43 protein-coding genes and 1 pseudogene are annotated in these 45,790 nt (G+C 60.9%); 17 read left to right on the top strand and 27 right to left on the bottom strand.

Annotation, left to right across the window (positions count from 1 at the left end; genetic code table 11):
* The coding region (locus ACKLNI_RS02195) for an N-formylglutamate amidohydrolase (RefSeq protein WP_413717357.1) at positions 1–657 on the bottom strand (657 nt) is incomplete at its 3' end.
* A gap of 114 nt (positions 658–771) precedes the next feature.
* Here ACKLNI_RS02195 and ACKLNI_RS02190 point away from each other — a divergent pair.
* Entirely contained in the window at positions 772–1,635 is an 864-nt protein-coding gene (locus ACKLNI_RS02190; RefSeq protein ID WP_413717355.1) for a MurR/RpiR family transcriptional regulator, read from the top strand.
* A 10-nt stretch (positions 1,636–1,645) separates the two neighbouring features.
* Here the strand turns inward: ACKLNI_RS02190 and ACKLNI_RS02185 are convergent, their stop codons facing one another.
* Genes ACKLNI_RS02185 through ACKLNI_RS02165 form a run of 5 tightly spaced genes read right to left on the bottom strand, consistent with a single transcriptional unit; the run spans position 1,646 to position 7,907 of the window.
* On the bottom strand, positions 1,646–2,638 hold the full coding sequence (locus ACKLNI_RS02185) for a 2-hydroxyacid dehydrogenase (RefSeq protein ID WP_413717354.1): 993 nt from the start codon (positions 2,636–2,638) through the stop codon (positions 1,646–1,648).
* Entirely contained in the window at positions 2,635–3,978 is a 1,344-nt protein-coding gene (gene pbfA / locus ACKLNI_RS02180) for a (R)-1-hydroxy-2-aminoethylphosphonate ammonia-lyase (RefSeq protein ID WP_413717353.1), read from the bottom strand. Before pbfA ends, ACKLNI_RS02185 begins: the two co-directional genes overlap by 4 nt.
* On the bottom strand, positions 3,975–5,426 hold the full coding sequence (phnY, locus tag ACKLNI_RS02175; RefSeq protein WP_413717352.1) for a phosphonoacetaldehyde dehydrogenase: 1,452 nt from the start codon (positions 5,424–5,426) through the stop codon (positions 3,975–3,977). The genes pbfA and phnY overlap by 4 nt, the downstream gene beginning before the upstream one ends.
* Positions 5,423–6,682 (bottom strand): phosphonoacetate hydrolase, encoded by a 1,260-nt coding sequence (gene phnA, locus ACKLNI_RS02170; RefSeq protein ID WP_413717351.1) that lies wholly within the window; start codon positions 6,680–6,682, stop codon positions 5,423–5,425. Before phnA ends, phnY begins: the two co-directional genes overlap by 4 nt.
* 46 nt (positions 6,683–6,728) lie before the next feature.
* On the bottom strand, positions 6,729–7,907 hold the full coding sequence (locus ACKLNI_RS02165) for a 2-aminoethylphosphonate--pyruvate transaminase (RefSeq protein ID WP_413717350.1): 1,179 nt from the start codon (positions 7,905–7,907) through the stop codon (positions 6,729–6,731).
* A 124-nt stretch (positions 7,908–8,031) separates the two neighbouring features.
* Here ACKLNI_RS02165 and ACKLNI_RS02160 point away from each other — a divergent pair, with 124 nt between their 5' ends.
* The 10 genes from ACKLNI_RS02160 (at position 8,032) to ACKLNI_RS02115 (ending at position 20,081) form a co-directional block, all read left to right on the top strand.
* Positions 8,032–8,886: a LysR substrate-binding domain-containing protein gene (locus ACKLNI_RS02160; protein ID WP_413717349.1), complete on the top strand. Its 855-nt coding sequence runs from the start codon at positions 8,032–8,034 to the stop codon at positions 8,884–8,886.
* 46 nt (positions 8,887–8,932) lie between these two features.
* Complete coding sequence (locus tag ACKLNI_RS02155; RefSeq protein ID WP_413717348.1) at positions 8,933–10,420, top strand: sulfatase-like hydrolase/transferase; 1,488 nt, start codon at positions 8,933–8,935, stop codon at positions 10,418–10,420.
* A gap of 261 nt (positions 10,421–10,681) precedes the next feature.
* A complete protein-coding gene (locus ACKLNI_RS02150) occupies positions 10,682–12,721 on the top strand; it encodes an ABC transporter substrate-binding protein (RefSeq protein WP_413717347.1) in 2,040 nt (679 codons plus the stop codon).
* 119 nt (positions 12,722–12,840) lie between these two features.
* Positions 12,841–13,845 carry an ABC transporter permease gene (locus ACKLNI_RS02145; RefSeq protein ID WP_413717346.1) on the top strand — a complete coding sequence of 335 codons (1,005 nt, stop codon included), beginning with the start codon at positions 12,841–12,843 and terminating at the stop codon, positions 13,843–13,845.
* Positions 13,846–13,862: 17 nt separating this feature from the next.
* Positions 13,863–15,026 carry an ABC transporter permease gene (locus ACKLNI_RS02140; protein WP_413717356.1) on the top strand — a complete coding sequence of 388 codons (1,164 nt, stop codon included), beginning with the start codon at positions 13,863–13,865 and terminating at the stop codon, positions 15,024–15,026.
* Positions 15,023–16,018 (top strand): ABC transporter ATP-binding protein, encoded by a 996-nt coding sequence (locus tag ACKLNI_RS02135; RefSeq protein WP_413717345.1) that lies wholly within the window; start codon positions 15,023–15,025, stop codon positions 16,016–16,018. The genes ACKLNI_RS02140 and ACKLNI_RS02135 overlap by 4 nt, the downstream gene beginning before the upstream one ends.
* Positions 16,015–17,016 (top strand): ABC transporter ATP-binding protein, encoded by a 1,002-nt coding sequence (locus ACKLNI_RS02130; RefSeq protein ID WP_413717344.1) that lies wholly within the window; start codon positions 16,015–16,017, stop codon positions 17,014–17,016. The genes ACKLNI_RS02135 and ACKLNI_RS02130 overlap by 4 nt, the downstream gene beginning before the upstream one ends.
* Before the next feature lie 101 nt (positions 17,017–17,117).
* Positions 17,118–18,011, top strand: a complete 894-nt coding sequence (locus ACKLNI_RS02125) for an MBL fold metallo-hydrolase (protein ID WP_413717343.1) — start codon at positions 17,118–17,120, stop codon at positions 18,009–18,011.
* Positions 18,008–18,949, top strand: a complete 942-nt coding sequence (locus ACKLNI_RS02120; protein WP_413717342.1) for an MBL fold metallo-hydrolase — start codon at positions 18,008–18,010, stop codon at positions 18,947–18,949. Before ACKLNI_RS02125 ends, ACKLNI_RS02120 begins: the two co-directional genes overlap by 4 nt.
* 67 nt (positions 18,950–19,016) lie before the next feature.
* Positions 19,017–20,081 (top strand): YeeE/YedE family protein, encoded by a 1,065-nt coding sequence (locus tag ACKLNI_RS02115; RefSeq protein WP_413717341.1) that lies wholly within the window; start codon positions 19,017–19,019, stop codon positions 20,079–20,081.
* Positions 20,082–20,093: 12 nt separating this feature from the next.
* Here ACKLNI_RS02115 and hemA read toward each other — a convergent pair whose 3' ends face one another.
* The 12 genes from hemA to ACKLNI_RS02055 all read right to left on the bottom strand — a co-directional run bounded on the left by hemA (position 20,094) and on the right by ACKLNI_RS02055 (position 30,975).
* Entirely contained in the window at positions 20,094–21,317 is a 1,224-nt protein-coding gene (gene hemA / locus ACKLNI_RS02110) for a 5-aminolevulinate synthase (protein WP_413717340.1), read from the bottom strand.
* A 4-nt stretch (positions 21,318–21,321) separates the two neighbouring features.
* Positions 21,322–21,753, bottom strand: a complete 432-nt coding sequence (locus ACKLNI_RS02105) for a DUF302 domain-containing protein (RefSeq protein WP_413717339.1) — start codon at positions 21,751–21,753, stop codon at positions 21,322–21,324.
* Positions 21,754–21,843: 90 nt separating this feature from the next.
* Entirely contained in the window at positions 21,844–23,106 is a 1,263-nt protein-coding gene (locus tag ACKLNI_RS02100; RefSeq protein WP_413717338.1) for an FCSD flavin-binding domain-containing protein, read from the bottom strand.
* 27 nt (positions 23,107–23,133) lie between these two features.
* Positions 23,134–23,844, bottom strand: coding sequence for a c-type cytochrome (locus ACKLNI_RS02095; protein WP_413717337.1), 711 nt, complete (start codon positions 23,842–23,844; stop codon positions 23,134–23,136).
* Positions 23,844–24,944: a c-type cytochrome gene (locus tag ACKLNI_RS02090; protein WP_413717336.1), complete on the bottom strand. Its 1,101-nt coding sequence runs from the start codon at positions 24,942–24,944 to the stop codon at positions 23,844–23,846. Before ACKLNI_RS02090 ends, ACKLNI_RS02095 begins: the two co-directional genes overlap by 1 nt.
* The gene (gene soxC, locus ACKLNI_RS02085) at positions 24,928–26,184 is read right to left on the bottom strand and encodes a sulfite dehydrogenase (RefSeq protein ID WP_413717335.1); all 1,257 of its coding nucleotides are present in this window, start codon (positions 26,182–26,184) and stop codon (positions 24,928–24,930) included. The genes ACKLNI_RS02090 and soxC overlap by 17 nt, the downstream gene beginning before the upstream one ends.
* A 9-nt stretch (positions 26,185–26,193) precedes the next feature.
* On the bottom strand, positions 26,194–27,891 hold the full coding sequence (gene soxB, locus ACKLNI_RS02080; protein ID WP_413717334.1) for a thiosulfohydrolase SoxB: 1,698 nt from the start codon (positions 27,889–27,891) through the stop codon (positions 26,194–26,196).
* 85 nt (positions 27,892–27,976) lie between these two features.
* Positions 27,977–28,825 carry a sulfur oxidation c-type cytochrome SoxA gene (gene soxA, locus ACKLNI_RS02075; protein WP_413717333.1) on the bottom strand — a complete coding sequence of 283 codons (849 nt, stop codon included), beginning with the start codon at positions 28,823–28,825 and terminating at the stop codon, positions 27,977–27,979.
* A gap of 58 nt (positions 28,826–28,883) precedes the next feature.
* Complete coding sequence (gene soxZ / locus ACKLNI_RS02070; RefSeq protein WP_413717332.1) at positions 28,884–29,213, bottom strand: thiosulfate oxidation carrier complex protein SoxZ; 330 nt, start codon at positions 29,211–29,213, stop codon at positions 28,884–28,886.
* A 17-nt stretch (positions 29,214–29,230) separates the two neighbouring features.
* On the bottom strand, positions 29,231–29,647 hold the full coding sequence (gene soxY / locus ACKLNI_RS02065) for a thiosulfate oxidation carrier protein SoxY (protein ID WP_413717331.1): 417 nt from the start codon (positions 29,645–29,647) through the stop codon (positions 29,231–29,233).
* Positions 29,648–29,674: 27 nt separating this feature from the next.
* A complete protein-coding gene (gene soxX, locus ACKLNI_RS02060; protein WP_413717330.1) occupies positions 29,675–30,148 on the bottom strand; it encodes a sulfur oxidation c-type cytochrome SoxX in 474 nt (157 codons plus the stop codon).
* A gap of 98 nt (positions 30,149–30,246) precedes the next feature.
* Positions 30,247–30,975, bottom strand: a complete 729-nt coding sequence (locus ACKLNI_RS02055) for a cytochrome c biogenesis CcdA family protein (RefSeq protein WP_413717329.1) — start codon at positions 30,973–30,975, stop codon at positions 30,247–30,249.
* Positions 30,976–31,033: 58 nt separating this feature from the next.
* Here ACKLNI_RS02055 and ACKLNI_RS02050 point away from each other — a divergent pair, with 58 nt between their 5' ends.
* Genes ACKLNI_RS02050 through ACKLNI_RS02040 form a run of 3 tightly spaced genes read left to right on the top strand, consistent with a single transcriptional unit; the run spans position 31,034 to position 32,886 of the window.
* The gene (locus tag ACKLNI_RS02050; RefSeq protein WP_413717328.1) at positions 31,034–31,429 is read left to right on the top strand and encodes a hypothetical protein; all 396 of its coding nucleotides are present in this window, start codon (positions 31,034–31,036) and stop codon (positions 31,427–31,429) included.
* The gene (locus tag ACKLNI_RS02045; protein ID WP_413717327.1) at positions 31,413–31,781 is read left to right on the top strand and encodes an ArsR/SmtB family transcription factor; all 369 of its coding nucleotides are present in this window, start codon (positions 31,413–31,415) and stop codon (positions 31,779–31,781) included. The genes ACKLNI_RS02050 and ACKLNI_RS02045 overlap by 17 nt, the downstream gene beginning before the upstream one ends.
* Positions 31,782–31,830: 49 nt before the next feature.
* Positions 31,831–32,886 carry a YeeE/YedE family protein gene (locus tag ACKLNI_RS02040; RefSeq protein WP_413717326.1) on the top strand — a complete coding sequence of 352 codons (1,056 nt, stop codon included), beginning with the start codon at positions 31,831–31,833 and terminating at the stop codon, positions 32,884–32,886.
* Between the two features lie 3 nt (positions 32,887–32,889).
* On the opposite strand, the gene ACKLNI_RS02035 is transcribed toward ACKLNI_RS02040, so the two are convergent.
* Positions 32,890–34,155, bottom strand: a complete 1,266-nt coding sequence (locus ACKLNI_RS02035) for a glycerate kinase type-2 family protein (RefSeq protein ID WP_413717325.1) — start codon at positions 34,153–34,155, stop codon at positions 32,890–32,892.
* A 52-nt stretch (positions 34,156–34,207) separates the two neighbouring features.
* Between ACKLNI_RS02035 and ACKLNI_RS02030 the strand changes: the two genes are divergently transcribed.
* Positions 34,208–35,029, top strand: coding sequence for an aldo/keto reductase (locus tag ACKLNI_RS02030; protein ID WP_413717324.1), 822 nt, complete (start codon positions 34,208–34,210; stop codon positions 35,027–35,029).
* 2 nt (positions 35,030–35,031) lie between these two features.
* Here the strand turns inward: ACKLNI_RS02030 and ACKLNI_RS02025 are convergent, their stop codons facing one another.
* Complete coding sequence (locus ACKLNI_RS02025; protein ID WP_413717323.1) at positions 35,032–35,733, bottom strand: DnaA N-terminal domain-containing protein; 702 nt, start codon at positions 35,731–35,733, stop codon at positions 35,032–35,034.
* A gap of 342 nt (positions 35,734–36,075) precedes the next feature.
* Here ACKLNI_RS02025 and ACKLNI_RS02020 point away from each other — a divergent pair, with 342 nt between their 5' ends.
* The gene (locus ACKLNI_RS02020; protein WP_413717322.1) at positions 36,076–37,368 is read left to right on the top strand and encodes an AAA family ATPase; all 1,293 of its coding nucleotides are present in this window, start codon (positions 36,076–36,078) and stop codon (positions 37,366–37,368) included.
* A gap of 4 nt (positions 37,369–37,372) precedes the next feature.
* The gene (locus ACKLNI_RS02015; protein ID WP_413717321.1) at positions 37,373–38,413 is read left to right on the top strand and encodes a ParB/RepB/Spo0J family partition protein; all 1,041 of its coding nucleotides are present in this window, start codon (positions 37,373–37,375) and stop codon (positions 38,411–38,413) included.
* A gap of 182 nt (positions 38,414–38,595) precedes the next feature.
* Here ACKLNI_RS02015 and ACKLNI_RS02010 read toward each other — a convergent pair whose 3' ends face one another.
* The 7 genes and pseudogenes from ACKLNI_RS02010 to ACKLNI_RS01980 form a co-directional block, all read right to left on the bottom strand.
* A complete protein-coding gene (locus tag ACKLNI_RS02010; protein ID WP_413717320.1) occupies positions 38,596–39,741 on the bottom strand; it encodes an iron-containing alcohol dehydrogenase in 1,146 nt (381 codons plus the stop codon).
* Position 39,742: 1 nt separating this feature from the next.
* The gene (locus ACKLNI_RS02005; RefSeq protein ID WP_413717319.1) at positions 39,743–41,119 is read right to left on the bottom strand and encodes an aldehyde dehydrogenase family protein; all 1,377 of its coding nucleotides are present in this window, start codon (positions 41,117–41,119) and stop codon (positions 39,743–39,745) included.
* Positions 41,120–41,122: 3 nt separating this feature from the next.
* Positions 41,123–42,487, bottom strand: a complete 1,365-nt coding sequence (locus ACKLNI_RS02000; RefSeq protein ID WP_413717318.1) for a glutamine synthetase family protein — start codon at positions 42,485–42,487, stop codon at positions 41,123–41,125.
* 63 nt (positions 42,488–42,550) lie between these two features.
* Complete coding sequence (locus tag ACKLNI_RS01995) at positions 42,551–43,588, bottom strand: TRAP transporter substrate-binding protein (RefSeq protein ID WP_413717317.1); 1,038 nt, start codon at positions 43,586–43,588, stop codon at positions 42,551–42,553.
* Between the two features lie 56 nt (positions 43,589–43,644).
* A complete protein-coding gene (locus ACKLNI_RS01990; RefSeq protein ID WP_413717316.1) occupies positions 43,645–44,970 on the bottom strand; it encodes a TRAP transporter large permease in 1,326 nt (441 codons plus the stop codon).
* A complete protein-coding gene (locus tag ACKLNI_RS01985) occupies positions 44,967–45,545 on the bottom strand; it encodes a TRAP transporter small permease subunit (RefSeq protein ID WP_413717315.1) in 579 nt (192 codons plus the stop codon). The genes ACKLNI_RS01990 and ACKLNI_RS01985 overlap by 4 nt, the downstream gene beginning before the upstream one ends.
* Positions 45,542–45,790, bottom strand: a pseudogene (locus tag ACKLNI_RS01980) (N-formylglutamate amidohydrolase); the annotation flags it as partial. The pseudogene ACKLNI_RS01980 and the gene ACKLNI_RS01985, both read right to left, overlap by 4 nt.

Raw genomic sequence — 45,790 nt, 5'->3', positions numbered from 1 at the left:
GATCATGACATTGCGCAGTCCGCGCGCCGTGGCATGTCTCGCCAGCGTGTGGGTGACGCCATCGGCTGCGGAATAGGGCTGATTGAGTTCGGTTCTGAAGCCGGGATCCGCGAAAGCCAGCATTGCGCGCGCCAGAGCAGGATCTGCGTCGTGGAGGAGGCCGAGTTCCGTTCGCCGCGGCTGGCCGAACCATTGGGGCGTGAAGGAATGGATGGTCACGAGCGCCGGTGCGGATGCGAAGCCATCGAGTGCGGCATCAAGCGTTGCGTGGAAGACATCGTAGACTTCACGCGTGCGGATCGCCCGGGCATCGGGGGTGAGATCGCGGTTACCGGGGATTTCTATCGTCTCCGTGCGCGAAGGCATCGCGTCTTCGCGTTCCGGCGGGCGGTTGCAGTCGTAGACAAGGCGCGAAACGCGGGCGAGGACCAGCGGCGCGTCGAGTCTGCTGGACAACTCCCGGGCCAGCGCCTCGGCGCCGATGTCCCACACTGCATGGCTGTAGCGGTCGCTGTCCGCGAGCCCCAGGTCGCCAAGGGAGGATGGAATGGCGGCGCTGGCATGCTCGCAGACAAGGCAAACCGGAGCGCTGCCTTTCGGGTTCACAACCTCAGCGGCAGGGCCGTCGTCAACGGAGAGAATCTGATTTGGCAGCATGTCGGTCACAAGTAGTATTAGTTACGGGGGACTCCGCCCTGTCAAGAATGTTTCGTAGACGTCGCTACGGTTTCGGTGTACGATGTAACGAATGCTTCAAAAGGTGGCACAAGTTTGAAACGGCCTGCGATCGTCAAGGACCGAATCCAGGACAAGACGGCCGACCTGACACCGGCCGAGAGGCTGCTGTCGGACATCCTCATGCGCGATTATCCGGTTGCCGGGTTGCAATCGATCACCAAGCTGGCGGATGCGGCGGGCGTTTCGACGCCTACGGTGATCCGGCTGGCGCGCAAGCTGGGATACGATGGCTTTCCGGAAATGCAGGCGGCCTTGAGGGACGAGGCCAGCGCACAGATCAAGCAGCCGATCCTCAAGCGCGAGGGTTGGCCGGAAGGGCGCAAGGATTCTCCCGCCTTTCGGGGGTTCGCCGAGGCGGTATTCGACAATCTGAACCACACCATCGAGCGGCTGGACCCGAAGACGTTCGACGCCATCGCGAAGTGCCTGGCTGATCCCAAGCGGCAGATCGTGATGTGCGGCGGACGGATCACCCGGTCCAACGCGGATTATTTCTTCAACCATCTTCAGATCATTCGATCCGGCGTCACGTTGCTTTCGCAATCGCCGAACGTCTGGCCGCAATACCTGCTGGACATGGGTCCGAAGACTGTGCTGGTCGTCTTCGATATCCGGCGCTACGAGGCGGATCTTGCGCGGCTGGCGACGCTGGCCAAGGAGCGCGGTGCGGTGATCGTTCTGTTCACCGACCAGTGGGGGTCACCGATTTCCAAGATTGCCGACCACGTCGTGAACGCGATGGTCGAGGTGCCTTCGAGCTGGGATTCGACGATTGCGATCAACTTGATCGTCGAGGCCCTGATCGCCGAAGTTCAGACGCGCCGATGGGACAAGGCGAGAGACCGGATCGAGTCGCTGGAGGAGATGTTCCGATCGACCCGGATATTCCGGAAATAGGCTCTTTGCCTCACGAATAACTTGCGCCCTTCTGACCCTGAAGGCGGGGATCCTTCGATCGGATCGTGACCGGGCGATTCTCGATCAGTTCCCGAAGCCGTGCCAGGGTGTCTTCTTCCAGCCGCGCCATTGCCTGATGCGTCCAGAAGGTGAGATGCGGCAGCAGGATGACGTTGTCGCGGTTCTGGAGTGGATGGTCCCTGGACAGGGGTTCACGTTCGAAAACGTCGAGACCCGCTCCCGCGATCCAGCCTTCATCCAAGGCGGAGATCAGGGCGGATTCATCGATGAGCGGGCCGCGTGAGACGTTGACGAGGATTGCGTCGGAGCGCATGAGCGCGAGTTCGTTCGCGCCGATGAGGTGCCGGGTCTCCTCGGTCAGAACGGTGTGGAGCGAGACGACGTCGGCGCGCTTCAGCAGGTCGCCGAGTGCCACACGCTCGGCACCGGCGGCTTGAAATGTGCTGTCCGGCTGATGCGGATCATGGGCGATCACATTCGCACCAAATCCCCTGCCGCACATCCGGGCCATGCTGTGTCCTATCCGGCCAAGTCCGACGAGGCCTACCGTGAGGCCCGAGAGGTCGCGGCCAAGCCAACGGGGTTCGGGCCATGTCCAGCCGTCGGTGCGCATCGCGGCGGTGAGCGCCGGCAGTTTGCGCAGGAGCGCCAGCATCAGGGTGAACGCGCCTTCGGCGACTGTGTTTTCGGCGTATTCGGGAACGTTGACGACGATGACGCCGTTCTTCTTGGCGGCGGGGATGTCGATGGCGTCGATGCCCACTCCATACTTCACGATGCCTCGAAGACGCGGTGCTGCCTCGATGACACGCCGGGTTATCGGCGTGTAGCACATCATCAGTATGTCGGCGTCATGGCAGACCCGGATCAGGTCGTCTTCTGCAATACCATCCGGCAAGAGGATCAGCTCGTGTCCTTCGTCGATGAGCAGGTCATCGAGAGTGGGAAGGTGCAGTTCCGCGTCTGTGCGGACGATCTTCATGCCGCCTCGCGGATGGCTGTTTCCACGATGGTCAGCGCGCGGTCGAGATCTGGCTCCGGGATCGTCAGGGGCGGGGACAGCGTTAGGACGTTTCCGGCGCTGATCTTGAAGGACAGACCGGCGGCCATGCAGGCATAGAGAATCTTCTCGGCCCTGTCGGGATCGGGCATCGTGTCGGCGTGATCCGCAAGTATGCTGACGCCGAACATCAGTCCGCGGCCTCGGATGTCGCCGACCCGTTGAAGCTGGCCGACACTTTGGCGAAGCCGGTCCATTGCGTTCGTGCCCAATCGCTCCGCGCGTTCCGTCAAGCCCTCGTCACGGATGATGTCGAGCGTTGTCAGCGCGGCGCGTGCCGTGACCGGGTTCTTTTCGTGGGTGTAGTGGCCAATAGCGAAATCGCCCGCCACGTCGAGATCCGCGCGTGCAAGTACCGCGGCGATGGGCAGCGTGCCGCCGCCCAATGCCTTGCCGATGACGATGATGTCTGGCGTCACGTCGTCATGGTCATGGGCGAAGAAACGGCCGGTCTTGCCAAGGCCGGTCGGGATCTCGTCCATAATGAGAAGCGTGCCGTGAGCCGTTGCGCTGACGGCGACCTGTTGCCAGTAACCAGCAGGCGGGACGACGGGCACGGCACGCATCGGCTCGCCTATGACCGCGGCAAAATCACCTTCACGGTTGAGGACGAAATCAGCCATTTTCGCGCAAGCCAGGCCACAGGTCTCGGGGCCCGGATGGCCGTAGGCGCAGTTCGTGCAGTTGAATGGAGCCACGTGCTCCGCGCCTGGCAGGAGCGGCCCGGCGATCTGGCTTCGGAACGTGGCCTCTCCCCCGACCGATGATGCACCGAAGCCGGCGCCATGAAAGCTGTCCCAGAAGGACAATGTCTTGAAGCGTCCGGTGGCGGCGCGGGCGATCTTCATCGCTACTTCGACCGCGTCGGAACCGCCGGTGGTGAAGAGCACCTTTGCGGGCCACGGGGCGAGATGCCCGAGACGTTCGGCCAGCTCGACGGAGACCTCGTTGGTGAACCGGCGGGGCGAGAAGGGCAGGGTGTCGAGCTGGTCCTTGATCGCCTTTATCAGTCGGGGATGGCCGTAGCCGATATGGTGAACCGAGTTGCCGTGGAAATCCATGTACCGGCGGCCCGCGGTGTCCTGGATCCAGATGCCTTCGGCCTTTGCGATGGTCGATGCACAGGGTGAGGAGAGCGACTGGTGCAGGAAGGCGTTTGCGTCCCGATCCAGGAGCGAGCGCGTTCTGTCGTCGGTCTCGCGCGCGGACCATTCGGCCCGCGCGGCAGAGGTGTTTGCTTCGCCTTCAGTATGGCGCCTCATGGCCACGGCAGCGAATAGGTTTTGACGTTGGTAAAGAATTTCATCGCTTCGAGAACGCCTTCCTTCACGCCGTTGCCACTGTCCTTGATACCGCCGAAGGGAGACATCTCGATCCGGTAACCGGGCTGTTCCCAGATGTTCACCGTACCGACGTTCAGCCCGGTGATGTAGGCCTGCGCACGCGGGAACGAATTGGTGCAGACGCCGGAGGAGAGGCCGAAGGCGGTGGAGTTGGAGATCTTCATTACCTCGGCATCATCATCCGGCACGCGGACGATCGGGACGATGGGGCCGAAGGTTTCCTCCATCACGAGTTCGCTGCCGTGGGGCACGTGGTCCACGACGATGGGCGGCAGGAGCGCTCCTTTGCGGCCCGGATCGTAGAGCACTTTGGCCCCCTGCTTCTCGGCGTCGTAAACGCGGCGCTCGAAGATCTCGGCGGCCTGTGCGTTGATCACGCAGCCGAGTTGCGTGTCCGGGTCCATCGGATCGCCAAAGCGGATGGCCTTGGCCTTTTCGAGGATGAGCGGGACGATTGCATCCGCGACGCTTTCCTGCACCAGGATGCGCTTGACCGCGGTGCAGCGCTGGCCGGAATTGCCTGTGGCGCCGGCCACGGCAATGGTGGCTGCCTTGTCGAGGTCGGCGCCGGTGAGATCGTTCAGGATGATCAGAGGATCGTTGCCGCCCAGTTCGAGCGCGGTGCGCTTGTAGCCCGCCTTCTCGGCGATCATCTTGCCGACCGGGACCCCGCCGGTAAAGGTGATGATGTCGATGTTGGGATCGGTGATCATTGCGTCGCCGATGTCCTTCGGCCAGCCGGTGACGATCTGGAACATCTCGGGGGGCAGGCCCGCTTCGTAAAGGATGTCGGCCAGCGTGATCGCGGTCAGCGGAGTCTGCTCGGTGGGTTTGCAGACGACACAGTTGTTGGTGGCGATCGCCGGAGCGATCTTGTGGGCAACCATGTTCAGCGGGTGGTTGAACGGCGTGATGGCGCTGATTGCTCGGACGGGCTCGCGCATCGTGTAGATCTTTCGCGCCTTGCCGTGGGGGGTCAGGTCGCAGGAGAAGATCTGGCCGTCGTCGAGGATGGCCAGCTGTCCGGCGAGCGTGAAGACGTCATAGCTGCGCCCGGTCTCATAGAGCGAATGCTGTTTGCATATGCCCAGTTCGAGGGTGAGCCAGTGGGCGATTTCCTCACGGCGCTCGCGGATTAGTTCGGCAGCACGGAACAGGATCTGCTGGCGCTCGTAGCGGGTCAGCTTGGGCTGATAGTTCGCTGCGATCTCGAATGCGCGGGCCGCATGGCTGGCGTCGCCGGCGGGAACGGTTCCGATCACCTCGTCGGTGTAGGGATAGCGAACCTCGATCACATCCTTGGTCGTGACCTTTTCGCCGCCGATGCGCATGGCTTCGTGGCGGATGGCTGTGTCGGGCTTGTTCATGCGGAGACCTCCTCGAGCGCGGCGGCGGTGCAGGCGTAGAAGAACGCGTCGAAATTGCGGAGGGCAGGGGCGCCGGGCATGTCGAGGACGCGGTTCACGATGAAGGGAACCTCCTGTTCGGTCAGGCCGCCGTGGCTGCGGAGAGGCTCTTTCAGCGCCGCAAGGTCATGGCGATGGGCCGAGGTCCCAATCGTCATGTTCTCGGTCGAAATCATCACCACGTCGCCGATCCGGTCGGCAGGGAGCTCGTATTTCTTGACGGCTTCCTCTTTCGTAGTGACCTCCATCATTTCGGGCAGGGCTTTGAGACGTGCGACGATGTCGGCGCGGTCTGCGCCCTCGGGCAGGTAGGCGGTGGCGAAGGAGCCGAGCGCGCCGTGATGGACAACGTAGGGGTCGGTGATGGGCAGGATCACGCGGGCAGCGGCTTTGCCCAGCCAGTCATCCATGAGGTCCTGCACGTAGATTACGGCGGGGCTGCCATCGGCCTTGTGCTTCGGCTTCATGCCATGATCAGCGGTGACGACGATGGCTGCGCCCATCGCGTCGAGTTCGGCAAGGTACCGGTCGAACATGGCGTAGAAGTCCTTTGCGCCATGCTCGTCAGGGGCGAACTTGTGCTGGATGTAGTCGGTCGTGGACAGGTACATGATGTCGGGCTTCCATTCGCGCAGCAGTTTGACGCCAGCGGCGAAGACGAATTCGGACAGGTCGGCTGAATAGACTTCGGGGACGGGCATGCCGAGCCATTCGCTGGCGTTGTCGATGCCATGCTCGGCTTTCGTCGTTTCGCCCGAACGCTCGGACGAGAAGGCGATGGCGCGATCCTCGTCGAACTTGAGCCCCGACCCGAGCAGGGCGCGCAGCTTGTCCTTGGCGGTGACCATGGCGACGCGGGCGCCAGCTTCGTAGAATTTCGAGAAGATCGTCGGCGCGCGCAGGAAGCGAACGTCGTTCATCATCACTTCTTCGCCGGTGTCCGGGTCGTAGAGGAAGTTGCCGCAGATACCATGTACACTGGGCGGGCGGCCTGTGGCGATGGAGAGGTTATTCGGGTTGGTGAAGGACGGAATCACCGAGTGCGCCAGGCGGTCCGTTCCCGTTGCGCGGATGCGTTTCAGCGTCGGCATCAGGCCTTCGGCGATGGCGACATCCAGATATTCCGGTTCGCAGCCGTCAAGGCAGATTGCGATCGCGCAGGTGCTCGGCGCGGGATAGGTGCGGTCGTTGGCGGAGACGTTTTCAGTGATCGGCATTCAGTCGGCTTTCTGTCGGCAAAGTGTATGGCAAGGTGTGTGGCAGTCAGGCGGCAAGCTTTCGCCGTTCTTCCAATGCGGAGGCGGGCGGAGCCGCGGAGGCGACTCCCATTTCGGTCAGAGCCTCGCCGGCGGCGGCAACAACGCGGCGCATGATGTCGTCATCCATCCGGCCGATGCAGCCAACGCGGAACGAGTCCACGACCGTCAGCTTCCCAGGGTAGATGATGAACCCGCGCGCCTTCATGGCGTCGTAGAATGCCTGGAACCGGAAGGCCGGATCAGCGGGGCAGAAGAAGGTGACGATGATCGGCGAGAGCCAGCGATCGGCAAGGAGCGTCTCGAACCCGAGGGCGCGCATGCCCTCGACCATGACGTCGCGGTTCCGGGTATAGCGGGCCAGCCGTCCGGGTGCGCCACCTTCGGCTTCGTGCAGGTCGAGCGCTTTCATGAAAGCTGCGACGGTGTGTGTCGGTGGCGTGAATCGCCACTGGCCGGTCTTCTCCATCGTGTCCCATTGTGCGTGCACGTCGAGGGCGAGCGAGTGGCTGTTCCCCTTGGCGGAGGCGATCTCGTCTTTTCGGGCGATCACGAAGCCGAAGCCCGGCACGCCCTCGATGCATTTATTGGCGGACGAGACGAAAGCGGTGCAGTTCAGCGCGATGGGATCGAGCGGCAGGGCACCGAAGGCGGACATGCTGTCGATCAGGAACTTGCGGCCGGCGGCATGTGTGACCTCGGCGATTTCCTCGATCGGGTTCAGGATGCCGGACGAGGTTTCGCAATGGATGGCCAGGACATGGGTGATGGCGGGATCGGCCGCCAGGATGTCCGCCACCTCGGCGCCGCGCGGCGGGAGGTAGTCGCCCTTGTCCAGAAGGTGGCACGCGCGGCCGAGGTATTCGAGGGTCTTGGCGGCGCGGAGGCCATAGGCGCCGTTGGCCAGCACCAGCACCTTGCCGTTTCTCGGCACGAATGAGCCAAGCATCGCTTCGACGCAATAGGATCCCGAGCCCTGTATCGGCACGCAGTCATAGTGGTTCGCACCCGGGCCGCAGAGCGCCAGCAGACGGTCGCGCAGCGCGCGAGTCATCGCGCGGAAGTCGTCGTCCCAGCTGCCCCAATCCTTGAGCATGGCTTCCTTGACCGAAAGTGCCGTGGTCAGGGGGCCGGGGGTCAGGAGAAAAGGTTCGCCAAGGGCGGGATTGGGAAAGGCATCGGTCATTGGGCCACTCCGTTGAACTTGGCGGGACCATTGCCTTTTGAGTGGCATATGTAAAATCTTACTTTTCTATTGATCCATAGATTTTTCTGATATCAACTGACAACAAGGGAAACCGGGGCGGACATTGCGGTACACTCAACTTCGCGCGTTTCATCAGGTTGCCCGCGCCGGCGGCTTCTCGCGGGCCGCCGATCTTCTGGGTCAGACCCAACCGGCAATCTCCGACCAGGTCAGGCGTCTGGAAGAGGCGCATGACGTGCTTCTGTTCCATCGCGAGCACCGGCAGGTGCGTCTGACCGAGGCGGGCGAGGGGTTGTTCCGCCTGACCAACCGTTTCTTCGAGACAGAGGACGAAATTGCCGCCTACCTGGATCAGAGCCGTGCGGCCGTAACCGGCCGGTTGCGGATCGTGGCGGACTCGGCGGTTCACATCACGCCGGCCATCGGACGGTTCCGGGTGGCGCATCCGGCTGTTTCGCTGTCTCTCTGGACGGGGAATACGGAGGATGTGTTGGCCCGCCTGCGGAATTATGATGCCGAGGTCGGCGTTGTGGGCAACCTGGGGCCGGCGCAGGATGTCGACCGTGTCGAACTTGGGCGCACGCCGATCGTGGCGATCGCGGCGCACGGGTTGTTGCCGGGCGAACCTGCCGAGATCCCTTTCGCCGATTTGCCCCGCTGGCCCCTTGTGTTTCGCGAGCCGGGATCTCGAACCCGTGCGCGGTTGGAGGCAGTCGCGGCGGAAGCAGGCGTGAGCCTGCGGCCGGTCATCGAGGTCGAGGGGAGAGAAGCGATGCGGGAAGTCGTGGCTTCGGGCGCCGGCATCGGATTTCTGTCCGATGCCGAATTCGGTCATGACACGCGCCTTCGGAAGGTTGCCCTTGGCGGTGTCGATGTCGGGATGACCGAGACACTGATCACCCTGACGGCCCGCCGCGACGTGCCGGCGATCCGGGCCTTCATGAACGTGTTGACTTGAGCCGCCAAGTTTCGTCGAAAACAGTGTGCGCGCCCTTGGAGACACCATGCCCGACAAACCGAACGTTCTTCTGATCATCGTCGACCAGCTTCGTGCCGACCTTCTGGATGGAAGACTGGCGGGGATCGCGGGGCTGAGGAACATGTCTGCGCTTGCCGAGGAATCCTGTACCTTCGCGCGCCACTATACCGTTGCCGCGCCGTGTGGCCCGTCGCGGGTTTCTCTGTTCACCGGGCAGTACGCGATGAACCACCGCGCAGTCCGGAACGGCACGCCATTGCGTCATGACACGCCCAACCTTGCCAGGGAAATGCGGGCCGCGGGATATGATCCGCTGTTGTTCGGCTATACGGACGTGACGCAGGATCCGCGTGTTCTGGAGCCGGATGACCCGAGGCTCTTGAGCTATGAGGAGCTTTTGCCCGGGTTTACCGAGGTTGTCCGGATGCGCCAGGAAACGGACGATACCGCGTGGCGCGAGCACTTGACGGGCAGGGGATACAAGGTGCCGGATGGTATGGCGCTATATGTTCCCGATGGCGAAACCGTCGCCGCGCCGGCCCTGTACAAGGCAGAGGACAGCGACACGGCTTTTCTGACTGACCGCTTCCTCGTTCGGATGGAGCGCGAGCCTGCGGGCTGGTTTGCAGCGCTGACCTATATCCGCCCGCACCCGCCGTTCGTGGCGCCGGCCCCGTACAACACGATGTTCGATCCCCTGAAGGTTCCGCAGCCGGTCCAGTCGCAGGACAACGCACCGCATCCTTTCGTCGAAGCGTTGCAGCGAACGAAGCGGGCGTCTTCGACTGTCGAGGGTTTTCCGAACCTTGATGAAAGCGAAGAGACGATTCAGCAGTTGCGGGCGCTTTACCTTGGCCTTGCCGCAGAAGTTGATCACCATATCGGGCGCGTGATTTCGTGGCTGAAAGCGTCGGGGCGTTGGGACGACACGATCCTTGTGGTCACGTCCGATCACGGTGAGATGCTGGGCGATCATGGCATCTGGGGCAAGGACACCTACCACGACGCGGCCTTCCACGTGCCACTGATGATTCGCGTTCCGGGCGAAGTGCCGGGTAGAATCACGGGCATGACCGAATCCATCGACGTGTCGCCCACGATCCTCGAGCTGGTCGGCGCACGGGTGCCGGATTCAATGAACGGTACAAGTCTTCTTCCGGCGATCAAATCCGGCAGTGGCGGCAGGGCTGTCAGCTTTTCGGAGATCGACTTTGGAGATCCGGTTTCCGGAACAGCATTGCAAAGGGAATTGGGTTTGTCCGCGCGCGAAGCCAACCTTGCGATCCTGCGCACCGAAACCCACAAACTGGTGCATTTCGCGGGCTCCTTGCCACAGGTGCTGCATGACATGACCGCTGCCGGGGAATTGCGCGATATTTCAGAATCGCCCGAGTCTCAGGCAATTTGTCTTGATTTGTCGCGCCAAATGCTTTGCCATCGCATGGTCCATCCGGAGAACACCTTCTCTCGAACAATGGTGGTTGACGGAGGCGTTAAGACGGGATCCGCTTGAAGGGGCGGGTCTGGATTTTGGGGGGCGTCATGCTGCTGTTACGGAAAGGCGTCAGTCAACGCTTGCCCGGACGTGAAGATGCCGCTGCAAATGGGGAATGAAGGGGACAGGTTATCCGGTATGGCCACTGGCGTTAAATTCGCATCGCGTCTGGCGCTATGTGAATTCTGCCGTGACCTTAACCTTCAATTGCGCCGCAAGGACGCCAACTCGGCCGGCTCATGACCGACCGGACAAAAAAACGATGCAACAGGAGTGAAGATGAAACGGATACTTCTTTCAGGCGCGGCCATGGTCGTTCTGCCTGGCATGGCCTTGGCCAACTGCCCGGGAATCACGGTCGCCGACATGGGGGGGGTCGCTGCGGGCGCATTCCCTCAGCAATATGAACTTGCCGAATTCCAGTCAGCCGCGGGTTGCACGATGGAATTCTCGGGCAACCCTGATGCGGGTGCGCTGAATGGCCGGATAAAGGGCAACGGCGACCTCCCTGCGTTGGCTGATCGCCTTCCTGCCGAGCCCCTGGTCGTGGTGCCCTACGAGTCGGTTGGCAAGTACGGCGGCACTCTCGATGCGCTGTCCAACGCCACCGAGGCCGGCACGTCTGACTTCCTGTCCACGCGTCACGTGAACCTTGTGCGCTATGCGGACGACCTGCAGACCATCGTGCCGAACGTCGCGAAGTCGTGGTCATGGAATGACGACTTCACCCAGCTGACCTTCACGCTTCGCGCAGGTCACAAATGGTCGGACGGCGCTCCGTTCACTTCGGCTGACGTGAAGTTCTGGCATGACAACATCATGCTGGATTCGAACATCAACGAGACCCCGAAGGACTATGTGCTGGTCGGTGGCGAGCAGATGACGGTTGATACGCCGGACGACGTGACGGTGGTGTTCAACCTGCCTGCACCGAAGCCGGGTCTGCTTGCCCACTTCGCGACGTCCTATGCCCAGGGCTTCCAGCCGAAGCACTTCCTGGGACAGTTCCATCCGGGCGTGAACCCTGACGCGGATTCCTATGCGCAATCGCTTGGATTCGAAAACGGCTATGACGCGATCCTGGCCTATTACGGAAACTCGGACTGGACCGACACGCCGTCGCCGCTTCTGTCGCGGCCGGCCATCGTGGACGGTCTGCCGAAAGCCGTGGTGCCGACGCTGGAAAGCTTCCTCACCGTTTCCGATACCACCGAAGGCCGCCACTATGTGGCGAACCCTTATTTCTTCATGGTGGACACGACGGGACAGCAGCTGCCCTACATCTCGGAGCAGGATGAGCTGTACAAGAACGACAACGAGGTTCGCATCCTGTCGGTGATCAACGGCGAAGTGGACTACAAGGCCCAGTCGCTGCAGCTTGCTTCGGCACCGCTTCTTCTGGAGAACCAGGAAAAGGGGAATTACACGGTTCAGCTGAACCCCGACATCGCCTTCCCGACACTTTCGTTCAACGTCACGTCGGAAGACATGGCCAAGCGCGAGTTGTTCGGAAACGTCGAGTTCCGCCGTGCCATGTCGGTGGCCATCGACCGCGACCAGATCAACGAGGTCGCCTATTTCGGTCAGGGCAGGCCGCTGCAATATAACGGTTTCTCGCCTTTGCCGGACTTCATGCCGGCCGAGCTTGAGACGGCATATGCCCAGTACGACCCGGCCATGGCCAATGCCATGCTGGACGAGGTGGGCATGGTCGATACCGACGGTGACGGAATGCGCGAACTGCCGAATGGCGACAAGTTCGTGCTGAACCTGCAGTTCGCGACGCAGGGCGCACCCGGCGAGCTTGCACAGCTGGTGGCTCAGAACTGGACCGATGTGGGCGTCGAGACCACTGTGAAGGAAGTGACGCCGGACGAGTACCGGTCGGCACAGTCCGCTAACCAGCTTGACGTCATGATCTGGCGCAAGGGTCAGCCGCTTGCCCTGCACCTTGGCGACAACACCTACTGGGTTCCACCGTTCGACGGTTACTTCGACATCCGCACCGGCATGCTCTGGGCCGAATACCTGGAGTCTGGCGGAGCGAGTGGCGTGGAGCCGCCGGCATGGGTGAACGAGATGATCGCCGACGTGAACGCGTTCCAGTCCGCTCCGATCGGTTCTGACGAACAGAAGGCGCTGGCGACGAAGCTTGCCCAGAAGATGGTGGACGAGATGTTGTTCATCGGTACGGTGCTTGCGCCGGCTCCGTTGATCCACAACAACGACCTGAAGAACTTCACCCAGTTCAAGACAACGTCCTACGAATACTACAGGACGTTCCCGTATCTTCCCGCCCAGTGGTGGCTGGACGAATAAGGGCCAGAACGGTCTGACGAATGCCGCGGGCGGGTCACTCGCCCGCGGACACCTGCAAAGGATGGTGCCGACGACCCGGACCGAACCGGGCAAGGCAAGGGTGCGATGGGGACGCCTGAATGCTGAACTTCGCGAGATTCGTGGCCACGCGGGCGGTCATGGCGATGATCACGCTTATCATCGTGTCACTTGTCGTTTTCTCGCTCATGGAACTGGTGCCCGGCGATTGCGCCGAACGCTACCTGGCTTTCAAGAATACGCAGGGCTCGACGATTTCGCTGGCCGACATCGAGAACGAGCGCATTCGCCTTGGGCTGGATCGCCCGTTCATGGAGCGTTGGGCGAAGTGGATCGTGGGCGCGTTTCAGGGTGAATTCGGCGACAGCTGCATCCTTCGCGTCAATATCGCCCAGCTTCTGGGTGACAAATTCTGGCTTTCGCTTGCGGTTTGCCTGGCGTCGCTGGCGCTGGCCTATGCCATTGCGGTCCCGGTCGGCATCATCGCCGCCGCTTCGAACAACGCGCTTCTGAACAACTCGTTGCGCATTGTAAGCTACCTTGGCCTGGCAATGCCCAACTTCCTTCTCGCGTTGATGATCATGCTCTTTTCAACCGTTTGGTTCGGAGAGACTCTGACGGGGCTGTTTTCGGCCGAGTACCGGGATGCTCCGTGGACGTGGGGGAAGGTTCTGGACCTGCTGAAGCACGCGTGGTTGCCGATCTTCATCCTTGGCTGGTCGGCGACAGCTTTTGCGCTTCAGACCGTCCGCGCACTGATGTCGGATGAGATCGGCAAGCTTTATGTCACCGCCGCGGCCGCGCGGGGTGTGCATGGGCGCAAGCTTCTCTGGAACTATCCCGCGCGCCACGCGTTGGGACCCATCGTCAACTCGCTTGGCTTCGACCTGAACCGGATCTTCAACGAGTTGCCGATCGTGGCGCTGATCCTGACGCTGACGGATGCCGGCGCGCTTTTGATCGAGGCGCTGGCGCGGTCGAATGACCAGCAGCTTGCTGGCGCGATCATCTTTCTGCTGACTGCGTCGATCGTGGCGCTGAACTTCTTCACCGATGTCCTGCTCGCGGCACTGGATCCGCGGGTTCGCAAGAGTATCGTACGATGACCGACGCACCCGATCCGATGAACATGAAAACCGTATCGGCCCAGGTCGCGGGGATGGATGATTCTGCCGAACGCCGGGCCAAGGAGGCGTATTTCACAGCGTCTCAGAGCCAGTTGATCTGGAGCAGGTTCAAGAAGCAGCGCTCGGCGATGATCGCTGCCATCGTGCTGTTGGTTATGGTCGTTTCGGGAATTTTCGCGCCTTTCCTGTCGCCCTATGATCCCACCGTCGCGGGGCGCAACAAGGACTACCTGAACGGCGCGCCCACGATCCCGCAGTTCTGCGACAAGAACGGCTGTTCGCTTCGCCCGTTCCTGCATACGGTCGAACGCGTGCGGTCGATCGAGACGAACTTCCGCTGGGTCGAGAAGGTGAACGAGGACGAGCGCAGATACGTTCAGTTCTTCGTCGAGGGAGCGCCTTACAAGCTACTGGGCTTCATCCCGATGAAAACCCGGTTGTTCGGCATGGACCAAGGGGCGATCCACCTGTTCGGGACCGATGCAGCTGGCAAGGACATCTTTTCCCGCACGCTTCACGCGATCTGGACCTCGCTTCAGGTTGGCAGCATCGGTGTGTTCATCGCGTTCTTTCTTGCGCTCATCATAGGAGGGGTGTCCGGCTATTACGGCGGCTGGATCGACGGGGTGATCCAGATGATCACGGATGCCGTCCGAACCGTTCCGGCAATTCCCCTGTTCATGGCGGTTGCGGCCTTCATGCCGCCGGAGTTATCGGCCGAACAGCGGTTCTTCTATATATCTCTGATCCTTGGATTCATCGGCTGGCCCACGCTTGCCCGGCGGGTGAGGACACATCTTCTGACTGAGAGAAACCAGGAATACGTGCTGGCGGCCCAACTGTGCGGCGCGTCATCCTCGCATGTCATCCGGCGGCATCTTCTGCCCAGTTTCACAAGCTACATCATCGTCGACCTGGTGATCTCGTTTCCCTACATGGTTCTCTCCGAAACCGCCTTGTCGTTCATCGGGCTTGGCCTGAAGGATCCTGTCTCGTCTCTGGGCGTGATGCTGCAGAATGCGACGAGCGCCGACGTCATGCTGAACTATCAGTGGTACTTCATTCCCGTTCTCTTCTTCATCGCTCTCGTGATGGCCTTCGTCTTCGTGGGCGATGGACTGCGCGACGCCGCCGATCCCTATTCGGAGGCGAACAAATGAGCGCGCTGATCGACGTCGAGAACCTGACGCTGCAATTCAGAACAGACGAGGGTCTGATCACCGCAGTCGATGACGTGTCCTTTTCGCTGAAGAAAGGCGAGGTCATGGGGCTGGTGGGCGAGTCGGGTTCAGGCAAATCCGTGACGGCGAAGTCGCTGATGCACCTGAACGCCCGGAATGCGGTTTACACGCCCGAGTCGAAGATCACGCTTCATACGGAAGACGGGCCGGTTGACGTTCTTTCGCTGAAGCGCCCGTCGGAACTGAAGGTCGTGCGGGGCGGTGCGATCTCGATGATCTTCCAGGAGCCGATGGCCAGTTTCGCGCCGGCCATCACGATCGGCAAGCAGATGGTCGAGCAGTTGCAGCTGCATTCGGACATGTCGAAGGCCAAGGCCAAGGAGATCTCTGTCGAGATGCTGGACAGGGTGGGGATCTCGGACGCGTCAAGGCGTTTCGATCAGTACGCCTTCGAGCTGTCGGGTGGCATGCGGCAGCGAGCGATGATCGCCATGGCACTCTCCACCAAGCCCAAGCTGCTGATCGCCGACGAGCCGACAACAGCGCTGGACGTGACCATCCAGGCGCAGGTGATCGACCTGATGAAAGACCTGGTGAACGAGTTCCACATGGGCATCATCTTCATCACCCATGACCTGGGAGTCGTGGCGCAGACCTGCGACCGGGTGAACGTGATGTACCTTGGCCGGCTGATCGAAGAAGGGCCCGTTCGGGAAGTTATCCGAAATCCGAAACATCCCTACACGCAGGGACTGATTTCAGCGCTTCCCAAGCTGGATGATCTGGACGCGCCGCTGACGCCCGTACCCGGGGACATTCCGTCGCCGCTGGAGCGTCCTGCGGGCTGCGTCTTCAATACCCGATGCTCACAGATCGTCGGGCCCGAATGCTCCAGCCGCCTGCCGCACGAAATCAACGTAAATGCGGATCACAAGGTGGCATGTCACATCTACCGGGAGGCAGCGGAATGACGGAGACCCTGATCCGCGCCGAGAACCTTTCCGTCGGCTTTCAGATCGGAAAGGGCTTGTTCAACAAGTTCACGTTGAAGGCCGTCGACAACGTCACCATTCACATCGAGAAGGGCAGCTTCTTTGGTCTGGTCGGCGAGTCCGGGTCGGGCAAAACGACCCTTGGACGCGCTCTTCTGAAGGCGGTACCGATCACCGGGGGAAACGCGCATTATTCGGACGGCGAGGTCGAGTATGATCTCGAGAAGATCAGCAAGGAACAGCTGAAAGACTATCGCAAGCGCGCTCAGCTGATCTTCCAGGACCCATACGCGGCACTGTCACCCCGAATGACCGTGCGCGACATCATAGCCGAACCGCTGGAGGTCATGGGCATCACCAGGACGCGGGCAGAAACCGATGCCCGGGTCCGAGAGATCGCCGCGAAGTGCAGGCTGAACCTTGAGCACCTGCGGCGGTTCCCGCACGCGTTTTCCGGTGGCCAGCGCCAGCGGATCTCTATTGCGCGCGCTTTGGTGTCCGATCCGAAGTTCGTCGTGGCCGATGAGAGCGTGGCGGCGCTGGATGTGTCGATCCAGGCGGACGTCTTGAACTTGCTGAAGCAGCTTCAGAAGGATCTGGGACTGACCTTCATGTTCATCAGCCATGACCTGTCGGTCGTGGCGCATACATGCGACCACGTGGCTGTGATGTACCTTGGCCGGCTGGTCGAAACGGCGCCGACACGCAAGCTTTTCGCCGCTCCACGACATCCCTACACAAAGGCTCTCTTCTCGGCGATCCCATCGCTGGACCCCGATGATCGCGGTAAGGCTCAGAAGCTGGAGGGCGAGATCCCTTCGCCGACGAACCAGCCCCCGGGGTGCAAGTTCCACACGCGCTGCCCCCATGCGATCGATGTCTGCAAGTCCGTGGAGCCCCAGCTGGAGGGCGACGGATCAGGCCATGAAGTGTCCTGCCATCGCTGGAAGGAACTGATGGAGACCATTCCCGCTTAACATAATTCATGTTATGCGGGGCAACGAGGCTGTGCTTTGTTGTTGCCTTCTGTCCCTTGATTCATCATATTCGATTACATGAATTTAAGGGAGGAACGGTGATGCGTCTGACTCGCAGAACCTTTGGCCTTGGAGCCGCATTTTCGCTTGTCGCTGGTAAGTCCATCGCGCGCATGGCCGTCGGCTCGGGGACGCTGACCACGGTCAGCGACGGATATCTTGTCTTGCCCGCCGATTTCACCCTTGGCGCCCTACCCGAGGCTGACCGGTCCATGGCCCGTGAGATCGCCGGAATCACTGGCGACACGGTCGAGACACCCTGCAACCTGACACTTTACCAGGACGGGGAGCGGACCATTCTGTTCGATGCGGGATCGGGTGCGAACTTCATGCCGAGCGCAGGCACGATCCTGGACAGCCTCGAAGCGGCCGGTGTCGCGCCGGAGGACGTGACGGACGTGGTTTTCACGCATGCCCATCCCGATCACATCTGGGGCGTACTGGATGATTTCGATGAGCCCCTGTTTTCCGAGGCCACCCATCACATCGGACAGGACGAGGTCGACTACTGGCTGAACCCCGCAACGGTCGATGAGATCGGCGAGGCCCGCGCATCTTTCGCCGTGGGCGCAAGGAACCGGCTGGAGGCTATCTCGGATGGCCTCAATACCTTCTCCGACGGCGATACGGTGGTACCCGGCGTGGTCGCGCGCGCCACTTATGGTCATACGCCCGGGCACATGGCGTTCATGGTCAGCGATACTGCGCTGATCGTTGGTGATGCGATCGGCAACGGCCACCTTGCCCTGCAGAAGCCCGGTTGGGCGTCGGGCGCGGATCAAGATGTGGAGGCCGGAATCGTGACTCGGCAGGCGCTGCTTGCCGAGTTGGCGGATACGGGTCTGCTGATGGTCGGTTTCCATCTGCCTGCTGGCGGATTGGGCCGGATCGAGGCGGCCGGCGATGGATATCGCTTCTTGGAGGAAGCATCATGATCCGGGCTTTGATCCTTGCGCTGATTGCGGCGCCCGCATTCGCATCCGAGGAAATCGCGGATCAGTATCCAAACTCGCCCCTCTACGCCAAGCCCGTCGAATTCATTCCCGGCGTCTGGTCCGCGATCGGGGCCACGGCGCCGCCGACTTATGAGAACACGGGACACAATAACAACCTGTCCTTCATCGTCACTGGCGAAGGCGTTGTCGTTATCAACGGAGGCGCGGCCTATGTGCTGGCGGAAGCGCTGCATCAGGAGATCAAGGCCATCACCGACCAGCCGGTGGTTCTTGTGTTCAACGAGAACGGGCAAGGTCATGCCATGCTGGGCAATAGCTATTGGCAGGAACAGGGTGTGAAGATCGTAGCCCATGAAGATGCCGCCTCGGAATTCGAGGCCCATGGCGACCAGATCCTCGTGGGGATGCGGGCCTATAATCGCGACAAGGCAGAGGGCACCGAGGCGGTGCAGCCGACCGAGACCTTCGCCGACGAATATATCGTCGAGCTTGGAGATTTCAGGATCGAGGCGCGCTATCTGGGGCCGGCGCATTCGCCGGGCGACATCGTCGTATGGCTTCCGAACCAAAGTCTGGTGATCTCGGGCGACATGGCCTTTCACGAGCGCATGCTGCCGATCTTCGAGGATACGATCACGGCCGACTGGCTGGAGACCTGGGACAACGAATTCGAGGTGCTGGATGCCACCTACGTGATCCCGGGTCACGGGCACCCGACGAACATGGATCAGGTCCGACGCTACACGAAGGATTACCTGGTCTGGATAAGGGACCGCATCGGTGAACACATCGATGCGGGAGGGGATCTGGCGGGGGCGTACTACGTCGATCAAACACCGTTCCAGAATCTCGATACGTTCGAGGAACTGGCGACGAAGAATGCAGGCCGGGTCTTCGAGCAGATGGAGTGGGAGTGACGGTGCTTGATCCAAATCATGCCTGACCTCCCCTGCCTCTGGTACCCCCGCGCCAAAGGAATTTGTCATGTTGGAAACGCTTCTCGAAAGATGGGGTGACGGGGTTGTCCTGGCGCTGGCCGGGCTGACCACCGGGCTGATTTTTGGCGTCGCGGCCCAGCATTCGCGCTTCTGCCTGCGCGCCGCTACCGCCGAAGTCGCCGAGGCCCATCCCGCAGACCGGATGGCCATCTGGCTGATCGCCTTTTTCTCGGCATTGATAGCAACCCAGCTTGCCGTTCTCGCCGGGATTCTGGATGTTTCGTCCGCGCGCCAACTGGCGGCGACCGGCAGTCTGAGCGGAGCGATCATCGGAGGGCTGCTGTTCGGATCAGGGATGATCCTCGCCCGCGGATGCGCAAGCCGGCTACTGGTTCTCTCGGGAACCGGAAACCTGCGCGCCCTGATCGCAGGACTCGTGGTAACTCTGGTCGCGCAGGCGTCCTATCGCGGCGTTCTTGCACCGGCACGGGAATGGGTGGCGGGGCTCTGGACTATCACGGGTGGCATCGACCGGGACCTGATGGTGATCTTCGGGCTTTCGCGGACAGCAGTGATCCTTATCGGCCTCGCGGGCCTCGGACTTGGCATGGTCATGGCCTTCCGGCACAGCGTGGCCGTGAGCCGGACCATTGCGGGTGTTTTCGTCGGTCTGGCGGTCGCATTGGGTTGGTGGCTGACATGGATGATCGCATCGACCTCGTTCGAAGTCGTACCCATTTCCAGCGTCACGTTCACGGGCCCCTCGACGGACACGCTGATGGCGCTGGTCGCCGAACGCTCGATGGCGCTGAATTTCGGCATCGGGCTGGTTCCCGGTGTCTTTCTCGGATCGGCGCTGATGGCCGCCATAGCCGGTGAGTGGAAGATCCAGCGTTTTGGAGCGGACACGCCGATGGAGCGGTATCTGGTCGGAGCCGTGATGATGGGGTTCGGCGCGATGCTGGCCGGAGGCTGCGCCGTAGGCGCAGGCGTTTCAGGCGGCGCAATCCTGTCACTGACGGCATGGATCGCCGTTGCCGCGATGTGGGCCGGCGCCCTGCTTACAATCTTCGTGTCGAATGGGTTTCAGACCAGCGCGACGCCGGCCTGACCGCGTTTGAACCTACTGGGCCGCCATCGGGCGGCGCGCGAGCTGGCACTGTGTCCAGAGATCGCAAAGCGCGTTGACCAGCTTGTCGACATCCTCGGCCTTGTGAACCGGCGACGGGGTGATCCGCAGGCGCTCGGTTCCCTTGGGGACCGTCGGATAGTTGATCGGCTGAATATAGATCCCGTGTTTTTCCAGGAGGAGGTCGGAGATGTATTTACACTTCACCGGATCGCCGACCATCACCGGAATGATGTGACTTGGGTTCTTCACGTGGGGAATGCCCAACGCGTCAAGACGTTCGCGAACCTCGGCGACACGCGACTGATGCGCCTCACGCTCGGTTCCGGAGGCCTTGAGGTGCCGGATCGAGGCCGCTGCACCGGCAGCAACGTGGGGCGGCAAAGCGGTGGTGAAGATGAAGCCGGAGGCGAAAGAGCGCACGAAGTCGCAAAGCGCGGCTGATGCGGCGATATACCCGCCGACAACGCCGAAGGCCTTGCCAAGGGTGCCCTCGATTATGGTCAGCCTGTCCATCAGGCCTTCGCGTTCAGCAACACCGCCGCCGCGCGAGCCATACATGCCAACGGCATGCACTTCGTCGAGATAGGTCATCGCGCCGTACTTGTCGGCAAGGTCGCAGATTTCCTTGATCGGAGCGATGTCGCCATCCATCGAATAGACGGATTCGAACGCGATCAGCTTTGGCGCATTTGCGGGAAGCGCCTGAAGCCTGGCCTCGAGGTCTTCGAGATCGTTGTGCTTCCAGATCACCTTCTGGGCGCGGCTGTGACGGATGCCTTCGATCATAGAGGCATGGTTCAGGCTGTCGGACAGGATCACCAGCCCCGGAATCTTCGCGCCAAGGGTCCCAAGAGCGGCCCAGTTCGAAACATATCCGGAGGTGAAGAGGAGTGCCGCTTCCTTGCCATGCAGGTCGGCCAGTTCCGCCTCGAGTTCCACGTGGTCGTGGGTCGTCCCCGAGATGTTGCGCGTGCCCCCTGCCCCGGCGCCAGAGCGGTCGAGCGCCTTGTGCATCGCGGCGAGGACTTCGGGATGCTGTCCCATTCCAAGATAGTCGTTGGAACACCAGATCGTCACATCCGAGGCACCCTGCCCGTTGCGGCGTGTTGCATGCGGGAACTCTCCGCGATGCCGTTCGAGGTCGGCAAAGACCCGATAATTGCCTTCATCCCGAAGCGCCTGAAGCTGTTCCTCGAAAAACGACTGGTAATCCATAGACTTATTCTCCCCCCGCCTCGGTGACGATTTCCTTGAGCAATGACTCGACCCTATCCATCGGTCCGTCAGGGTAATTGCGGTGCCCGATGGTGACGCTCCCGTCACGCTCGGCGACGTAGATGCCGTACGGGCAGTGCACGATATTCGCCGGGTCGGCTTCCATCACTTCGCGGCTGACCACGGCAGAGCAGAAGATGAAGATCTGTGCGTTGTCGAAGAGCTTTGTATCGCTGCCCACGTCGGCGCCGGTGCGCGCAAGCATCTCGCCCACGTGGCTGATGTAGTCGATCACGAGACCCTTGCCGACAATCGCCGACTCGACAGCGAATGCGGCGTCGTCGTAGCTGCCATCAAAGCTGTAGGTGATGGCCTCCTGCGCATATGTAGCAGTACCGATCGCCGTGGCGATCAAAGCGGTTGCAAGCGACTTCATGGCTCCCTCCCTTTGCAGGTTCGATTTCAACCTAGCCCGCATAGCCGGCCGGGCCTTGATCCATGTCAGGCCCGACCGAGTTTCAACGTGTCAGCCGAACATGTCGGAGGTGATCCCCGCGTACCAACCTTCCGATTCTTCGTAGGTGGCCTTGCGAAGTGCTGCGTCTTCGCCCGTCTGGCTGACGAAGCCACCCGTGGACGCTATCTTGCCGTCTGCTGGCTCGTAGTTCGCGCCGACCTTGACGCCATCGTTCTCGGAAATGAGTGACCAGCAGGTGTTCGAGAACTTCGCCGGGAACACGCGACTTCCGGTCAGCGCGCCACGTACCGCATTCGCGCAGACCTTCGCCTGGCTATTGGCCGAGAAGCCCGACTTGGGCATGTCGCCCTGCGCTGCGGCATCGCCGAGGACATAGATGTCCGGATCGGCCTTGGTGGACATATCCTCGGGGTTGACCGGGGCCCAGTTGCCATCGGTGACACCGGCAATTTCCGCGATCCGCCCGGCCTTCTGGGCCGGGATCACGTTGACGACATCGGCCTGTTCCACGCTGCCGTCGATATCGACGGTCATGTCCGCCGCGTTGACCGAGACGTTGCCGCCGCCGAAATCGGGACCGATGCGTTCGACCATTCCGCCATAGTGGTTTTGCCAGCCTTCCTCGAAGAGCGCCTGTTTCGAATAGCTCTCTTTCGGATCCGCAATGAGGATCTTGGCTGTCGGGTTGGTCTGCTTGAGCGTGTATGCGATCATCGAGATCCGCTCATAGGGTCCGGGCGGGCAGCGATAGGGGTTCGGTGGCGCGACCATGACGAACAGGCCACCTTCGCGCATGCCCATCACCTGTGCCTTCAGAAGCTCAGTCTGAGAGCCCGCCTTGTAGGCATGGGGCATCGCGTTCTGCGCAGAGAGATCCCAGCCGGGAACGGAGCCTTCGACAAAATCGATGCCTGGGCTGAGAATGAGCTTGTCGTAGGGAACCGATGCACCGCCCGCAAGGGTGACGGTCTTGGCGTCCCGGTCGACACCGATTGCATAGTCGTGGACGACGTTGATCCCGTATTCCGAGGCCAGCGTGCCGTAGCTATGGCCGAGATCGGACATCTGCTTGAAGCCGCCGAGATAGAGGTTCGAGAAGAAGCAGGTGTAATAGGTGCGTGTCGGTTCGATCAGCGTGACATCGATTTCGCCGTCGCTGTCCTTTGCGATGTAACGAGCCGCTGTCGCGCCCCCTGCCCCGCCGCCGACTATAACGACGCGTGGTTTGCCGTGACCGGCTGCGCGAACCATCGGTGCCGCGAGTGACGCAGCAACCGAGGCGCCGAGGAAAATTCGTCTGTTCAATATCATGTTGGTCCTCCCAAAAAAAAACGCGCCCTACTCTCCGAGGGTCGCGAAATAAGCGGCTAGGGCCGCTATCTCTTCGTCGCCCAGACGGCCGGCGACCATGTTCATAACCGGGTGCTCCCGGACCTTGTTCTTGTAGGCGTGCATCGCGACCACGAAGTCCTCCTCGTGCCACAGAACGATCGAAGGAATGCCCTTGTCGGCCCCATCGGCCTGATGGCAGGTCGTGCACTCGCTGGAGAGGTACTCTCCGTATTCCCGATCTCCCTCAATCGCGAGAATGGCAGGGTCAATATCGTGATCGGTCGGCGTCGCGGTCGGATCTGCCTCGGGAATGTTCGCCGGCGATGCGGAGTAGGAGCGCAGATAAGCCAGGACATCCGCGCGATCCTCGGCATCGTCGAAACCACGGAAACTCATCCGGGTTCCGGGTACCAATGCCTTGGGGTTCTCAAGAAAGGCATCGAGTGTATCGAGATGCCATTCCAGCCCCTTTGAACCAGCGCGTTCGAACGCCTTGGAGTAACTGAAATCTTCGATACCAGCCGCAGACCGTCCGAAGATGCCGTTCAGATGCGGTCCGACCCGGTTTTTCGCCTCGGGGCCGACCTGATGGCAACCCGAGCACTTGCCGAACAGCTCCTCACCGCGCGACACGTCACCCAGACTTTGTGCGACCGCTGCGCCTGCGAATGCAAAAAGCGCAGCGGCCGCCAGGGAGGTCTGAAAAATCCCAGGCATCACTCGGAGAAGGACCGCAGATACGCGATCACGGCCGCGCGATCTTCCGCTGAGCTGAGCCCGGCAAAGCCCATCTTGGTGCCCTTCATGTAGGAACGCGGCTTTTCGAGAAAGGCCGACAGTTCTTCTTCGGTCCATACCAGTCCGCCTTCTGCAGCCGCTGTCATCGGCTTGGAATACTTGCTGGCGAAACTTTCCACACTTGCGGCCGGCCTGTCCACGATGCCGTTCAGAACCGGGCCAGCGCGGTCCTTGGCGCCGTCGCCGACCTGGTGGCAGGACTGGCACTTCTTGAAGACGGCCTCGCCCGCCTCGACCATTGCCGGGTCGACAGCGGCCACCTCTTCGGCGGCATCGGTAGCGGATTCGGAGTCCGTCGAAGCAACCTCAACTTCCTCTGCCTCCGCAGCTTGCGGGACTTCTGGCACAATGCCGTCTTTGGCCGCCTGAACCGCCTCTTTCAGCTGACGCGCGCGCGTTTCTTCCGGAGTCACGTCAAGAACCGCAGCTCGCATCGTGATCTCGACCGTGTCCTTGCAGTTCTCCATGCATACATCGCCCGAGAAGGCCGCAAGCTCCACTTCGGCGCGGTCATCCATGTAGAAATTCGGCTCGTTCGGAAGCCGGATTTCCTGGAAGTTCTCGTTGCTGAGCGTGAAATCATCATCGACGAGGTCGTTGAGGTAAAGAAGGTAGGCGGTGATCGCATAGACCTCGTCATCCGTCAGCGACTGGGCGTCGCCGAAAGGCATGGCGCGGTGCACATAGTCCCAGACCGTCGAGAGATATGGCCAGTAGGACCCGATCGTCTTGACGGGCCGGTCGCGGGTCAGACTATCCTGCCCGCCAGCCAGCACCGGCCAGCGACCTACGGCCTCGCCGAAATCACCGTGGCAGACCGCACAGCGCTCAGCGAAAACCTCTTCCCCGGTCCAGACGTCACCGGACCCTTCGGGAAGTCCGAGGCCGTCGGGCCGAATATCGATATCCCAAGCCGCGATTTCGTCTGGAGTCGCTGGACGCCCAAGGTCGAAACCTGCCGCGTACGCCGGGGCGGACGCGACGATGAGGGCTGCGGTAAGATTAAGAAACTTCGACATTTTCCGCGATGCCTTTCTCGTTGACGTACCAGGTCTGGATACCGTTGTTGTGGTAGATTGAGTTTTCGCCCCTGATCGCGCGGAGCTCGCTTTTCGTGGGCTGGACATAGCCCGTCGAGTCATGCGCCCGGCTTTGCAGAAGAAGCGGCGAACCGTCCCAGTCGAACTCGTAGTAGAATCGATGCATCGACTTATCGAGGCTGGGTCCGGACATCCGGGCCTCGGCCCAGTTCTTGCCGCCGTCGATCGAGACGTCGACCCGTGGGATCGTGCCGCGACCGGACCATGCTACGCCGGTCAGGACAGTCGGGCCGCTTTTGTGGAGGATCGGCGACTGCGGGCTGGGGTTGGTGATGACCGACTTGGCGTCCATCTCCCATGTGAAACGCCGGGCTTTTCCGTCCTTGAAGAGATCGGTGTACTTGGAGGTCTCTTCGCGGTGATGCCAGGGCTGATCGCCGACTTCGATCCGGCGCATCCACTTGACCCACATGTTGCCTTCCCAGCCGGGCACGACCAGGCGCACCGGATAGCCCTGCTCGGGGCGAAGCGCCTCTCCGTTCATCTTGAAGGCGACAAGGCAGTCATCCATCGCTTTCTCGATCGGGATCGAGCGGGTCATCGCCGAGGCGTCGGCACCTTCCGGCATGATCCATTTGCCGTTGGTTTTAACCCCTGCGGTTTCAAGCAGATAGCGCAGCGGGACACCCGTATACATGACGTTGTGGATCATGCCGTGCGTAAACTGGCACCCGTTCAGCTGGGCGCCACGCCATTCCATGCCGCTGTTCGCCGCGCATTCGAGAAAATGAACCCGGTTTTCACGGGGAAAGCGCATGAGGTCCTGAAGGGTGAACACAAGGGGGGTGTCCACGAGACCGTTGATCATCAGCCTGTACTTGGCAGGGTCCACATCGGCGATGCCGGCATGGTGCCGCTCGAAGCAAAGGCCGTTCGGGGTGATGATGCCGTCGAGTTCATGCAGCGGCGTGAAGTTCACCGAGGAAACCGGATCGGCGGTCAACCATTCGACGCTGCGGCGTTTAACATGTGCTTCGTATTCCGACGGATAGCCGTAGGGCCGTGCATCGACGCCTTCGCCAAGTGCCACAGACCAATCCTGCAGTTCGGTAATCGCGGGATCGCCTGCAGCGTTTGCTTTGGCGGCAACGGTCGCGCCACCGGCAGCAATAGCGCCTGCCAGGAAACCTCGCCGTGATGTCTTTGGTGTTTCGTTCATCTCGACCTCCTACCCGGTCACGACTTTGACTGTGTCATTCTCTCCGACGGAAACGGTGCCCTTCCGACGGATATAGTTTTCGACCACATCCCAGATCGGCGGACCTTCGGTGCCTTCATTCACGCTGGCCCATCCGGCAACGACATAGGGTTTGGCGGGGTCGATCGCCTCGCCGGTCCTGAGGAGCGTCATTTCGGAAATGCGCTCGCCCTGCGGCTTGTTGATGTCGATCCGGTAGCCCATGCCACCGACCCGAACCATGTCGCCACCCTGCTGGTAATAGGGATCCGGGTTGAAGATGTTATCGGCAACGTCTTCTAGGACAACATGCAGGAATTCACCTGTCATTTCAGTACGATAAGCGTTCGGATACGTCATCGAGGTGACGTTCCAGATATCCTCGCGCGTGATGTCCTGCCCCGGAAGGATCGAGGGCCCCCAGCGGACGCCGGGGCTGAGCGCGATATCGGCTTCGCGCTCTTCCAGAAGCGCGTCGCAGATCAGGTCGTCCCAGGTGCCGTTGAAGTTGCCGCGACGATAGAGCGTTCCGTCGGCCTGGCCTATGACTTCGGTCAGTTTGTCTTCGTAAGGCGCGCGGTCGGCGTCTATCTGCGCGGCCATCTCGGCGTCGGGTTCGATCACGTCGGAGAAGATCGGGATCAGCTTGTGGCGGAAACCCATCATCCGGCCGTCGCGTACATCGAGGTCCACGCGGCTGACGAATTTGCCATTGGACCCGGTGGCGACGATGATCGTCTCGCCCACCAGGACAGGTTCCGGCAGGGCATCGTGGGTGTGGCCCGACAGGATCACGTCGATGCCGCTGACGACACTCGCCATCTTCTTGTCGACGTCGAAACCGTTGTGGCTGAGGACGACGACCAGATCGGCGCCCTCTGCACGGACTTCGTCGACCATTTCCTGCATCCGCTCATCGCGGATACCGAACGAGTACTCGGGGAACATCCATCCGGGGTTCGCGATCGGCATGTAGGGGAAGGCCTGGCCGATGACGGCGATCTTGGCACCGCCACGCTCGAACCAAGTGTAGGGCTCGAAATTCTCGGCCGGTTCGTCCCATTCCGCATCGAAGATGTTCTGCCCCAGCGCCGGGAAGCCAACCTGATCGATCAGTTCGAGTACACGTTCGGTGCCCAGCGTGAACTCCCAGTGGAAGGTCATCGCGTCGGGCTTGAGCAGGCCCATGGCGTTCACCACGTCCTGGCCTTGCGTGTGGTAACAGCCGTAGGAACCATGCCAGGTATCGCCGCCGTCGAGCAGGATAGCATCGGGGCGTGCGGCGCGGATTGCCTTGACCACCGTGGCGATCCGATCGAGTCCGCCCATGCGGCCGTAGGCTTTGGCGAGAGACGCGAAGTCGTTGTAGGACAACGCATAGTGCGACGCGCTGCCATCTTCGATTCCGTAGAGACGACGGAAGTCTGCCCCGGTAATGTGCGGCACGGCTCCCTTGTTGTCCCCTACCCCCAGGTTGATCTCGGGTTCGCGGAAATAGATCGGTTTCAGCTGGGCGTGAATGTCGGTCATGTGGATCAGCGACACATTTCCGAAGGTCTCGAACTCCAGCAGCTGGTCCTGCGACAGCGCCTGTTGCGCGGCAAGCTTGGCCCAGTTGCCAAAGCCCGAGCCACCATAAATCGCGGTGGTCGCCATGGCGGCTTGCAGAAAATCGCGACGCGATATCATGGGTCAGTGTTCCTTACATATTCGCATTCGTGAATTCATCACGGAAGAAAAACCCCGCGCGAGGAAATCCCGCGCGGGGTCGTGATTACTGTCGGACCGCCGGGGTTTCGACCGAGAGGCCATTCCCGCGCGAAGCGACGTATAGCTCCAGAGCGCGGAATTCGTCGGTGCCTACGCTGAAAGTCTCAGCCATTGTGTCGCGAATGCAGCCCCGGAAGCGGTTGTGCACAGACACCAAGGCGGCGTCTTTCAGACGATAGACGGGGAAACCGTTGATCTGGCCTTGGCTCAAGTGGTCGGCCCGGATCATGTTGCCCCAGTTGTCTTCGTGGCAATTCGCGCAGGACAGCTCGAGCTGGCCATAGCGCGTATAGTACATCTCCTTGCCCTGCTCCCAGAAAGATGATGCATCGCCGTCAATCGCTACATTCATCGGCAAGCCTCGAGACTGCAGCTTGAGCAGTCCGACCATTCCCTGCAGCTCCTGGCTGTTCCAGCTGAGCGCCTCAGCCTTCATCCGTTCGGTGCGGCAGTTGTTGATCAGATCTTCCATCACGACGAGCTTGCCATCCATGACCTTCGGCATCGTCGAAGCAAGGCCAGCGAAGCTATCGACATCGCCATGGCACGAGGCACAGCTTTCTCCAGCCTCGCCTTCGACCGTCGCATAGGCGTCAGCCGCCGCGTCGATGGCCAACATCGCCGGGTTGTCGAAGTCGTCCAACTGCAGAGCTTGCGTATCATCCGTCCGGAAGCGCCAGCCGGAATAGATCGTATCGATGTATTCCATGTGCTCAGGCGCAGCCGCCTCGGTGATCATCTCAACTTCACCATTGACGACAAGGTTGTCTTCGTCCGGCCCAGCAACTGCGGCGCTGCCAAGTGCTGCAGCGATTGCAAACGCGCTGAGGAGACCTGTCGAAGTGCTCTTCATTTATTTCCTCCCTAGGATCGCCCCGCCGATACCCGACGGGGCGCATGGTCTCCTGAAATCAGCCTACAGTGATCGACTGGGTATCGGTGTAAACTGAACCGTCGTCGTCGTACCAAGTGAACGTGAACTCGCCGGATTCCGGCACGATCGCCTCGAACTCAAAGTACGGGTTCGTCGAAATCGCCGGCTCCAGCGTCACATCCAGAACATTCTGGCCGTTGAAATCGACGACGAACCTGTTGATGATCGAGCGCGGGATCACGTTGCCGCTGCTGTCTTTACGCTGGCCCGATTCCATTTGGTGGCTGATCAACGTCTTGATCGTGATCGCCTCGCCGGCAGAGGCCGACTTTGGAACTTTTACGCGGGGCTTAACTCCGTCTGCCATGTGTCTTCCTCCTCTACTCAGCCGCCGCAGCCGCCGATGGTAACCTTGACCGTTGCCGAGGTCTGGACGAACGAACCGTCCGCCATCTTGGCAACAGCGATTACGTCCTGCGTTTGCGCAAGACGGATACGAGTCGACGCGGACTGCGATGCAGCCAGCGGTCCGAAATTGAACGTTGCGACCGGCGGCACGGGGTTTCCGGCGGCATAAACTGCGATCGAAACAGCGCCAGGCGCGCTGACCGAGATCGGAACGGTATTTCCGTTTTCAGCGATTTCCGGGGCGTTGAGCGTGATGCCCCCTTCGCCAACGGCTGCGCCGCCGGTGAAGGCCGCGATATCATCCTCAATCGCCGCCATGGCGCGCATGGGCAATACTGCGGCCGCTGCGGCACCCAGACCGACGATCAACGTCTGGCGTCGTGTAAGCTCCATAGTCATTTCCTCCGTTCGGGGTCGCAATCAGTTTTCCTTGAGCGTCAAGAGAAACGCGACCACATCCTCTACTTGCTGCGCCGTAAGGAGCGGCTCAACCGGACCTTCAAGCGCCTTTCCGGTAAACGCCTTGCCCGGTCGAACGAAACCTTCTGTCCTGTAGAAAGAAGGCATGACCGAATCCGGGAACATCTCTTTCGCATTGGAGACGATTCCCCGCAGCTCTTCTTCTGACCAGCGGTCCGCGACGCCATCCAGGCTGGGACCGACATTGCCGTGGAACGGGAACTCTGACAGCGCCGTCACTTCGTGACACGCAACGCAGTTGCCTGCTCCCTTATTCATGACCTGGCGGCCGTTGTCTGGATCGCCGGCGATACCGGTAAGCGATGCCGAAACTGCGCCATCAGTGAATGATACGGCAGTGGGCGCGACTTCCTCGGCGACGGCCGCGCCGATACCTAGGGCAAGGGTCGCAGATGCAGCGATAAAATGTTTCATGGGTCCTCCCTGATCCCGAGTTTGCATACCGTAGCGCACAGTACGGGCGTAACGCAACAACAAATTCAATTAAATGAATACAGTTGTATGTCAGACAATTATCCGAACGTCGGCCAGTACATCACCATCCAGTTGGCGATCCAGTTGATCGTTTCGGTGGCAATGAGGACACCGAAGAGAATCAGCAAAAGCCCCATGGCCTTTTCGATGCGTCCGAGGTGCCGGCGAAAGCCGGACATCCACTTGAGAAAGGGACGAATGAAGGCCGCCGCCAGAACGAAGGGAAGCGTCATGCCAAGTGAATACGCCACGAGCAGCCGAACGCCTTCACCGACGGTTTCCTGGCCTCCGGCGACGAACAGAATTGCCGCGAGAACCGGTCCGACACAGGGCGTCCACCCGAAAGCAAAGGCCAGTCCGATCACATAGGCGCCCGGAATACTCACATTCGACGTCGAGCCGACATCGGCGCGAAACTGACGGTACAGGAACCCGATCCGGATCACGCCAAGAAAGTGCAGGCCCATGGTGATGATGATTGCTGCCGCAATCCAACGCAGCACGTCGAACCACTCACGAACGAGCTGACCGAATGTCGTAGCGGCAGCGCCCAGCCCGACGAAGATCGTCGTCACACCCAATGCGAAGGCGATCGCTGCCAGCACCGCACGATTGCGCACGGCAGCCGGCACCGGTCCGTCACCAGCCATATGGACAGATGAGCCCGCGAGGTACGACAAATAGAAAGGCACCATGGGGAGGACGCATGGCGAAAGGAACGATAACAGCCCGGCCAAAAGGGCTCCGCCGAGGGACACATCAAACACAGCCCGACCCTTTCTCCATGCTTGAAAAATTCACATATTCAAATTATGTTGAGTCTTTATGAAACGTCAATCGATGCTGTATCGCGGACTATCCGCGTTGGTGACCGCCGGCATGGTTTGCCTTGCGACGACGCCGGCGCGCGCCGAGACATTCCTGATCATGGCAGAAGAGGCCGGATGCATATGGTGCGCCATGTGGGATCGGCAAATCGCACCGATCTATCCGAAGACGCCTGAGGGTCGGGTCGCACCTTTGCGGAAAGTGGATATTCACGGTAATTTGCCGGAGGATGTCGTTCTGACCGGTCGGATCACATACACGCCGACCTTCATTCTTGTTGACAAGGGCCGAGAAGTTTCTCGAATCGAAGGCTATCCCGGAGAAGATTTTTTTTGGGGGCTGCTTGGAAGGATGCTGAAGGAGGCCGGGATCGATCATGACAAGTCTGGATGAACAAGGCGGCTACGAACCTAAATCGCTTCCGCGGATCACGCGCGACACATGCCCGGAAGATCTGGACAAGATGATCGACAACGCCCAGACCGCCGCGAATTTTCTCAAAGCGATTAGCCATGAAGGCCGGCTGATGATCCTTTGTCACCTTGCCTCGGGCGAAAAATCGGTCACGGAACTGGAAGAGCTTCTTTCGGCGAGACAGGCGGCTGTGTCGCAGCAGCTTTCTCGTCTTCGCCTCGAAGGACTGGTGACGCCGCGTCGCGACGGAAAGACCATTTATTATTCACTAGCGGACGAGCGGCCAACCCGTATCATCGACGTCGTCTACGATCTGTTTTGCAAAAACTAGGGAAAACCTTGGCAGAACGCAGCATCCGCGCTTTGGGAGGGGCACGAGCATGCTGGAATTTCTAGGGGAACCAACGGCTGTAGCCCTTGTCGGGCTGGCGGGCGGGCTTCTTTTGGGGCTGGCGGCCCGTTTGGGGCGATTCTGCACACTCGGCGCGATAGAAGACGCCCTTTACGCAAACGACACCCGCCGCTTGCGCATGTGGGGGGTGGCCATCGGCGTGGCCATCATCGGAAGCTTCACCGCGATGAGCCTCGGCCTGCTTCCTGCAGAGAACACTCTCTACCTGATGCAATCCTGGAGCCCTGCCGCCAGCATCATTGGCGGACTACTTTTCGGTTATGGAATGGCACTTGCCGGTAACTGCGGGTTCGGCGCGCTTGCCCGGTTCGGCGGCGGAGATCTGCGGTCGTTCGTCATCGTCTTGGTGATGGGTCTTTCGTCGTTCGCGGTTCTTTCCGGCCCGCTCGCCTATCTCCGCGTCGCAGTCTTCCCAACCTCTCCCTCGACAGGGAGTCTTCCGGGTATTGCGCATTTGCTCGGCGACCAGTTGAGCATGTCGCCCACGGTTCCCGCGTTGCTGATCGGAACACTTTTCATCGCGATTGCACTTGCCGCGCGCCAGATGCGCAATAGCCCGGCCATGATCTTCTGGGGTGCCGTCGTGGGCGTTGCGATCGTGAGTGGCTGGGTGGGGACCGCATGGGTCGCCGCACATGGGTTCGCGGCCCTGCCAGTCGTCTCGCACACCTTCTCGAGGCCACTCGGCGAGACGATGCTCTATGTCATGACATCGTCCGGGCGCAGCTTGTCATTCGGCATCGGCTCCGTTGTGGGTGTGCTGGCCGGCGCGTTTATCGGCAGTTTGCTGAAGGGCCATTTCCGTTGGGAAGCCTGTGAAGACCCGCGCGAATTGCGGCGTCAGATCACCGGTGCAGTTCTGATGGGAACAGGGGCCGTCGTGGCGCTTGGCTGCACCGTGGGACAGGGCTTGTCGGCCTTCTCAGTCCTGGCGTTTTCGGCCCCGGTCACGATGGCCGCCGTCTTTGCGGGGGCGGCCATTGGCCTGCGACAGCTCATCACAGGCTTCCTGCCCGCCGCTTAGTCTCTATTTCAGGAGAATCGCGCGAAAATCGTTCACATTCGTACCTGTAGGACCCGGTACAAACAGGTCGTCAACCGCCTTGAACGCACTCCAGGCATCATGTCCTGAAAGTATCGCGGCAGGGTCGATGCCCCTGCCCCGCATCCTCCGCCAACTGGAGCCATCGGCAAATGCGCCGGCGTTATCTTCCGACCCGTCAATTCCGTCGGTATCGGCTGCCAGTGCCGATACCTCCAGCCCTTCGGTCCCGCCTGCCAGCGAAAGAAGAAACTCGGTATTGCGTCCGCCCTTGCCGCCTTCGTGCCGGATCGTCACAGTTGTCTCCCCGCCGGACAGGATGACCACGGGCTTGGAAAAGGGTCGATTGCGGAGCGCCACTTCGCGGGCAATGGCAGCATGGACCAAACCAACATCCCGGGCTTCTCCCTCGATGGCGTCGGACAGAATGACCGCCGGGACTCCGGCGGTTTCCGCAACCTTGGCGGCGGCCTCAAGAGACAAGGATGCCGATGCGATGACGCGCACTTCATTCCTTGCGAAAGCGGGATCCTCAGGTTGCGGGGCTTCATCCGCAGACCCGGCGAGCCAGTCCTTGATCCGGACTGGCAAGGCAATGCCATAGGCCGATACCAGTGCCATCGCCTGTTCGCGGGTTACCCTGTCGGGCACCGTCGGACCGGACGCAACCTGAGCCGGATCGTCGCCCGGCACGTCTGAGACGACGAAGCTCAGGACACGGGCCGGATAGGCTGCCGCGGCAAGCCGTCCCCCCTTGATGCGGCTGACCTGTTTTCGAATGGCATTCATCACGGAAATGGGCGCGCCAGAGGCCAGAAGAGCCTTGTTTAGTGCCTGTTCGTCTTCAAGCGTCAGACCCTTGGGAGGCGCCGGTAGAAGGGCGGAGCCGCCACCGCAGACAAGCGCAACGACCAGATCGTCCTCGCCAAGGCCGGAGACCGCATCGAACAGCGCCTGTGTCGCGTCGAGGCCTGCTGTATCCGGGATAGGATGCGACGCCTCAAGAACCCTGACGTGTCTGGTCTCGCACGCATATCCGTAACGCGTGACAACCACCCCTTCGATCGGTTCGCCCCAGAGTTGTTCGAAGGCAGCCGCCATTTGTGCGGCCCCCTTCCCTGCCCCAACAACAACCGTCTTGCCCGCCGGCTTAGCAGGCAGATTTGCGCGAAGGGCTTCCAGCGGATCCGCGGCGCGAACGGCCGCATCGAATAGAGACGTCAGAAATGCGCGATCGTCGGGGTCGATCATCCGGTGTGCCTCGTCTAGAGTTTCGTGTGAATCTGGAAAGAGGTGTCCCCTTATGAGCAGACTTTTTCAAGGCGCTAACCAGAGATTGTTCGGGACGTGGCCGCTCAAGGGCGATCAGGCCCGCGATGCGATTTTGTCCGCCGCCGAGGTGGGCTATCGCGCCTTCGATACAGCGCAGATGTACGGCAACGAAGCGGAAGTCGGCCAGGCGCTTCGGGAGACGGGTCTTGGCCGGAACGAATTGCTGATCCAGACAAAGGTCCACCCGGATAACTATTCCCGATCGGACTTCCTGCCTTCCGTGGAGCGGAGCCTGGAGGCGCTTGGCGTTGACGAGGTCGATATCCTGCTGCTGCACTGGCCCCCTGTTGGTGGAGCCGTCGAAGGGCCGCTGGATTTGCTGAATCAGTGTCTTCAAAGGGGGTTTTGCCGAGAAGTTGGGGTTTCCAACTTCAATCTCGACATGCTGCGGACCGCGAAGGACCGCCTTGATGCACCGGTTGCTGTCAATCAGGTAGAATTCCATCCCTTGCTGGATCAAAGCAGGCTTTTGAGTGGCGCCAGCGCCATGGGAGTTCCCCTTTCGGCCTATTGTTCGGTGGCTAAAGGCAAAGTGTTTGAAGAATCCTTGCTGGAGGAGATCGGGGCGTTGAATGGGAAGTCGGCGGCGCAGGTGGCGCTGCGCTGGCTGCTTCAGAAGGGGGTCGCGCCTGTCACAATGTCGACAAAGCCCGCAAACCAGGCCGCGAATTTCGACATCATGAATTTCTCGCTGTCTAACGTGGAAATGGCGATGATCGACAGTCTTGCAGTCCGTCGTAACTATCGCATCGTCGATGCCGACCGTATTGCCTGGGCACCGAAGTGGGACTGAAATCAAACTCTGCCGACCGAGTTGGCTGGGCCGCGTAGTACGACTTCGCGGGGCGTTTGCCATTCGGCTGCAATGGCGTCCACGATATCGCGGCCGAAGTGGGTTTTGATATACTCTGCGGCGAAGGCGCTTTTGGCTTCAAGGACAAGCCGCTCCCCGTCGTCCTTGGCGATGATCGGGGCTATCCAGGCCTCGAACTGAGCGGGAAAAAGGTGGGCCAGCTGCTGGCGGACTGCGGCCCAGCCGGACATATCCTCTGGCTGCACCATTGTAGCCCGAACCGTGTCGAGACGGATGACCCGATCACCGCCGGGTTTCAGACTGTGCATGCGTTCGCTGAAGTCAGTTCCCACGAGATCCCAGAATGGTTCGGTTATCTCGCAAATTCGAGGCAGGTTCAGGCTGTATGCGGCCACCCTACCCCGAACGCCGGTGCGTCGGCAGATCAGGATACCGGTGTCCAGCCAGTGCTTGACCTCTCGCTTCACGGTGCGTTCGCCGACACCCCAAAGACCGCCCATTTCGCGCTGGCCCATACTAAGTTCATTGGTTCGCCAGTTGTAGCGTGCGGTGATAAGAACCGAGAGGCGGGACATGGACAGCTGATCCCGGGCGCTTCCGTTCAGGCCCGACACCGCCAGAGCCGTGAGTATGTCATACTTGACCGCGCCCGAACCAGAGCCGGTAATCCGCCTATTTTCCATTCCTGAACCATGCTTTGCCTCAGTTGTCCGATCTCTGTTGGACCGATTCTTTTGTGACCTCAGGTAGGCATGATCTCCCGTAATCTGTCAAGTGAGAGGAAAATACGGGAAAAATGAAACTAAAAATCGAATCTGGTATTCAGGTGAAGGGTGACTCTTTGAGAGTCACGCAAAAGTCGACTCCGTGACACCATATTTGCGACAAGGTGACATCCTGTGTCACCTTATTTTGGTTTCTTCCAAAAAAACAAACGCGGTGAGCGCGTGAAAAATCTGGTTTTGCAGAAACCCGAAAATCCCGTTATTAGAAAAGTCAGAATAAAAAACGCGAGACTTCGAGGCATGAGAGACTATTCCGACCTTCAGGACATGAATGAGCGTAGCCTGGCACAGCAGGCAGCGGTTCGCAAAGCCACCTTCGATCCCGGTGAAGTCAAGGCGCTGAGGCCGTTTTCGATCTGGGAAATTTCGACCTTCATGTTTGGCGTGCCTGCGGACACGTTGCGGAAGAAGCTGGCGGATGACCCTACCCTGCCCCAGGGTGAGGTCGAAGAGGATGGGCGGCAGCGTTGGTTCCGCCTTGAGGAGATCAATGAGCTGCGCCGGCGGCTGCGGTTTCGGGGAAAATCTCTGTTGCCTGTTCGTCCCAAGGGACGGGCCATGCGGGTCGCGGTGAGCAACTTCAAGGGCGGCGTTGGCAAGACGGTTGTGGCGCAGCATCTGGCAAATGCGGCAGCGCTGGACGGATACCGGGTTCTGTGTATCGATTTCGATCCGCAGGCGACGCTGACCCACTCCATGGGCCTGGTCGAGGTGAAGGAGTGGAATACCGTCTGGGGCATAATGTGCCGCGATCTGTGCCGAGAGGCTGACCGGATTATGGAGACTTATGACGATCCCGAGGACTGCCCCTACCCGGCCGCCGACGAGTTGCCGCAGGACGTGCAATCGATCGGGTCGATGCGCGCACAGGATTTCATTGTCGAGACCTGCTGGCCGACGATCGACCTGATCCCGTCTTGCGCCAACGCGGCCTTCGTGGAGTTCGCGAGTGCGCAGTATCGGTCGCTGCACAAGGCCTGGAGCTTTTTCGGTTGCGTTTCGCGGTACCTGGATGAGCTTCCGGACGATCAGTACGACCTGATCATTTTCGACTGTCCTCCGGCCATCGGCTATCAGTCGCTGAACGCGGCCTTTGCCGCGGATATCCTCTATATTCCATCGGGCCCCGGGTATTGGGAATATGACTCGACCACCAGCTATCTGGGGCAGCTTGGGGACGCGATGGAAGATATCGCCGAGGGCTTTGGGCCGCTGGCGAAGGATGCCGGTCTGAAGCTGCCCAAGACCTACGCCGATATCCGCGTTCTGATGACGCGGTACGAGGCGACCAACACTTTGCATCAGGCGATGATGGATGCCTTCCGGAATGTCTTTGGCGCTGATGTCTGCCAGAATCCGATCGAGATGACACGGGCCGTGGAGCAGTCGGGGCGGTTCCAGATGAGCGTCTACGAGCAGGACTATCGCCAGATGACGCGCGAGACCTGGAAGCGCGCCAGAGCGTCGTTCGATCGTGCCTACGAAGAGTTCAAGGGCACGGTTCTGAAAGCCTGGGCGGCCAGCAAGGAGTGAGAGCATGACAAAGAAGAACAAGTTCGGGATCGAGCCTCTTGCACCGGTCGGCGGCATGCGCCGGGAGCGATCGGTAGGGCCGATGGGCGCAGCCGTGCGCGAGGCGGCTGACGATCTTCATGCTTCGACCGAAGCGAAGGTCGAACAGCGCCGGAAGAATGCCGAGGATGCAAAGGCGTTCCGGGACGCGCAGGCCGAGGGCAGGGTGCTTGTCCGAATTCCTCTGGGCGAGATCTCTACCAGCGCGCTGCCGCGGGATCGGATCGATCTTGAGGCGGTGGCGCTGGCTGATGAGATGGAGGAGTTGAAGTCCTCGATCCGTGCGCGCGGCCAGAAGGAGCCCGTAGAGGTGTTCCGGGACGCGGATGGAGTGTTGCAGCTGAAGAAGGGCTGGAGGCGCCTGACGGCGCTGCGGCAGCTTCTGGACGAGACCGGCGACGAGGCTTTCGGAACGGTCGTGGCGCGCATCGATGATAGCGCCGCGGAGCGTCTGGAGCGCTACATCGACATGGTGGAAGAGAATGTCGTGCGGGAGGATCTGACCTTTGCCGAAATGGCGCAGGTTGTTCTTGAAGCGGCAGCTGATCCGTCGGTCGAGGAGCGAGACACCGATGTTCTGGTGAACCGGTTGTACGGGTCTCTGCACAAGATGAAGCGGTCGTATATCAGATCGTTCGTGACATTGCTTGGCGAGCTGGGCGATGCGCTGCGCTGGCCAAAGGCGGTGCCACGGAACCTTGGTGTTGAGGTTGTGCGCAGGATGCAGCGCGAGGGTGACGTTGGAGGATTGGCGCGCGTGCTGCGCCAGGCCGGGTCGGCCGAGGCGCAGCGCGCGGCTCTGGAGCGTTACGCGAGCGGGGCAGGTGAGGCTGCGACCAAGCCCGTGGCGCGGCGGGAGAAATACGAGTGCAGGGTGGCGGACATGAAAATTACTGCGCGGGACGGCGAATGCCGGATCAAGGCGGACCTTGATTTCACCGGTGTACCGAGGGACCGGCTTGAAGAAGCGATCCGCGCGTTCGACAGGGTTTTGAAAGGCGGGTAACCCGTGGGTTACCGGGGGGAAAGGCAGGGCGTAACCCACGGGTTACGCCCTAAGTATTTGAAGAAAAAACGTTTTATGTTTTCTCTGGCGATATGGCGCCCGGTCGGCCCTCCGTCTGCAAGGCGTCGGCAAAACGTATGGCAAGGGCGCCCGCAGCCTTTAATAGACGGTAGGATTTCGCCTCAGAGAATCGCTTCGAACAGCGCCCTTGTGTTCGCTTCGGTCATTTCAACGGGGTTTCCGCCGGTGGACGGATCCCTCAGCGCGTCGGCGACCAGACGGTCCAGATCGGGGTCCTTGACGCCAAGGGCAGTGAGGGTTTTCGGAATGCCCATGCTGTCATTCAGATTGTCCACGAACGCCCGGAAGCCGTCGAAGCCGCCTTCGATACCCATGTAGGCTGCGGCCATGTCGAAGCGGCTGCGGATGGCGTCAGCGTTGAACTTCAGCACTTCGGGCATGCAGACGGCGTTGGTGGTGCCGTGGTGCGTATGGTGGTGGGCGCCGATGGGATGGGACAGCGCATGGATAGCGCCAAGGCCTTTCTGGAAGGCCGTGGCGCCCATGGCCGCCGCGCTCATCATCTGGGCACGGGCCTCGATATCGGTGCCGTCAGCATAGGCGCGGGGAAGGTAATCTTTCACCAACCGCATGCCTTCGAGCGCTATGCCTTGGCTCATCGGGTGGTAGTGTGGGCTGGAGTAGGCTTCGACGCAATGCGCGAAGGCGTCGAGGCCGGTACCGGCGGTGATGAATTTCGGCATGCCCACGGTCAGTTCGGGGTCGCAGATCACCACGGAAGGAAGCATCTTCGGATGGAAGATGATCTTCTTCTCGTGGGTTTCCGAATTTGTGATCACAGATGCGCGTCCGACCTCGGAACCGGTGCCGGCGGTCGTGGGAACAGCGACAATCGGATGGATGCCGGCCGGATCTGCGCGAGTCCACCAATCACCGATGTCCTCGAAATCCCACAAGGGGCGCGTCTGGCCAGCCATGAAGGCGATGGTCTTGGCGAGGTCGAGACCGGAACCGCCGCCGAAGGCGATAACGCCGTCGAAACCGCCGGAGCGATAGACGCGCAGGCCTTCGTAGAGGTTGAGGTCTGTCGGGTTGGCGTCGACTTCGAAGAAGATCGCGCGCCCCAGGCCTTCGCCTTCCAGGATATCGAGCGTGCGCGAGGTGATCTCCATCGATGCCAGGCCGCGGTCGGTGACCAGAAGCGGGCGCTTGATGCCAGCGGCCATGCAGGCGCCGCCGATCTCGGATATGCGGCCAGCGCCGAAACGGACAGCGGTGGGGTAGGACCAGTTGGCGGTGAGTCCCATGTCAGATATTCCTCAGATGATAGGATTTTGGCCTTGTTAGAGCCTGATATGCGAGTTTCGAAAGACCTGCGCCACGGCCGGTGTCCTTGCAGCCGGTCCAGCAGAGCGCGGGGTCGAGATAGTCGCAGCGGTTCATGAAGACGGTGCCGGTCTCGATCAGGTCACCAATCCGTTCCGCAGCATCCCGGTCCTGGGTCCAGATCGAGGCGGTGAGCCCGAACCGGCTGTCATTCATCAGGCGAACCGCTTCGGCATCATCGGCGACGGGCATGATGCCGACCACGGGGCCGAAGCTTTCGTCGCGCATGACGCGCATGTCGTGCGTGACGTTCGTCAGGATCTGAGGAGTGACATAGGTGCCTTGGCCGTCGTCAGCGGTCATCTGCGCGATATGCGCTTTCGCCCCGTCGGCCAGCGCTTCGGAAATCTGGGCCCGGACTTCGCGCGCGAATCGGATGTTCGCCATAGGGCCGAGAGTTGTTTCGTGGTCGAGAGGGTTGCCGAGTTTCTGGGCATTCACCCAGGCGACGGACTTCTCGACGAAGGGCTGGAACAGTGACTGTTGAACGTAAATCCGCTCGATTCCACAGCAGCACTGGCCCGCGTTGAACATGGCGCCATCCATCAAGGTATCGACGGCGGCGTCGAGGTCGGCATCGGCGCGGACGTAGCCTGGATCCTTGCCGCCGAGTTCAGTGGAGACGGGGATGAAAGTGCCGGCCGCCGCGCGTTCCATCGCCTGGCCGCCGCCGACGGAGCCGGTGAAGTTCACGAAATCGACGGCGCGTTCGGCGATCAGAGCGTTGGTGGTGTCGTGATCGATCACCACGTTTTGGAACACGTCGTGCGGAACGCCGGCTTCGTGGAAGGCCTCGGCCAGCCTTTCGCCGACCTGAAGGGTCTGACTGGCATGTTTCAGGATCACCGTGTTGCCGGCGATGAGAGCGGGGGCGATCGTGTTGATCGCGGTCATGTAGGGATAGTTCCATGGCGCGACAACAAGCACGACGCCCCACGGCACGCGCTTGATCATACGATTGAAGGTGTCGCTGTCCTCTATGACATCGGGCGCGAGGCATTCGCCGGCAATCCCGGCCATGTAGGTGACACGCTCGTTGAAGCCCCCGTATTCGCCGCCGTAACGGACAGGGCGCCCCATCTGGTGAGCCAGTTCGACCGCCATACGGTCGGTCGTCCGGCCAATGATCTCGTTCGCTTTAAGAACAAGATCGATCCGCTCCTGCAGCGGGCGATTCCGCCAGCGTTCCTGTGCAAGGCGGGATTTCCGAGCCGCTTCGAAGGCGACCTCGCGCGGCATTGTTTCACGCGTGAGATACACCGATCCGTCGATCGGTGAGATGAGATCGATACTTGGCATGGTTCAGGCCCTTTCAAAGCCCCTGGCGATTTCCCAATCGGTAACAACGGCGTCGAATGCTTCCTGCTCGATCTCTGCCGCGCGGGTGTAGTGATCGACCACCCAATCACCCATAGTCCGGCGCAGCATGGCCGAGTTTCGAAGCGTTTCGGTGGCGTCGCGAAGCGTGTGGGGCAGGGTGGGAATACCGCCCATCTTGTAAACATCGCCCGTGACCGGAGGTGCAAGCGAGAGCCCTTCCTCGATACCCGAGAGGCCGGCCGCGAGCTGAGCCGCGCAGGCGAGGTACGGGTTGATATCGGAACCGGGCGTCCTGCACTCGATACGCACGCCCTTGGTGCCGTCGCCGACGAGGCGATAACATGCGGTACGGTTGTCGATGCTCCACGCGATCTTGGTAGGAGCAAATGTGCCGGGCAGGAAGCGCTTGTAGCTGTTCACGTATGGCGCGAGGAAGAACGTGATGTCGGTGGAGTACTTCAGCAGGCCCGCGACATAGGATTTCATCGTGTCGGACATCGTCAGGTCAGCGTCCGCATCGTAAAACGCAGGCGAATCTCCCTTGATTAGTGACTGATGGATGTGCGCGGCGCTGCCGACCTTCTTGTGGTGCCACTTGGGCAGGAACGTCGCCGAATGTCCGTGCTGGGCCGCGATATCCTTGATCGCGTGCTTGGCCAGCGTGTGATAATCGCAGCAGAGAACCGCGTCCGCGTAGCGGATGTTGAGTTCTTCCTGGCCGGTCTCTGCCTCACCCTTGGTGTTTTCGACTGGAACGCCTGCCTCGACCAGCAGATTGCGGATCGGGCGCATGACGTATTCTTCCTTGGTCGTCAGCTGGATCGAGTAGTCGGCATTGTAGCCGGCCAGCGGCGCGAGATCGCGGAAGCCATTCTTGCGGGCATCGGTGTATGATTGTTCGAACAGGAAAAATTCCAGCTCGGTCGCCATCATTGGCGTGAAGCCCATGGCCTTGGCCCGTGCCACCTGATCCTTCAGGATCTGGCGCGGAGTGTGCGGGACCGGTTTGTGCGTGTGGTGGTCGATGATGTCGCAGATGACCAGCGCCGTGCCTTCAAGCCACGGAATGCGGCGAAGCGTGGACAGGTCCGGTTTCATCACATAGTCGCCGTATCCCTTTTCCCAGCTCGTCGACGCGTAGCCGTCGGGTGTTGCCATCTCGATATCGGTGGCGAAGAGATAGTTGCAGCAATGCGTTTCCTCGTGGGCGGACTCGAGAAAATTGGAAACGTGGAAGCGCTTGCCCATAAGGCGTCCCTGCATGTCGATCATGCAGACGAGGACGGTATCAATTTCGCCTGCTGCGGCGAGATCCTTCAGTGCGTCGAACGTGAGATTGGCGGTCATGTCTTCGGTCCTTCACCATTGGCGGAGTGGCGCCGCATCTGGCGCCACCCCGAGTCTCTTGCCCTATTCGAAGTTATAGGGAACCCCGGCCTGGTTGATGACCGAGTTGTATTCGCGGAAGATTCCGATGATCTTCTGATGCACTTCGCCTTCCTGCGCAATCTCGTCCCAGAACACCTTGGCGGCATTTTCGACCTCGGCCCATTCTCCCGGGGGCACCGAGCGAAGTTCGAGCTTGTCGCCGTTCGCGCGCAGCGCGGCCTCGCCACCCCAGTACCACTGGTTCCGGTAGGTGTGACCGGCCTCGATGCCTGCCATGACCACCGATTTCAGGTGATCCGGCAGTTCCGCCCAGCGTTCCTGGTTTGCGAACCAGGAGCCGATCCATGCGCCTGAGATGTTGTTGGTCAGGAAGTAGTCGGTGACGTTCGCCCAGCCGACCGTGTAGTCTTCGGTGATGCCCGACCATGCCATGCCGTCAAGCTCGCCGGTCTGCACCGCGACTTCGGCATCTTCGTAGGGGATGTTCACCGGCACGACACCGAATTGCGCCAGGAAGCGGCCGGCAGTCGGGAAGGTGTAGAGCTTCAGGCCGTCGAGGTCGGCGACCGAGGTGATTTCCTTCTTGGTGTTGAAGTTGCAGGGGTCCTGACCAGCAGCCGAGAGCCACTGAACACCAACCTTCGCGTACTCGTCGCGCCAGATGTCGGCCAGTCCGTACTGGTTGAAGAGCACGGGCACGTCGAGGATGTGCTTGGTTGCAAAGGGGAAATACCCGCCGAACTGGCGCGTTGCGGTCGGCGAGGCCATCGAGTCGTCGTCCGAGTGCACGCCGTCGATGGTGCCGCGCTGAAGCGCCTGGAACAGTTCGCCGGTGGGGACGATCTGGTCGGCGTAGAACAGTTCGATCTCCATCTCGCCGTTCGCGTTGGCATTGATATAATCGATGGCAGGCTTGGTCACGTGCTCGCCCAAAGCGCCGCCAGCATAGGTCTGGAAGCGCCATTTGATCGGCGCCTGAGCCTTGACGATTGCAGGGCTGGCGAGTGCGGCGGCACCGCCAATGCCCGCGGTGGTGAGGAATCTGCGTCTCGAGGTCATCTTTCTCTCCTTGAGTTGGGTGCTTCGCTCCGCTGCCGGAGTCTCTTTTTTCAATTTCAGTTTCCGTAGACGTAGTTGGGAAGCCACAGCGCGATGTTCGGGAATACCATCACAAGGGCAAGGGCCAGTCCCATGACGAGTACGAAAGGCGTGATCGAGCGATAGATATCGCCCAGGGTGACTTCGGGCGGCGCCATCGCGCGCATCAGGAACAGATTATAGCCGAAGGGCGGCGTCATGTAAGCGATCTGGCAGGTGATCGTGTAGAGAACGCCGTACCAGATGAGGTCGAAGCCAAGCGCGCCGACGAGCGGCACGTAGAGCGGCGCGACGATTACCAGCATTGCGGTGTCGTCGAGGAAGGTGCCGAGCAGGATGAAGGACAGCTGCATCAGGATCAGGATGACCCAGGGCGACAGGCCCAGCTTCTCGGTGAACAGTCCCTCGATCGCCTTGACTGCGCCCAGCCCGTCGAACACTGCGCCGAAGGCAAGCGCGGCCAGGATGATCCACATGAACATGCAGGTTATGCCGAGTGTCTTGCGGACCGCGATTTCGAACACGTGCCATGTCATGCGACCTTTCAGGACCGCTGCCATGAAGGCCGCGATGGCGCCGACCGCGGAGGATTCGACCAGCGATGTCCAGCCCTTCACGAAGGGGACCATCATGGCGAAGAAGATGAACAGAGGGAGGAGGCCGGCGGACAGCAGCCGCAGCTTCTCGCGCATGGGAATATTGCGCTCTTCTTTCGGCAAGATCGGACCCAGGGAAGGGTTCAGTTTGCAGCGAATGACGATGTAGAGGATGAAAAGACCCGCCATCATCAGGCCGGGCAGAACGCCTGCGAGCCAGAGCTGACCGACGGGCTGGCGCGCGATCATGGCATAGAGGACGAGCACGACCGAAGGCGGCACGAGGATGCCGAGCGAGGAACCGGCCTGGATTACCCCGGTCACCATGCGCTTGTCATAGCCTCGCTTCAGAAGTTCGGGCAGGGCGATTGTTGCTCCGATTGCCATGCCCGCGACAGACAGGCCGTTCATTGCGGAGATAAGCACCATTAACCCGATCGTGCCGACCGCGAGGCCGCCCGACAAGCCGCCCATCCAGACGTGGAACATCTTGTAGAGATCGTCCGCGATGCGACTTTCGCTCATCACGTAGCCCATGAAGATGAACATCGGCAGCGTCAGAAGCGGATACCACTTCATGACCTTGATCGCTGCTGCGAAGCCGAGGTCGTATCCGCCGCGATCGCCCCAGAGGAAGAAGGCCGAGACGACCGCGACAAAGCCGATCGCACCGAAGACGCGCTGACCCGTCAGCAGCATCAGCATCATCGACGAGAACATGAGGAGCGCGATGGCCTCGTAGCTCATGCGGCATCCTCCCCGGGAGCGGTGTTCGTCAAGTCTATGTCCTTTGCTCCCATATCGTGGCCCATCGTGCGAAGGATGTCCTTGAACAACTCGCTGATCGCCTGGAGCAGCATCAGAAAGATGCCGATCACCATGATCGTCTTGACTGGCCAGAGATAGGGCCGCCACGCGGAAGAACTGCGCTCGCCACCGTACTGGAAGGAATACATCAAGCTGTCCCAGCCGCCCCAGAGCAGGAATGCGAGATACACGATCAGGAACAGCACGCTCATGGCATCAACCTGTGCCTTGCGACTGTCGGACCAGGTTCCGTAGAGCAGGTCCATCCGAACGTTCGATCCCATCTGGATCGAGTAGGGGCCGCCGAGCATGTAATAGGCCACCATTGCGAACTGGGCCATTTCGAGGGTCCAGAGGGATGGGTTGATCCCGAAGCCGAGGTCGCTTCCGACTTTCGTGAAGGTCGACCACAGCAGAATGGCCATCATGACAAAGATGCCGTACATGACGATCCGTCCGATCCAGCGGTTCATGCGGTCGACGATGCGAACATATGCCTTCATCGCTCCGGTCATGCTGCGTCGGCTCCCTCGGCGAGAGCTGCGGACAGCATGTGCTGGAGGTTTTCCGCCATGCACGTCACCTGGGACGCATCGGACAGCAGATCGTTTCGGACTTCGATCATGACATTGCGCAGTCCGCGCGCCGTGGCATGTCTCGCCAGCGTGTGGGTGACGCCATCGGCTGCGGAATAGGGCTGATTGAGTTCGGTTCTGAAGCCGGGATCCGCGAAAGCCAGCATTGCGCGCGCCAGAGCAGG

The sequence above is a fragment of the Silicimonas lutimaris genome (assembly GCF_047314965.1).
Classification (GTDB): Bacteria; Pseudomonadota; Alphaproteobacteria; order Rhodobacterales; family Rhodobacteraceae; genus JAVJUV01.
Note: the sequence above shows the minus strand (reverse complement) of the source record. Positions and strands in the feature narration are given on the sequence as shown.

Coding starts and splice junctions, on each gene's coding strand:
- ACKLNI_RS02185 (WP_413717354.1), bottom strand. CDS start 2,638: ATGAAGATCGTCCGCACAGACGCGGAACTGCACCTTCCCACTCTCGAT.
- pbfA (WP_413717353.1), bottom strand. CDS start 3,978: ATGAGGCGCCATACTGAAGGCGAAGCAAACACCTCTGCCGCGCGGGCC.
- phnY (WP_413717352.1), bottom strand. CDS start 5,426: ATGAACAAGCCCGACACAGCCATCCGCCACGAAGCCATGCGCATCGGC.
- phnA (WP_413717351.1), bottom strand. CDS start 6,682: ATGCCGATCACTGAAAACGTCTCCGCCAACGACCGCACCTATCCCGCG.
- ACKLNI_RS02165 (WP_413717350.1), bottom strand. CDS start 7,907: ATGACCGATGCCTTTCCCAATCCCGCCCTTGGCGAACCTTTTCTCCTG.
- ACKLNI_RS02155 (WP_413717348.1), top strand. CDS start 8,933: ATGCCCGACAAACCGAACGTTCTTCTGATCATCGTCGACCAGCTTCGT.
- ACKLNI_RS02150 (WP_413717347.1), top strand. CDS start 10,682: ATGAAACGGATACTTCTTTCAGGCGCGGCCATGGTCGTTCTGCCTGGC.
- ACKLNI_RS02145 (WP_413717346.1), top strand. CDS start 12,841: ATGCTGAACTTCGCGAGATTCGTGGCCACGCGGGCGGTCATGGCGATG.
- ACKLNI_RS02140 (WP_413717356.1), top strand. CDS start 13,863: ATGAACATGAAAACCGTATCGGCCCAGGTCGCGGGGATGGATGATTCT.
- ACKLNI_RS02135 (WP_413717345.1), top strand. CDS start 15,023: ATGAGCGCGCTGATCGACGTCGAGAACCTGACGCTGCAATTCAGAACA.
- ACKLNI_RS02130 (WP_413717344.1), top strand. CDS start 16,015: ATGACGGAGACCCTGATCCGCGCCGAGAACCTTTCCGTCGGCTTTCAG.
- ACKLNI_RS02125 (WP_413717343.1), top strand. CDS start 17,118: ATGCGTCTGACTCGCAGAACCTTTGGCCTTGGAGCCGCATTTTCGCTT.
- ACKLNI_RS02120 (WP_413717342.1), top strand. CDS start 18,008: ATGATCCGGGCTTTGATCCTTGCGCTGATTGCGGCGCCCGCATTCGCA.
- ACKLNI_RS02115 (WP_413717341.1), top strand. CDS start 19,017: ATGTTGGAAACGCTTCTCGAAAGATGGGGTGACGGGGTTGTCCTGGCG.
- hemA (WP_413717340.1), bottom strand. CDS start 21,317: ATGGATTACCAGTCGTTTTTCGAGGAACAGCTTCAGGCGCTTCGGGAT.
- ACKLNI_RS02105 (WP_413717339.1), bottom strand. CDS start 21,753: ATGAAGTCGCTTGCAACCGCTTTGATCGCCACGGCGATCGGTACTGCT.
- ACKLNI_RS02100 (WP_413717338.1), bottom strand. CDS start 23,106: ATGATATTGAACAGACGAATTTTCCTCGGCGCCTCGGTTGCTGCGTCA.
- ACKLNI_RS02095 (WP_413717337.1), bottom strand. CDS start 23,844: ATGCCTGGGATTTTTCAGACCTCCCTGGCGGCCGCTGCGCTTTTTGCA.
- ACKLNI_RS02090 (WP_413717336.1), bottom strand. CDS start 24,944: ATGTCGAAGTTTCTTAATCTTACCGCAGCCCTCATCGTCGCGTCCGCC.
- soxC (WP_413717335.1), bottom strand. CDS start 26,184: ATGAACGAAACACCAAAGACATCACGGCGAGGTTTCCTGGCAGGCGCT.
- soxB (WP_413717334.1), bottom strand. CDS start 27,891: ATGATATCGCGTCGCGATTTTCTGCAAGCCGCCATGGCGACCACCGCG.
- soxA (WP_413717333.1), bottom strand. CDS start 28,825: ATGAAGAGCACTTCGACAGGTCTCCTCAGCGCGTTTGCAATCGCTGCA.
- soxZ (WP_413717332.1), bottom strand. CDS start 29,213: ATGGCAGACGGAGTTAAGCCCCGCGTAAAAGTTCCAAAGTCGGCCTCT.
- soxY (WP_413717331.1), bottom strand. CDS start 29,647: ATGGAGCTTACACGACGCCAGACGTTGATCGTCGGTCTGGGTGCCGCA.
- soxX (WP_413717330.1), bottom strand. CDS start 30,148: ATGAAACATTTTATCGCTGCATCTGCGACCCTTGCCCTAGGTATCGGC.
- ACKLNI_RS02050 (WP_413717328.1), top strand. CDS start 31,034: ATGAAACGTCAATCGATGCTGTATCGCGGACTATCCGCGTTGGTGACC.
- ACKLNI_RS02045 (WP_413717327.1), top strand. CDS start 31,413: ATGACAAGTCTGGATGAACAAGGCGGCTACGAACCTAAATCGCTTCCG.
- ACKLNI_RS02040 (WP_413717326.1), top strand. CDS start 31,831: ATGCTGGAATTTCTAGGGGAACCAACGGCTGTAGCCCTTGTCGGGCTG.
- ACKLNI_RS02035 (WP_413717325.1), bottom strand. CDS start 34,155: ATGATCGACCCCGACGATCGCGCATTTCTGACGTCTCTATTCGATGCG.
- ACKLNI_RS02030 (WP_413717324.1), top strand. CDS start 34,208: ATGAGCAGACTTTTTCAAGGCGCTAACCAGAGATTGTTCGGGACGTGG.
- ACKLNI_RS02025 (WP_413717323.1), bottom strand. CDS start 35,733: ATGGAAAATAGGCGGATTACCGGCTCTGGTTCGGGCGCGGTCAAGTAT.
- ACKLNI_RS02020 (WP_413717322.1), top strand. CDS start 36,076: ATGAGAGACTATTCCGACCTTCAGGACATGAATGAGCGTAGCCTGGCA.
- ACKLNI_RS02015 (WP_413717321.1), top strand. CDS start 37,373: ATGACAAAGAAGAACAAGTTCGGGATCGAGCCTCTTGCACCGGTCGGC.
- ACKLNI_RS02010 (WP_413717320.1), bottom strand. CDS start 39,741: ATGGGACTCACCGCCAACTGGTCCTACCCCACCGCTGTCCGTTTCGGC.
- ACKLNI_RS02005 (WP_413717319.1), bottom strand. CDS start 41,119: ATGCCAAGTATCGATCTCATCTCACCGATCGACGGATCGGTGTATCTC.
- ACKLNI_RS02000 (WP_413717318.1), bottom strand. CDS start 42,487: ATGACCGCCAATCTCACGTTCGACGCACTGAAGGATCTCGCCGCAGCA.
- ACKLNI_RS01995 (WP_413717317.1), bottom strand. CDS start 43,588: ATGACCTCGAGACGCAGATTCCTCACCACCGCGGGCATTGGCGGTGCC.
- ACKLNI_RS01990 (WP_413717316.1), bottom strand. CDS start 44,970: ATGAGCTACGAGGCCATCGCGCTCCTCATGTTCTCGTCGATGATGCTG.
- ACKLNI_RS01985 (WP_413717315.1), bottom strand. CDS start 45,545: ATGACCGGAGCGATGAAGGCATATGTTCGCATCGTCGACCGCATGAAC.